The sequence below is a fragment of the Nakamurella flava genome, from assembly GCF_005298075.1.
GTDB classification, from domain to species: domain Bacteria; phylum Actinomycetota; class Actinomycetes; order Mycobacteriales; family Nakamurellaceae; genus Nakamurella; species Nakamurella flava.
This window is the reverse complement of the sequence record NZ_SZZH01000004.1, coordinates 228,400-284,683: the sequence shown is the minus strand read 5'-3', so window position 1 is coordinate 284,683 and position 56,284 is coordinate 228,400. Positions and strand designations below refer to the sequence as shown.

At 71.5% G+C, this 56,284-nt stretch carries 54 protein-coding genes (1 of these 54 cut by a window edge); 25 read left to right on the top strand and 29 right to left on the bottom strand.

Translation table 11 applies throughout. The features are described 5' to 3' along the window. Positions 1-333: 333 nt before the first annotated feature. A complete protein-coding gene (locus tag FDO65_RS17125; RefSeq protein WP_137450934.1) occupies positions 334-1,332 on the top strand; it encodes a peptidoglycan-binding protein in 999 nt (332 codons plus the stop codon). Between the two features lie 76 nt (positions 1,333-1,408). Here the strand turns inward: FDO65_RS17125 and FDO65_RS17120 are convergent, their stop codons facing one another. Beyond that, on the bottom strand, positions 1,409-2,110 hold the full coding sequence (locus FDO65_RS17120; protein WP_137450933.1) for a hypothetical protein: 702 nt from the start codon (positions 2,108-2,110) through the stop codon (positions 1,409-1,411). Positions 2,111-2,251: 141 nt separating this feature from the next. Between FDO65_RS17120 and FDO65_RS17115 the strand changes: the two genes are divergently transcribed. After that, on the top strand, positions 2,252-4,192 hold the full coding sequence (locus FDO65_RS17115) for an ATP-binding protein (RefSeq protein ID WP_137450932.1): 1,941 nt from the start codon (positions 2,252-2,254) through the stop codon (positions 4,190-4,192). Continuing rightward, positions 4,180-4,857: a response regulator transcription factor gene (locus FDO65_RS17110; RefSeq protein ID WP_137450931.1), complete on the top strand. Its 678-nt coding sequence runs from the start codon at positions 4,180-4,182 to the stop codon at positions 4,855-4,857. Before FDO65_RS17115 ends, FDO65_RS17110 begins: the two co-directional genes overlap by 13 nt. A gap of 315 nt (positions 4,858-5,172) precedes the next feature. Here the strand turns inward: FDO65_RS17110 and FDO65_RS17105 are convergent, their stop codons facing one another. The 6 genes from FDO65_RS17105 to FDO65_RS17080 all read right to left on the bottom strand — a co-directional run bounded on the left by FDO65_RS17105 (position 5,173) and on the right by FDO65_RS17080 (position 11,738). Continuing rightward, the gene (locus tag FDO65_RS17105) at positions 5,173-5,895 is read right to left on the bottom strand and encodes a CPBP family intramembrane glutamic endopeptidase (RefSeq protein WP_420847551.1); all 723 of its coding nucleotides are present in this window, start codon (positions 5,893-5,895) and stop codon (positions 5,173-5,175) included. Positions 5,896-5,957: 62 nt separating this feature from the next. After that, a complete protein-coding gene (locus FDO65_RS17100; protein ID WP_137450976.1) occupies positions 5,958-6,911 on the bottom strand; it encodes an NAD(P)H-binding protein in 954 nt (317 codons plus the stop codon). A 145-nt stretch (positions 6,912-7,056) separates the two neighbouring features. Next, entirely contained in the window at positions 7,057-7,974 is a 918-nt protein-coding gene (locus tag FDO65_RS17095; RefSeq protein ID WP_205850119.1) for an HAD family hydrolase, read from the bottom strand. A 7-nt stretch (positions 7,975-7,981) separates the two neighbouring features. Then, complete coding sequence (locus tag FDO65_RS17090) at positions 7,982-9,133, bottom strand: cysteine protease StiP family protein (protein ID WP_137450930.1); 1,152 nt, start codon at positions 9,131-9,133, stop codon at positions 7,982-7,984. Then, positions 9,130-10,557, bottom strand: coding sequence for a phosphoribosyltransferase family protein (locus FDO65_RS17085; protein WP_137450929.1), 1,428 nt, complete (start codon positions 10,555-10,557; stop codon positions 9,130-9,132). The genes FDO65_RS17090 and FDO65_RS17085 overlap by 4 nt, the downstream gene beginning before the upstream one ends. Then, positions 10,554-11,738 carry an HpcH/HpaI aldolase/citrate lyase family protein gene (locus FDO65_RS17080; RefSeq protein ID WP_137450928.1) on the bottom strand — a complete coding sequence of 395 codons (1,185 nt, stop codon included), beginning with the start codon at positions 11,736-11,738 and terminating at the stop codon, positions 10,554-10,556. The genes FDO65_RS17085 and FDO65_RS17080 overlap by 4 nt, the downstream gene beginning before the upstream one ends. Positions 11,739-12,087: 349 nt before the next feature. Between FDO65_RS17080 and FDO65_RS17075 the strand changes: the two genes are divergently transcribed. Together FDO65_RS17075 and FDO65_RS17070 are read left to right on the top strand one after the other, a co-directional pair. Next, entirely contained in the window at positions 12,088-12,663 is a 576-nt protein-coding gene (locus tag FDO65_RS17075; RefSeq protein WP_137450927.1) for a TerD family protein, read from the top strand. Between the two features lie 145 nt (positions 12,664-12,808). Continuing rightward, positions 12,809-13,978, top strand: a complete 1,170-nt coding sequence (locus tag FDO65_RS17070) for a DUF475 domain-containing protein (RefSeq protein ID WP_137450974.1) — start codon at positions 12,809-12,811, stop codon at positions 13,976-13,978. Positions 13,979-14,083: 105 nt separating this feature from the next. On the opposite strand, the gene FDO65_RS17065 is transcribed toward FDO65_RS17070, so the two are convergent. Then, the gene (locus tag FDO65_RS17065) at positions 14,084-14,260 is read right to left on the bottom strand and encodes a lasso RiPP family leader peptide-containing protein (RefSeq protein WP_137450926.1); all 177 of its coding nucleotides are present in this window, start codon (positions 14,258-14,260) and stop codon (positions 14,084-14,086) included. Positions 14,261-14,741: 481 nt separating this feature from the next. Here FDO65_RS17065 and FDO65_RS22285 point away from each other — a divergent pair, with 481 nt between their 5' ends. Then, complete coding sequence (locus FDO65_RS22285; RefSeq protein ID WP_166442261.1) at positions 14,742-15,248, top strand: hypothetical protein; 507 nt, start codon at positions 14,742-14,744, stop codon at positions 15,246-15,248. On the opposite strand, the gene FDO65_RS17055 is transcribed toward FDO65_RS22285, so the two are convergent. Genes FDO65_RS17055 through FDO65_RS22270 form a run of 6 tightly spaced genes read right to left on the bottom strand, consistent with a single transcriptional unit; the run spans position 15,182 to position 20,479 of the window. After that, on the bottom strand, positions 15,182-16,414 hold the full coding sequence (locus tag FDO65_RS17055; RefSeq protein ID WP_137450924.1) for an asparagine synthase-related protein: 1,233 nt from the start codon (positions 16,412-16,414) through the stop codon (positions 15,182-15,184). The two genes, FDO65_RS22285 and FDO65_RS17055, sit on opposite strands and share 67 nt — an antisense overlap. After that, positions 16,411-17,772, bottom strand: coding sequence for a nucleotidyltransferase family protein (locus tag FDO65_RS17050; protein ID WP_166442260.1), 1,362 nt, complete (start codon positions 17,770-17,772; stop codon positions 16,411-16,413). Before FDO65_RS17050 ends, FDO65_RS17055 begins: the two co-directional genes overlap by 4 nt. Then, positions 17,769-18,719 carry a hypothetical protein gene (locus FDO65_RS22280; RefSeq protein WP_166442259.1) on the bottom strand — a complete coding sequence of 317 codons (951 nt, stop codon included), beginning with the start codon at positions 18,717-18,719 and terminating at the stop codon, positions 17,769-17,771. Before FDO65_RS22280 ends, FDO65_RS17050 begins: the two co-directional genes overlap by 4 nt. Beyond that, positions 18,716-19,012, bottom strand: coding sequence for a PqqD family protein (locus tag FDO65_RS17045; RefSeq protein WP_137450922.1), 297 nt, complete (start codon positions 19,010-19,012; stop codon positions 18,716-18,718). Before FDO65_RS17045 ends, FDO65_RS22280 begins: the two co-directional genes overlap by 4 nt. Next, positions 19,005-19,832: an ABC transporter permease gene (locus FDO65_RS22275; protein WP_166442258.1), complete on the bottom strand. Its 828-nt coding sequence runs from the start codon at positions 19,830-19,832 to the stop codon at positions 19,005-19,007. Before FDO65_RS22275 ends, FDO65_RS17045 begins: the two co-directional genes overlap by 8 nt. After that, on the bottom strand, positions 19,829-20,479 hold the full coding sequence (locus FDO65_RS22270; protein ID WP_166442257.1) for an ABC transporter ATP-binding protein: 651 nt from the start codon (positions 20,477-20,479) through the stop codon (positions 19,829-19,831). The genes FDO65_RS22275 and FDO65_RS22270 overlap by 4 nt, the downstream gene beginning before the upstream one ends. Before the next feature lie 279 nt (positions 20,480-20,758). On the opposite strand from FDO65_RS22270, the gene FDO65_RS17030 reads away from it, so the two are divergent. Then, a complete protein-coding gene (locus tag FDO65_RS17030) occupies positions 20,759-22,834 on the top strand; it encodes an alpha-galactosidase (protein WP_137450919.1) in 2,076 nt (691 codons plus the stop codon). Next, the gene (locus FDO65_RS17025) at positions 22,831-24,381 is read left to right on the top strand and encodes a glycoside hydrolase family 31 protein (RefSeq protein WP_240757681.1); all 1,551 of its coding nucleotides are present in this window, start codon (positions 22,831-22,833) and stop codon (positions 24,379-24,381) included. Before FDO65_RS17030 ends, FDO65_RS17025 begins: the two co-directional genes overlap by 4 nt. Before the next feature lie 6 nt (positions 24,382-24,387). Here the strand turns inward: FDO65_RS17025 and FDO65_RS17020 are convergent, their stop codons facing one another. Continuing rightward, positions 24,388-25,110 (bottom strand): SDR family NAD(P)-dependent oxidoreductase, encoded by a 723-nt coding sequence (locus FDO65_RS17020; protein WP_137450918.1) that lies wholly within the window; start codon positions 25,108-25,110, stop codon positions 24,388-24,390. A 62-nt stretch (positions 25,111-25,172) separates the two neighbouring features. Further along, entirely contained in the window at positions 25,173-26,060 is an 888-nt protein-coding gene (locus FDO65_RS17015; protein ID WP_137450917.1) for a hypothetical protein, read from the bottom strand. A gap of 507 nt (positions 26,061-26,567) precedes the next feature. Here FDO65_RS17015 and FDO65_RS17010 point away from each other — a divergent pair. The 8 genes from FDO65_RS17010 (at position 26,568) to galK (ending at position 36,938) form a co-directional block, all read left to right on the top strand. Next, on the top strand, positions 26,568-28,772 hold the full coding sequence (locus FDO65_RS17010) for an alpha-galactosidase (RefSeq protein WP_137450916.1): 2,205 nt from the start codon (positions 26,568-26,570) through the stop codon (positions 28,770-28,772). A 43-nt stretch (positions 28,773-28,815) separates the two neighbouring features. Further along, a complete protein-coding gene (locus FDO65_RS17005; protein ID WP_137450915.1) occupies positions 28,816-29,745 on the top strand; it encodes a carbohydrate ABC transporter permease in 930 nt (309 codons plus the stop codon). Between the two features lie 10 nt (positions 29,746-29,755). Continuing rightward, positions 29,756-30,727, top strand: a complete 972-nt coding sequence (locus FDO65_RS17000) for a carbohydrate ABC transporter permease (protein WP_137450914.1) — start codon at positions 29,756-29,758, stop codon at positions 30,725-30,727. Between the two features lie 180 nt (positions 30,728-30,907). Then, on the top strand, positions 30,908-32,308 hold the full coding sequence (locus FDO65_RS16995; protein ID WP_137450913.1) for an ABC transporter substrate-binding protein: 1,401 nt from the start codon (positions 30,908-30,910) through the stop codon (positions 32,306-32,308). Between the two features lie 100 nt (positions 32,309-32,408). Beyond that, the gene (locus FDO65_RS16990) at positions 32,409-33,608 is read left to right on the top strand and encodes an ROK family transcriptional regulator (protein WP_137450912.1); all 1,200 of its coding nucleotides are present in this window, start codon (positions 32,409-32,411) and stop codon (positions 33,606-33,608) included. A gap of 131 nt (positions 33,609-33,739) precedes the next feature. Then, entirely contained in the window at positions 33,740-34,828 is a 1,089-nt protein-coding gene (gene galT, locus FDO65_RS16985) for a galactose-1-phosphate uridylyltransferase (RefSeq protein WP_137450972.1), read from the top strand. Further along, on the top strand, positions 34,825-35,787 hold the full coding sequence (galE, locus tag FDO65_RS16980; protein WP_137450911.1) for a UDP-glucose 4-epimerase GalE: 963 nt from the start codon (positions 34,825-34,827) through the stop codon (positions 35,785-35,787). Before galT ends, galE begins: the two co-directional genes overlap by 4 nt. Next, positions 35,784-36,938 carry a galactokinase gene (galK, locus tag FDO65_RS16975; protein WP_137450910.1) on the top strand — a complete coding sequence of 385 codons (1,155 nt, stop codon included), beginning with the start codon at positions 35,784-35,786 and terminating at the stop codon, positions 36,936-36,938. Before galE ends, galK begins: the two co-directional genes overlap by 4 nt. A 53-nt stretch (positions 36,939-36,991) precedes the next feature. Here galK and FDO65_RS16970 read toward each other — a convergent pair whose 3' ends face one another. Genes FDO65_RS16970 through FDO65_RS16960 form a run of 3 tightly spaced genes read right to left on the bottom strand, consistent with a single transcriptional unit; the run spans position 36,992 to position 40,067 of the window. Continuing rightward, positions 36,992-37,966, bottom strand: a complete 975-nt coding sequence (locus tag FDO65_RS16970; protein WP_137450909.1) for an aldo/keto reductase — start codon at positions 37,964-37,966, stop codon at positions 36,992-36,994. Next, positions 37,963-39,825 carry an ABC transporter ATP-binding protein gene (locus FDO65_RS16965; RefSeq protein ID WP_420847550.1) on the bottom strand — a complete coding sequence of 621 codons (1,863 nt, stop codon included), beginning with the start codon at positions 39,823-39,825 and terminating at the stop codon, positions 37,963-37,965. The genes FDO65_RS16970 and FDO65_RS16965 overlap by 4 nt, the downstream gene beginning before the upstream one ends. Next, on the bottom strand, positions 39,822-40,067 hold the full coding sequence (locus tag FDO65_RS16960) for a hypothetical protein (protein WP_137450907.1): 246 nt from the start codon (positions 40,065-40,067) through the stop codon (positions 39,822-39,824). The genes FDO65_RS16965 and FDO65_RS16960 overlap by 4 nt, the downstream gene beginning before the upstream one ends. A 159-nt stretch (positions 40,068-40,226) precedes the next feature. Between FDO65_RS16960 and eat the strand changes: the two genes are divergently transcribed. The 3 genes from eat to eutC are packed head-to-tail and all read left to right on the top strand — an operon-like array spanning position 40,227 to position 43,884. Continuing rightward, positions 40,227-41,684: an ethanolamine permease gene (gene eat, locus FDO65_RS16955; RefSeq protein ID WP_137450906.1), complete on the top strand. Its 1,458-nt coding sequence runs from the start codon at positions 40,227-40,229 to the stop codon at positions 41,682-41,684. Next, positions 41,681-43,093, top strand: coding sequence for an ethanolamine ammonia-lyase subunit EutB (locus tag FDO65_RS16950; protein ID WP_137450905.1), 1,413 nt, complete (start codon positions 41,681-41,683; stop codon positions 43,091-43,093). The genes eat and FDO65_RS16950 overlap by 4 nt, the downstream gene beginning before the upstream one ends. Further along, positions 43,093-43,884 carry an ethanolamine ammonia-lyase subunit EutC gene (eutC, locus tag FDO65_RS16945; protein WP_137450904.1) on the top strand — a complete coding sequence of 264 codons (792 nt, stop codon included), beginning with the start codon at positions 43,093-43,095 and terminating at the stop codon, positions 43,882-43,884. The genes FDO65_RS16950 and eutC overlap by 1 nt, the downstream gene beginning before the upstream one ends. A gap of 82 nt (positions 43,885-43,966) precedes the next feature. Here eutC and FDO65_RS16940 read toward each other — a convergent pair whose 3' ends face one another. Genes FDO65_RS16940 through FDO65_RS16930 form a run of 3 tightly spaced genes read right to left on the bottom strand, consistent with a single transcriptional unit; the run spans position 43,967 to position 45,785 of the window. Then, positions 43,967-44,551, bottom strand: coding sequence for a TerD family protein (locus FDO65_RS16940; RefSeq protein WP_137450903.1), 585 nt, complete (start codon positions 44,549-44,551; stop codon positions 43,967-43,969). Positions 44,552-44,588: 37 nt separating this feature from the next. Next, complete coding sequence (locus tag FDO65_RS16935) at positions 44,589-45,164, bottom strand: TerD family protein (RefSeq protein WP_137450902.1); 576 nt, start codon at positions 45,162-45,164, stop codon at positions 44,589-44,591. Between the two features lie 42 nt (positions 45,165-45,206). Continuing rightward, entirely contained in the window at positions 45,207-45,785 is a 579-nt protein-coding gene (locus FDO65_RS16930; RefSeq protein WP_137450901.1) for a TerD family protein, read from the bottom strand. 131 nt (positions 45,786-45,916) lie between these two features. Between FDO65_RS16930 and FDO65_RS16925 the strand changes: the two genes are divergently transcribed. Both FDO65_RS16925 and FDO65_RS16920 read left to right on the top strand, forming a co-directional pair. Then, entirely contained in the window at positions 45,917-46,510 is a 594-nt protein-coding gene (locus FDO65_RS16925; RefSeq protein ID WP_137450900.1) for a hypothetical protein, read from the top strand. A gap of 27 nt (positions 46,511-46,537) precedes the next feature. Then, on the top strand, positions 46,538-47,041 hold the full coding sequence (locus FDO65_RS16920) for a DUF421 domain-containing protein (protein ID WP_137450899.1): 504 nt from the start codon (positions 46,538-46,540) through the stop codon (positions 47,039-47,041). A gap of 7 nt (positions 47,042-47,048) precedes the next feature. Here FDO65_RS16920 and FDO65_RS16915 read toward each other — a convergent pair whose 3' ends face one another. From FDO65_RS16915 to chrA, 5 genes are all read right to left on the bottom strand, one after another. After that, positions 47,049-48,506: a hypothetical protein gene (locus FDO65_RS16915; protein ID WP_137450898.1), complete on the bottom strand. Its 1,458-nt coding sequence runs from the start codon at positions 48,504-48,506 to the stop codon at positions 47,049-47,051. After that, positions 48,503-49,069 (bottom strand): TerD family protein, encoded by a 567-nt coding sequence (locus tag FDO65_RS16910; RefSeq protein WP_137450897.1) that lies wholly within the window; start codon positions 49,067-49,069, stop codon positions 48,503-48,505. The genes FDO65_RS16915 and FDO65_RS16910 overlap by 4 nt, the downstream gene beginning before the upstream one ends. Continuing rightward, entirely contained in the window at positions 49,070-49,573 is a 504-nt protein-coding gene (locus tag FDO65_RS16905; protein ID WP_137450896.1) for a hypothetical protein, read from the bottom strand. It lies immediately after the preceding gene. 17 nt (positions 49,574-49,590) lie between these two features. After that, on the bottom strand, positions 49,591-50,799 hold the full coding sequence (locus FDO65_RS16900) for a toxic anion resistance protein (RefSeq protein ID WP_137450895.1): 1,209 nt from the start codon (positions 50,797-50,799) through the stop codon (positions 49,591-49,593). Positions 50,800-51,045: 246 nt separating this feature from the next. Continuing rightward, positions 51,046-52,302, bottom strand: a complete 1,257-nt coding sequence (gene chrA, locus FDO65_RS16895; protein ID WP_137450894.1) for a chromate efflux transporter — start codon at positions 52,300-52,302, stop codon at positions 51,046-51,048. Between the two features lie 170 nt (positions 52,303-52,472). Between chrA and FDO65_RS22265 the strand changes: the two genes are divergently transcribed. From FDO65_RS22265 to FDO65_RS16880, 3 genes are all read left to right on the top strand, one after another. Further along, on the top strand, positions 52,473-52,772 hold the full coding sequence (locus FDO65_RS22265; protein ID WP_166442256.1) for a WXG100 family type VII secretion target: 300 nt from the start codon (positions 52,473-52,475) through the stop codon (positions 52,770-52,772). 1 nt (position 52,773) lies between these two features. Then, the gene (locus FDO65_RS16885; RefSeq protein ID WP_137450892.1) at positions 52,774-53,058 is read left to right on the top strand and encodes a WXG100 family type VII secretion target; all 285 of its coding nucleotides are present in this window, start codon (positions 52,774-52,776) and stop codon (positions 53,056-53,058) included. Between the two features lie 98 nt (positions 53,059-53,156). Further along, entirely contained in the window at positions 53,157-53,564 is a 408-nt protein-coding gene (locus tag FDO65_RS16880; RefSeq protein WP_137450971.1) for a DUF3151 domain-containing protein, read from the top strand. A gap of 29 nt (positions 53,565-53,593) precedes the next feature. On the opposite strand, the gene FDO65_RS16875 is transcribed toward FDO65_RS16880, so the two are convergent. Then, positions 53,594-54,814 carry a pyridoxal phosphate-dependent aminotransferase gene (locus FDO65_RS16875; RefSeq protein WP_137450891.1) on the bottom strand — a complete coding sequence of 407 codons (1,221 nt, stop codon included), beginning with the start codon at positions 54,812-54,814 and terminating at the stop codon, positions 53,594-53,596. A 47-nt stretch (positions 54,815-54,861) separates the two neighbouring features. Beyond that, the gene (locus FDO65_RS16870) at positions 54,862-55,536 is read right to left on the bottom strand and encodes a hypothetical protein (RefSeq protein ID WP_205850116.1); all 675 of its coding nucleotides are present in this window, start codon (positions 55,534-55,536) and stop codon (positions 54,862-54,864) included. Positions 55,537-55,632: 96 nt separating this feature from the next. Between FDO65_RS16870 and FDO65_RS16865 the strand changes: the two genes are divergently transcribed. Then, positions 55,633-56,284, top strand: partial view of an adenylosuccinate synthase gene (locus FDO65_RS16865; RefSeq protein ID WP_137450890.1) — the 5' portion only. The gene runs 638 nt beyond the window's last position; only the first 652 of its 1,290 coding nucleotides appear in the window; it begins with the start codon at positions 55,633-55,635; its stop codon lies off the right edge, out of view.

Sequence of the window (56,284 nt, the reverse complement as noted above, 5' to 3'; positions counted from 1 at the left end):
GTAAAGGAAGTGTTAGTTGGGACTGTTGTGACTGCTGTGACACGTCGCTTACGGTGAATCGAACGTCCGTGTGGGACGTCACCCGAGACGCCGTACCTCGCTCAGGCGCCGTCGGGACCGGTTCGAGCAATACGAAGCGGTCGAGCGGGGACGACGTGCGGCATGCGGTGTCGAGCAAGGGGAAGGGGCACCGCAGGTTCGGGGACGCCAGTGACGTGTCACTGGTCGGGATGTGTTCTGCCATCGACTGATTCGTCGGTGTGCGTGCGGTCCCGACCGTTGGCGATGGCGGCTGCCCGTACCCGGCTGACGCGGGACCGGGGAAGGGCGCCCATGCGGCGTGCTCTAGCCGTCGCGTCCGTCGTCGCCACCTCCGTCGCAGCCGGTCTTCTCGGCTTCGCCGGCACGGCGTCGGCGGACCCATCGGCGGATGACTGGTATCAGCTCCGGATGTGCGAGTCCACCAACCAGTACGACATCAACACGGGCAACGGCTACTACGGCGCCTACCAATTCGACCTCTCCACCTGGCAGTCGGTCGGGGGCAGTGGGCGCCCCGATCAGGCCTCGCCCGAGGAGCAGGACTACCGCGCCCTGACCCTGTACCGGCAGCGCGGCTGGGAGCCGTGGGTCTGCGCCCGTCTGGTCGGGCTCAGCGACGACGGTGACGCCGGCTCCGGGGTCGCCCCGCCCGTGCCCGGCAACCAGGGCGGGTCCGGGGGCGGCTCGGAAGGCAGCGGCTCCGGCGGCGGGTCCGACTCCGGCGGTGGGGAAGCCGCCGGTGGCGCACCAGAGTGGCCGGGACGCACCTACGCCCAGGGCGACTACTCCGAGGACCTCAAGGCCTGGCAGAAGCAGATGGGCAGCCGCGGCTACGACCTCACCGGCACCGGCTACTTCGGACCCAAGACCGAGGCCGCCGTCCTCGACCTGCAGACCAAGGCGGGGCTGAACGTCGTCGGGTACATCGGTCCCAAGACCTGGGCCGCGGCCTGGTCAGACGCCGCCTCGGGTGGCGGGTCCGCGTCCGGTGGCGGCTCCGGTTCCGCCGGGGGCGGGGGCGGGTACACCCCGCCGACCGCAGACTCGTGCAGCCTCGGTGCGGCCATCGCCCCGGCCTGGCCCGGACGGCAGTTCGTCGAGGGTGACACCGACGCCCAGCTGCAGTGCTTCCAGAAGCAGCTGGCCACCCGCGGTTACGGCCTGATCGGCACCGGTTTCTACGGGCCGAACACCAAGACCGCGGTGGTCGACTTTCAGACGAAGCAGGGCATCAACCCGTCCGGCATCGTGGGGCCGAAGACCTGGGCCGCGGCCTGGGAAGGCAACTGACGAGGGTGTGCAGGACCGGACGAAGGGGCGGCGCCGTCATCGGCGCCGCCCCTTCGTCCTTCGTCGGTCAGATGCGTCAGCTCCCCGGCCGCCGCCCCCACCGCGGGGCGAACACCGTTCCCGCGAAAGCCGCCGCGATGAGCATCGAAGCCACCGCCGGCAGCCACGGCACGCCCAGCAGCAGCCCGGCGACCCGCACCGGCTCGCAGGCGATGAGCGCCCACCCGGCCCACGCCGGCACCGCCCCCTGCTGACGCAGCATGGCGATCCCCAGGATCAGGCCACCGGCCAGCGCGCCCACCCCAAAACCGGCGTACATCACGACGGCCGCGGCGGACGTGTGGTTGTCGACCGCATCGACGTAGACCGCCGGATCGCCCCCGGTCGCGGCCACCGACAGTGCCGTCGCCGTGTCGGCCGACAGGGCCACCGACAGCACGTAGCCGCTGGCCATCAACCAGCCGCCGACGGCGGACCACGCCGGAGCGCGCCCGCGCAACTGCGCAGTGAATGCCCAGATTCCGGGCACCAGGAGTACGGCAGCCAGCAGCCCGACGATGACCGTGACCTGCCCGTAGCCGGGCCGTTCGGCCAGCAGTCGCAGCAGCCCCGCGGTGTCCTCGACCGGGTTCAGGGCGACCAGCGCATTGGTGACCGCCAGCAGCAGCGCCCCGACGACGCCGGCGACCCCAGCCCCCGGGGGTCCGGCTGCGGTCGCCGGTGGCGCATCCGGACGGGATCGGACCGGGCTCCCCGGGCCGGACGATGTCGAGGTCATGCGGTTCTCCCTGCTGATCGGCACGAACGGGCCGGGACGGCCCACGGGTGATGGGTGCCGACGCTAGGAAGGCGGGGGTGGGGCGGACATCGGTGCTCTGACCTATTCCGCTCCGCGCCCCACCCCGCCACGATGCTGGACATGGCCCCGACCGATCCCCGACCCCGCGTCCGCGGCCGCGGAGCGCTGCTCGGGTCGGTCGCCGGTCTCGTGGGCGTGGTCGTCGCCTCGACGCTGCCCTGGCTGGACCCGGAGTTCCGGCTGTCCGCCCCGACCCGCTGGGCGATGGGGGTGGCCGGCGCCGCCGTCCTGGCGGTGGCCGCGCACGCCCGGGCCGATCGTCGATGGACCGGCATCCGATCGGTCCCGACGCTCGGCGTCGCGCTCGGAGTCGCCATGCTCGCGTACCCGGTACTGATGAGCGTGGCGGCCGCCGGGCTGGGCGGCCCCGGGACCGAACTGGCCGCGGCCGCGTTCCACGTCGTGCCCCTGACCCTGGTCCAACTGATCCCGGTGCTCGCGGCGAGCCGGGTGAGCGGTCGGCGTCACCGTCGGTGGGAGACGGCCGTCATCGCCACCGCCGGAGTCAGCGCGGTGGCCACCGGGCTCGGGCTGCTGGTCCTGCCCCAGGTCACGGCCCTGCTCGTGGTCGGCCAGTTGACCTGGTTCGGCGGTTTCGTGCTGGCCCCGGCGGGTGCGTGGAGCGCCGTCCGGGGCGCCGCCGGGGAGGCCCGGCGCCGAGCGGTGGTGGCCGGATTGGCCGCTCCGCTCCCGCCCGCCGTCATCGGTTGGTGCCTGCTGGTGGCCGCGTTGGGTACCAGCCTGGGCTGGAGCGACGACAGCGCCGTCACCGGCCTGCTGCTGGGCTACTCGGTCGGTTGCGCCGCCGCGGCCGGGCTGGCGATGGTCGCCGTCGGTCCGTCCGCCAGTGGTCTGCTCACGGTGCGGGCGGTCGTCGCCGCCCTGCACACGTTGCTGGCCGTGCTGGCCGTGATCGTCGGACTGGCCGTGGCGCTCATGGCCACGTCGCTCGACCTGCCCGCCCCGGCCGCGTTGGCCGTCGGTGCCGGGGCGACAGCCCTCGTCGCACTGCCGTGGATGTCGTTGCAGGCGTGGATCCGCCGGGTGGTCGACCCGGCACGGGAATTCGCGGACGCCATCGCCGCCGACGGGAACGGCCCGGACGAGGCCCGGGCGGCCGTGGCGCTGCAGGTGCTGCGGGACATCGTGCAGGACCCCACGCTTGCACTGTGCTGGCGGGTCGACGACGAGACCTGGGTCGACACCGATCTCGAGCCGGTCCCGGCCCTGGGCTTCGTCGACCCGGTGGACCTCGCCCGGGACGGGGACGGCCGGGCCACCGTCCGGGCCCACCCCGGCACCGCCGCGGTCCGCAGCAGGTTGACCGCGCTCGGCGACTGCAGCGCGGTGTTGCGGCCCGCGCTGCTGCAGATCCGGGTGGCCCGGGAACTGATCAGGGCCGACGCAGCGGCCGAGCGTGAGCGGGAGAGGCTGCGCCAGGACCTGCACGACGGCTTGCAGGGCCGTTTGCTGGGGTTGGCCCTGCACCTACAGCTGTCCGGGGCCGAACTCGACGATCCCACCGCCCGCCTGCTGGTCGCCGAGACCGTCGGCTCACTGCGGGACCTGGTGCACGACGTCCGGGCGCTGGGCGGCGGCAGCCTGCCCGAGGTGCTGGTGCACGGCGGCTTGCCCGCCGCCCTGCCGGTCCTGCTCGACCCGGTCGCCGCGCTGGTCGACCTGCGGCTGACCCCGCAGCGCTTCGAGGCCTCCCTGGAGGCCACCGCCTACTTCATCGTCGGCGAGGCGGTGAGCAACGCCCTCAAGCATGCGGCCGCCGCCCGCATCCAGGTGGACGTGACCGGGCCGGATCCCGGCCCGGACGGCCGGCGACTGTCGGTCGTCGTCCGAGACGACGGCCGCGGGGGTGCCGATCCGCGCCTCGGGACCGGGCTGCGCCGGCTGGCCGAACGGGTCGCCGGGCACGGCGGAGTGCTGCTGGTCCGCGATAACGAGGCCGGGGGAACGGTTGTCGAGGCGGTGCTGCCGTGCGGGTCGTGATCGCCGAGGACCAGGTGCTCTTACGGGACGGCCTGGTGCGCCTGCTGCGGGCTTCCGGTCACGAGGTGGTCGCGCAGGTCGGCGACGCCCGGTCGTTGGTGACCGCCGTCAACGACGGCCGTCCGGATCTGGTGCTGGCCGACATTCGGATGCCCCCCGACCACCTCGACGACGGGGCCCGGGCGGTCGCCGAACTGCGCCGGCGGTTCCCGACCCTGGCCGCTCTGATGCTCAGCGACCTCGCCGACCCGGGATTATTGGCGATGCTGCTCCGCGACGGCGCCCAGGCGTTCGGCTACCTGCTCAAGGATCGCGTACTGGACACCACGACCTTCCTGCACGATCTGCGCGCCGTGGCCACCGGCGGCACCGTGATCGACCCGGCCGTCGTCGACGGCTTCGTGCGCCGCGACGGCGGCCGACTGGCGGTTCTCACCGAGCGTGAGCGAGAGGTGCTCGGGCATGTTGCCGCCGGACGGAGCAACGCCGGCATCGCCGCCGCACTCTTCATCTCCCGCCGAACGGTCGACGCCCACCTGCGTGCGGTGTTCGACAAGCTCGATCTGGCCGCCGATCCCGACGACAACCAGCGCGTCCGCGCCGTGGTGACCTGGTTGACCGCAGGACCATCCTCGGCCGGAGCGCGCTCCGACAACACGCGATGATCGACTGGGCGCCCACATCCTGATCGGGTGACGCTAGGTCACGTCTTATCAAAGTTGCGTCCAGGCGGTAACAGTTGCTGAGGAAAGCGCGAGAATGACGTCAGGAGCGCGTGATCGCCGTCACCCTCCGCCCGCAGCCCTTCCGCCGTTGAAGCCCGACGTCGGATCGGCCGAAAGAGGCCCGCAGCACGCCGCTGTGGGCCTCTTTTCTGTTCCGGGCCGGCCCGCAGCACGGCCGGGGTTCCGGGCCTCTTTTCTGTTCCGGGCCGGAGCCCGCGGCACGGCCGGGGTTCCGGGCCCGCAGCACGGCCGTGCTCAGACCGCGTTGAACAGCGGCGGCAGCACCAGCAGCATCGTCAGCGACCAGGTGCAGTGCGTGATGATCGGGCTGAGGATGCCGCCGCTGGCCCGGCGTTCCAGGCCGACGACCACTCCGAGGAGTACCGCGGCGAAGACCAGCATCGGGTTCAGGGTGGTGATCGTGGCGGCCGCGTAGATCACCGTCGAGATGGCGACGGGGTGGCGGCTGCCGATGGCGGCGAACAATGCGCCACGGAAGAAGATCTCCTCGGCGATCCCGTTGAGGAACGTGATGAGTACGACGACCGGCAGCCACTGGTAGCGGGCGAAGTCGAGGATCGACTCGACCTCGCCGCGCAGCCACGGGACCTCCCGCACCATCAGCGCGCCGCCGACGAAGACCAGCCCCAGCAGCAGCCCGAGCAGCAGCGGGGTGATGATCGGCCGGCGCAGCTGATTGCGGAACTGGATCCGCCCCAGATGCAGCGGACCCGACGCGAAACCGCCGATCACCCAGGTCGCCGCCAGCGCGATGGTCAGCGGATAGAAGGCCGCGGATTCCCGCGGCACGTTCAGCGAGATCCCGAGCAGCGTGCCACCGACCACCAGGGTGATGGCGGCGACGATGCGCCGTCGCCGGAAGGCGGCGTCGGTCTGCCGGTGATCACGGTCCACGCGGTCGACCAGCAACGGGTCGACGACGGAGCGCAGGCGGGCGAAACGGCGGGGAGCGGGCAGCGAACGGCCCGGCGCCGGACGCGTGTCCGGCCCGGTCTCCGAGGGTCCGGTACCCGCAGCCGTCACCGCTGGGACCCGCCCGCCGCCGCGGCGCTCCGGCCGGCCTTGTCGTCGCCGTCCTGGACGGCGGGGTCGGCCGCCCGCTCGGCCAGCGCCACCCGCACGGCCTCGTCGTAGCCCATCGGCTCGCCGGGGACGACGTCGAGGATGCTGTGGTCGGTGACCACCACCTCGTTGTTCATCGAGTCGATGAGGTTGCGGGCGGTGGACTGGTCGACGTCGGTGACCAGCGACAGCCACAGGGACGACAGTCGCGGCGTGAGCAACGGCACCGGCAGGATCGGCGGCACCCGCTTCCCGCTGACGGCCGCGACCCGCTTGAGCATGTCGGCGTAGCACAGCACCTCGGGGCCGCCGATCTCGAAGATCCGGCCCTTGGCCGCGGGGTTGTCCAGGACGCCCACCAGGTACCGCAGCACGTCCCGCAGGGCCACCGGCTGCGTCTTCGTCTTGACCCACTTCGGCGCGACCATGGCCGGCAGGTGGTCGACCAGCTGCCGGGTCATCTCCCACGAGATCCCGCCGTGCCCGATCACCACCGCGGCCCGCAGCACCGTCACCGGCACCCCGCCCTCACCCAGGTACTTCTCCACCTCGCGCCGCGAGCGCAGGTGGTCGGACAAGTGGTCCTCGACCTTGCCCAGACCACCCAGGTAGATGATCTGCCGCACGCCGGCCTTCGCCGCGGCCGTGCCGAAAGCTCTCGCGGCGGCGGCGTCCTTCTCCACGAAGTCGTCGGAATCCAGGGAGTGCACGAAGTAGTAGGCGACGTCGACGCCGTCCAGGGCGGCGCTCAGGCTGTCCGGGTCGCTCACGTCGCCGAAGACGGCGGTCCCGGCGCCGTCGTAGTCGTCGGGATGACGGGTCATGGCGCGGACGTCGTGACCGGCCTCGACGAGCTGGGGGGCCAGACGCGATCCGACGAATCCGGAGGCGCCGGTGACCAGGACGCTCAGGGACATGGCGTGATTCTCCGACTCTGCGAGGGAACGTGCTGACGGCGGACAGCGATGTTCGCCCTGACAAGCGCGTGCCCGTCCGCGGACGGGGATAAACGGCGACGGCCGGGAAGCGTGGACCGGTGCCGGAACGAAGGCCGGATCAGCTGGTCGGGACGACGTCCGGGTCCAACCGGGCCAGCAGCCAACCGAGCATCTCCTCGCCGGCCCGGATGCCGGCCGCGGTGGCGACGGCGACGTGGGGACGGCGCCAGTCGGACTCGGCCAGCTCGCCGTGCGGCGGACGGATGGCGGCGGCGGCCAGCGACAGCATCCCGGCGTCCAGCGACCCGTCGCCGGCGGCCAGCAGCCGGGTCGCGCCGGTGCGCCGCAGCACCTCGGTCACGGCGGCGTCCTTGGTCAGGCCGACGGGCAGCGCGTAGACCTTGCGGCCCTGCCGGGACACCGCCCACCCGTGCGCGCCGCACCAGGCGGACCAGTGGGGCAGGAAGTCGTCGGGCATGGTCGCGAGGTCGACGACGAGGTAGCAGAACAGGTCGTCGGCGATGCGTCGGCTGCGGGTCCACCCGCCGAGGCGGGTGTCGAGTTCGGCGACCACCTCGTCCAGGGGCGCGCTGCGCTCGGCCAGCACCGTCCGGACCGAGCGGTGCCAGTCCTGGTCGTCGACCCCGTCGACCAGCAGCCGGCCGCCGTTGCTGGTCACCGCGTAGCGCGTCGGGCCGCCGGGGACGCGGACCCGCTCGAACTGGGCCGGGGTCCGGGTGGTGGTCGGCACCACGGTGGCCCGCTCCCGCAGGTCGAGCAGGTGGCCGATCGCGCCGACCGTCATGAACGACTGCTCGGCCCCGTCCAGTTCCTCGACGCAGCGCAGGTCGGCCGGGTCGACCGCACCCTGGGCCGTGGGGTCACCGCCGGACCGGTCGATCGCGGTCCGCGAGTAGATGAGGGTGCGGTCCAGGTCGAGGGCGACCACGGGGGGCGCGCCGGCCACGGTGGCCGCCGCGGTCGGGACGGGCACGCCCCGGTCGGTCCCGCCGACCGTCAGATCGGATCCGGTCATCGCCCGCTCACCCCTCGCCCTGCACGCCGGTCAACGGCTTCACCAACCCGACACAGCTGTAGGCGAGGTCCGGCACCACCTCGACGGGCACCCCGCGCTGCTCCGCGAGCATCCGCAGGTGGGCGTGGTCGGGGTGGTCGGCCTCCCGGACCAGCACCTTCCACGGGATCCGACGCAGCAGCACCCGGGTGGCCTCGCCGACTCCGGGTTTGACGAAGTTGACGGACTCGATGCCGTACTCGGCGCGGATCCTTTCCACGGCGGCCCAGCCGCTGAACGTCGGCGTGCGGTCCAGGGCGCCGACGCTCTCGACCTCCGCGGGCACCCGGTCGGCCACCGCGGCGAACCGGCTGCTGACAGTGTCGACGAACCGGTCGGAGACGTCGGCGTCGGCCAGTTCGGCGTAGAACTTCGCCCCGTGGAAGTCGTTCGGACCGATCAACGCGCGGTTCAGCACCGTGCGCGACACCAGGCCGGACACCGTCGAGTTCAGGCAGGCCGACGCGATGAGGAAATCGTCGCGGGTGCCGAACGTGCGGACGCAGTGTCCCGGATCGGCCAGCACGGCCAGGTCGTCGCTGAACCGTGGGCCGCCCGCCCTGGCGACCTCGTCCAGCGCGGCGGTCAGCTCGCGGGCGATGGCCCCCTTGCCGGTCCAGCCGTCGACGAAGACGACGGACGCCGGGTCGTGGTGGGCGGCCAGGTAGTCGAGCGCGACGGTGTCGATCCCGCGCGCCCGGACGATGGAGACCGCATAGTGCGGCAGCGTGCGGTCGTGCCGGAACCGCGCCCATCGGCGCATGAGCACGCCGATCGGGGTGCCCGCCCGGGCGAGCGAGGCCAGGACCACCGAGCCGTCCGGGGTCGCGGCGGCGCGTTCGGCCAGGACGAGTTCGGTGACCGTCGCGACGGCCAGGGCCAGCCGGTCGGCGGTCTGCGCCAGGATGGCGGCGAACAGCTCCTGGTAGGCGGCGTCGGGTTGGTACTCGATCGGCAGGGACTCGGCGTAGTGCGCGGTGCCGGCCTGGATCGCCGCTTCCCGGGCGGCCAGGTCGGCCTCCAGCCGGACCGCCGACAGATCGGTCAGCAGCCAGGCGACCTCGTCGGTGGGGTAGCTGCCGAATCCCGGCCCGCGCAGCGGCGGGGGAAGGGCGGTCATCGCTGCTCCCCGGCCGGGACGGTGACGGCCAGGACCGGCCGCCCGGTGGCCCGGGCCAGCGCGGCGGCCACCCCGTCGGGCCCGGAGGATTCCTGCCCGTCGTCGACGACCACCAGCACGTCGGCCTCCCCGCCGTCGAAGTCGACGTTGTAGACGAGCCGGTCGACGTCGCCGCCGGTGCCGTCGTCGGCCGGGCGCCGGTGGTCGACGCGGCGACGGATCGGATACCCCGGGTCGTCCAGGACGTGCACCGGCGACCGGGTGGTCGACTGGTAGCGGACCGGCAGGCCGAGTCCGGCGAGGTCCATCGCGACCCGCAGCGGCAGGTACATCAGCTCCTCGGTGCCGACGACCAGCACCCGCGACCCGTCCCGGCCGGCCACCGGCGCGAGCTCCTCCAGGGCGGACCGCACGTCGGTGGCCACCCGCCGGACGGCCGCGTCGAAGGCCAGCACGTCGGACGGACCGAAACCGTGTCGACCGCCGGTCGGCACCCCGGCGGGCCAGGTCGCGGTCAGGGCGTGGACGGACCCCGGACCGCTGGCCGGTGCGCTCGCCGGCGAGGTCGCCGGCAGGGTCCGGGCGACGCGTTCCACCGTGCCGTCCGGCACCTCGACCGACCCCGAGCAGAGGGCGACGACATCGATCCGGCAGCCCAACCGGGCCGCCGTGGCGGTGCGCATCCCGTCGGATTCGGGGGTGCGGACGTCGACCAGTCCGGCCAGCAGATACCAGGGGCGGGGGTGCCGGGCGTGCAGCGCCTCGATGACGTTCAGGGCGGTGCGACCGGTCGACAACTCGTCGTCCACCAGCACCAGCGGACCCGACCCGACCAGCAGGTCCGGATCGGCCGGGCGCAGCAGATGCCCGGTGGCGTGTGAGTGCGGCTCGCTGAATTCGGCGGCCACCGGCACGTCGCCGACGGTCCGCCGGGTGGAGTGCAGGTACGGCGAGCCGAGCTGGTCGGCCACCAGGTGCCCGAGCGAGGTCGCCGTCTCGGCGAACCCCAGGGTGAGCAGTCCAGCGGGGTCCGGCGGGTCGCCCGCCGGCGGGGCCTGGGCGAGCAGCAGGGCACACAGCGACTCTGCGGCCCCCGGGCGACCGTCGACCGCGGCGCGCGTCGCCACCGACCAGAACGGCGGCGGGCTAGCGGCGGGGCCGTCCGGTCCGGCGTCCAGACGCAGACGGACCAGCGCCCCCAGCAGCCGCCCCAGTCCTGCGATCAGCAGCGGATCGGCGGGCAGGTGCTTGCCCAGCACCGTGGACACGAGCAGCTGCGCGCGGCGCGGATTGCGGCGCAGCGCCAACTGCACGAGGTCGTCGAAGGCCAGACCGACCGGAGAGTGCCGGTGCCGGCTGGTCACCCCGAAGGTCGCCGTCACGTAATCGGCGGGCCGCGCGGGAACGGTGGCCTGACCGGTCATCGGGCGTCCGCCGCGGCGGGCCGGGCCTGCACGTGGGCGGTCAGCAGGTCGACGAAGGACACGCCCTCGGCGGCCACCCCGAAGACCTCGGCCCGCAACAACGTGCGGTGGGCCCAGTTGCGGTGCGGTTTGGCCTCGTTCATCTTGTCGCCGTACCCGGACTTCGTGACCCCGCCGCCCGCCGACTCCGGCCGCAGCACGTCCTGGGCATCGCTGAACTCCTCGTGCGAGACCACCGCGAAGGCGGTGATGGGGGCGACGTGCCGGGGGTGGATGACCGACTTGCCGGTGAGGCCGTTGGCGCGATCCAGGATGGCCTCCCGGATGAGCCCGTCGACCGCACCCCGCAGCAGCTCGGTGCGCAGACCCGCCGCCGACCGTTCCTCGAACGGGCTGTACCGGAGCTGCGGGCGCAGCAGCCGTTCATGATCGGCGAAGTACTCCCAGACCGGTCCAGTGATGGCGAACCCGGTCCCGTCGGCCCGTCCGAACAGGTTGACGACGTGGCTGATCAGCTCGGACGCCACCCCGACGTCGTAGATCGACAGGTCCCGGTCACGGCGGATACCGAACAGCCCGCACAGATCGGTGGCCCCGATGCGGACCGACAGGATGCGGTCCCGGTGGGCTTCGAGCAGCCCGCGGATGCCGAGCAGCTCGGCTTCCCGCGTCTCCCGGTAGAGCACCTCGCGGGTCTCCAGCACCGGCATCGCGTACAGCGGGGACGGGCAGTGGGCGGCGGCCTGTCCCACGGCGTCCAGGTACTCGACCCCGCGGAGCGCCGAGAACTTGGGCAGCACGAAACCGCTGACGGCGGCGAGATCGGCGCCGAGCTGGTCGGCCAGCCAGCCGACCTGCTCGGGCGCCCGCACCCGGACGAAGACCAGCGCCGGCGGCGGGTCGGCGGCCAGGTCGCGCACGGTCTCCACCGTCGACGACAGGGCCGACTCGGTGGAACCGTCCGGGATGGCGTCCTCCAGGTCCAGCACCATCGATCGCACGCCGGCGGCCGCCTGCCGGCGCACTGTCGGGGCGAGGGCCGCCTTGGTGGCCGGGATGTAGAGAGTGGCGCCGAGGGCGGTGGCCAGCAGTTCGCGTTCGCTGTATTGGTCGAACGCGCCGGGTGGGTGCAGGAACAGCTGGTGTCGGACCTCGTCCGACAGATGCTCGAAATGCCTCACGAAGCCTCCTTCGGCCGGTCGGTGCCGCCGGTCGGCGGTGTCGTCACCGGCCCGGCGGGCTGCTGGGGTGGGGCCCCGGGTCGGTCTGATCCGGACCCGTGGGGAACTCCGATGGCGCGGGGGCGGTTCACCCTGCAGGATCCGGCCCGGGCGTCGACGCCGTCGCACACCGGCCGGATCAGGGTTCTTTCCGGGTCGACCCCGGCCGCCGGGGAACAGCCGGTGGGCGGAGGATGACCGGGGAAGCGTACCGGCCACCGGGGTCGGCGCCGCCGGTCCACCGCGTCCGGTCGGTGAACATCAGCCGTGCGGGTGTCGAACAACAGAGGTTCAGAAGGGGAAGAACAGCATGGGTGTGAGCTTGACCAAAGGTGGCAACGTCTCGCTGACCAAGGCAGCACCGGGACTGAAGGCGGTGGCCGTCGGTCTGGGGTGGGACGTCCGGTCGACGACCGGCACCGATTTCGATCTCGACGCCAGCGCACTGGGACTGGGCGAGGACCACAAGATCGTCTCCGACGAATACTTCGTGTTCTTCAACAACACCAAGTCCCCGGAGGGTGCGATCGAGCACAAGGGCGACAACCTGACCGGCGAAGGTGAGGGCGACGACGAGGTCATCGCCGTCGACCTCTCGACCGTCCCGACCTCGGTGAGCTCCATCGTCTTCCCGGTCTCGATCTACGAGGGTGACGCCCGGGGCCAGTCGTTCGGCCAGGTCCGCAACGCGTTCATCCGGGTCGTCAACACCGAGGACAACAACGAGCTGGCCCGCTACGACCTGTCCGAAGACGCCTCCACCGAGACCGCGATGGTCTTCGGCGAGCTGTACCGCAGCGGCACGGAGTGGAAGTTCCGGGCCATCGGCCAGGGCTACGCCGCCGGCCTCGCCGGCATCGCGCGGGACTTCGGCGTCAACGTCTGAGGCTGCGCCCGGGCTGGCCGCTGCCGGCCCGGGCATCGCCGGATGGTGTGAAACGGCCGATTTCGCCTGAGAGACTGATGAGAGGCGTTCCGGTCCTGAAGACGGAGCCGGCCCGCCGCTGTATCCCCTCCGTCGAAGGATGGCCGTGCATCTCAAGATCTTCATGTGGTCGTACATCGTCACCGCGATCTCGCTCGTGGTGGCGTTCTTCTACGGCGGCTGGCAGGCCCTGATCCTGTGCGTGATCCTCGGGATCCTCGAGGTGTCGCTCTCGTTCGACAACGCGGTCATCAACGCGACCGTGCTGGAACGCATGAGCGACTTCTGGCAGAAGATCTTCCTGACCATCGGCATCGTCATCGCCGTGTTCGGCATGCGGTTGCTGCTGCCGCTCGTCATCGTGTGGGCCGCGGCCGGCCTGCCGCCGGTCGAAGCGTTCCGCCTGGCCATGAACCCGCCGGCCGACGGGGCGGCGTACTTCCCGGACGGCAGCCCGTCGTACGAGACGCTGCTGACCGACGCGCACCCGATCATCGCCGCGTTCGGCGGCATGTTCCTGCTGATGCTGTTCCTCAACTGGCTGTTCGAGGAGAAGGAGCACACCTGGCTGAGCTTCCTGGAGAAGCCGCTGGCCAAGGCGGGCAAGCTCGATTCGATGGCCATCCTGGTCGCGGCGGTCATCCTGGTGCTCGCGGCCGAGTTCCTGGCCGAGGAGCCCGAGGTCGTGCTGCTGTCCGGGCTGCTGGGTCTGATCGTCTACCTGGCCGTGAACGGACTCGGCAAGCTCTTCGAGAACCCGGAGACGGTCGGCGCCCACCAGGACGCCGACGCCCCCCAGGACACCACCGCGGTGGCCGACCCGTCCGCCGGGCAGACCGAGCAGGCGAAGGCGTCCCGCAACTCCACGCTCGTCCGGGCGACCGGTAAGGCCGGCTTCTTCCTGTTCCTCTACCTCGAGGTGCTCGATGCCTCGTTCTCGTTCGACGGCGTCATCGGCGCGTTCGCGATCACCTCGGACCCGATCATCATCGCCCTGGGCCTCGGTCTGATCGGCGCCATGTTCGTCCGGTCGCTGACCGTCTTCCTCGTCCGCAAGGGCACCCTCGCCGAGTACGTCTACCTCGAGCACGGCGCCCACTGGGCCATCGGTGCGCTGGCCGTGATCCTCATGGTGTCGATCGGCTTCCACGTCAGCGAGTTCATCACCGGTCTGCTCGGCGTCTTCTTCATCGGCGCCGCCTTCCTCACCAGCGTCCGCCGCAACAAGCGGCTGGCCGCCGAGGGGCACGCCGAGGACGCGAAGCTGCACGTCTGAGCGGCGGGCCGCCGGGCCTGCTGAACGCCGAAGATCCCCGGACGCAGATGCGTCCGGGGATCTTGGTATTCGGGCTTCGTCCGCCGGTCTGGCGTCAGGGACAGGTCAGTTGAAGACGACGCTGCCGTCGTCGCCGGACGAGTCCGTGCCGCTGCCAATGGTGTCGGTGGTGAAGTTCTCGTTGGCCCCCCGAGTGAGGTCGGCCAACGTGCCCAGCGCGGTCAGGGTCGGGCGGGTGTACGGGCGTCCGGCGGGGACGGACTGCGCGTGGTCCACGGGCATTGCGGCGCTCCTTGGTGACGGCGGGCCCGCGATGTCCGCGGCCTGGCGAGAATGAACGACCGAACTGTAAAACACGCGCGGCCGGCCACTGATGACCGCAGAATCAATGACGATTCCTGGGCGATGACGTTCGGTGAGAAAATTCGGCAGGAACGGGTCGCCGGTGACACCGCCGCTGCACGCGGAAGCGCTGGAAGGGGCGGTCGGTGACCGGTGCGCCAAATGGCTCTACCCATCAGAGTGTGATCACGACGCTCGGCGCCAATCACCGGATCAGGGCATCGTGACATGGGAAGACGACTCCGGCTGTCGGCGTGGCACGATGACACTGCGTGTCCGCCGGGGTGGGCGGCCACGGGTGTCGAGCCGGCGGATCACCGCTGCAGAATGCCGGAATGTCGAAATGGATGACACCGGGCCGCCGGGTGGTGAACGGGGAAGGCCGGTGGCGTCGAAATGGAATCGGGGGGTTCTGATGCACATGAGGGACAAAGGTGTGCGGCGCCGTGGGTTGCCCGCCGGTCGAGCGGCGCGGGCGGCCGTCGTGTCCGCGGCCCTGGCCGCGGTCGCGTTCACGTCGGCCTGCAATGGTGAGACGGCCACGACACCGCCCGTGACGAGCGGTTCCCTGACGTCCGCCGCGCCGACATCGTCCGGGGGAGCGCCCTCGGGCAGCCTTTCCGGGTCAGCGTCCGCGACGAGCAGCGTCGCCGGTTCATCCACCCCGGCGTCGTCCGCGCCGGCCGCCCCCACCAGTACGGCGGCGTTGTCGTCCGCCCCGGTGACCACGGCGGCCGCCCCCGCGCCGGCCGCCTCCGCCGCCCCGGCCCCGGCCACCACGGCCGACCCCGCCACCACGGCGGCGCCGGCCCCGGCCACCACCGCTGCCCCGTCGCCGCCGGTCGGCAGCGCCGGTATCGATCAGCCGGCCCCGGGTCCGGCCGGGGGCAGCAGCGGGGACAGCGGGGACAGCGGCGAGATCGGCTGACCCTGGCGCGCCAGGGCGACGTGCAGCAGCAGCGCGTTGCTCCGGACCGGTCCCCGGTCGCGCCAGACCGACAGCAGCCGGTCGACGTCGAGCAGGTCCCGGACGTCGGTCGGCAGCTGATCGGGGTCGAAGTGGGCGGTGGCCTCCCGCGTGGCCGACCGCTGGAACGCCTCGGACAGCACGGCCTTCGGGTGCTGCTCGGTCACCACCGCGGGCAGCCGGCCCCCGGCCAACAGGTGGAACAGCGGGGTTCGCCGGATGGGTGGGAGGACGTCGAGCAGGTCACCCAGCTGCGTGAGGAACACCGGGTCGAACAGCGGGTGCCCGACCCGGGCGTCGCAGCGGTCGGCCATCCGCTCGATGCCGGCGAGCGCGACCTGGGTGAAGCGACTCCCGGCCTCGCGGATCAGCCGCTGCCGGGCCGGCAGCAGCCGCCACCGCCGCCGGGCGGTCAGCAGTTCCTGGCACCTTCGTCGGGCCGCCGGCTGCAACCAGGGCAGATCGGCCGGTGGCCGCAGTGCCGACTCCATCCCGAGTGGGAGCGCCGCCAGCGCGCGGGTGCGGGGCCGGAACCGACGGCCGTGACCACCGATCAGCTGGTCGCCGCCGAATCCGGTGAGCAGCGTGCCGCCCGCGGCCGCCTCGAGCAGCGGCAGGTGGGTGTACATGTTGGCCGGCACCTGCGGTCCGACCAGGTCGAGCATGCGCAGGGCCACGGGGCCGCAGAAGTCGAGTTCGTCGCCGATGGTCAGCACCAGCGGTTCGCCGAGCGGTCCGTGGTCGCGGAGTGCGCCGAGGACCGCGACCTGCCGGGCCGTCTCGTCGGCCCGTGGGGCGTCGGTGAACCGCAGGATGATCGGGACCGGTGGGGGCAGTCCGTCGGTACGGGCGACCGCGGCCGCCACGGCGAGGACGAACGAGGAGTCCATCCCGCCGGAGAAGCTGACCAGGCAGCGGCCGCCGGCCAGCGCGGGGCGGACCGCATCCGCCAGGGCCTGGTAGGCCGCGTGCGCCCGCCGCGCCATCTCGGCAGCGGAGGTGGACGGTGGCCGCCCGGCTCGCGACCAGGCCCGCGTCGGAGCGTCCGCGGTCTCCAACGCTGACCCGTAGGCGATCTCCAATGCGGTGAGGGGAGCGGGCGGTGGCCGGCCGGCCCCGTCGGTCACCGTTCCTCCGAGCCGGCCCACGGATGACGGTGCAGGGCGGTGAAGTCACCGCGGGCGTCCTGCCCGTCCAGCCACGCGTGGGCCCGGACGGCGCCGCCGTCGTCGTGGCGGACCCCGACCACGACGTCACGGGGACGACCGAGTCGGCCGTGCCACTCCTGCCAGACCAGGGCCGTGGGCAGGCAGGACACCCGCCCGAGGCGCAGGGCGCGGGTGATGGCCCCCCGATCCTGGGACCGGGGCGGCCGCGGTGGGGTCGGCACCCGGACCTGGTCGATCGGGGTCCGGCGCAGCCGGCGGTGCAGGACGGCCGCGGACCAGAGCGCCCAACCGGCGGCCGCCCAGCGACGGGGGTCCACCAGACCCGACCGGCGCCGTCTTGCGCCACCGGTGATGGCCGCCCCGGACCGACGGGCCCGCCGGAGGTCCCGGACCGCACCCGGGGCACCGCTGACCGCACGGCGCAGCCGCGAGCCGTAGGCCAGGGCCAGTCCGCGTGGTCCCTGGGTCGCCCGCGGATCCCCGAGCGCCAAGAACGCCGGTGACGGGAACACCCGGCGGGCGACCTGCCGGGCGATGTCCCGCGGGCCGTGCTGTTCATGCAGCACCTTGGCCAGGTTGACGCTGATCCGGGACTGCTGCCGGCCGGCCAGCCACAGATGTGCGGGCACCGCTGACCCCGTCCGACCCAGCGGGCCGCGGAGTTCGTCGCGGCGGGCGGGCGAGAGCAGGTCGATCGCCGCGGCGAGCGCGTCATCGGCGCCCAGCGTGCGGCCCCACCGGACGGCGGCGAGCCAGGTGTCGGCATCGACGAGGGCGTCGGCGCGCTCGAGATCGACCTTCGGGTGCCGGGCCTTGCCGGGGGATGCGGCGTGCAGCAGCACGAGCAGCGTGCTGCCGACCGGTCCCGGGACGTCGACGCGCGTTCCGCCGACCATCATCGGTTCCCGTTCGCCACCGAGCAGGTCGAACAGTTTCCCGGGGTGCGCCACCCCGGCGAATCCGCGGTGCAGGTCGATCGCGCCCATCAGCCCGGGGGGTGCGGCGAGCGGGGCTTCGTACCAGGGGAATTCGCCTTCGCCGACGCCCTGCAGCCGCCAGCGGTAGCCGGCAGCGACGAGCACCCGGCAGGCGGCGTCGAAGTCACCGGGGCGCACCAGGACGTCGACATCGGTGTAGACGCGGGCCGCCGGGTCCTCCGGGTAGAGCCGGACGGCCAGCCCCGGTCCTTTGAGCAGGAGACAGTCGATGTGGTTCGCCAGCAGCAGGCCGACGGTGTGGGCGGTGAGCTGATCCAGGGCCAGGCAGCGAAGGGCCGCAGACCGGCCGGGCCGGGCCGGGGTGGTGGGCGCGGTCACGAACGACGCCCGGTGAGTGGTGCGCCCGGGCCCGGGGCCGGTGTCGTGGTCCGCTGGTGCGGAAGCGCCCTCGGTGGACGGAGGGAGTGCTCGAGCGCGGCGATCACGTCGGGGACCGCGTCCCAGCGCCGCGGACGCAGGAGGTCGAACGCCGGGCGCAGGGCCAGGGAGAGCAGCTGTGAGGGGTCGGAGTCCCAGTCGGCGTAGGCGCGGGTCCGGGCCAGCCGGGACAGCAGTGCCGTGGGGGTGACGGGGCGGAGTTCGACCTCGGCGCCCAGGTCTTCGGTCCAGTGCAGGAACAGCCACCCGCCCAGGGGGAGCGACCGGGGCGCCTCGGGGAGCAGCAACCGGCGGCGGGTAGCGCCGCGGGCGGTGCGGTGCGGAAGGTCGACGCCGGGGACGGGCTGCCGCAGGTCGATGCTCCGGGGCCCGGTGTGGACCAGATCGCCCTCGGTCATCGCCATGTCGTCGGCGAGCACGGTGAGTCCCCGGCCGGCCAGAGCGGCCATCAGGCTGCTCTTACCCGCGGTCCGGCCCCCGCGGACCACCCAGGCCCGGCCGTGCAGGCCGAACACCCCGCTGTGGAAGGCCTCCCGGCCGTTCCATCGGGTGAACGGCGATGCGATCGGGGTGAGGTACGGGTGGGCCAGATCGGCCGGCTCCAACGCGGGGCCGAGCAGGGTGGCCACCCCGTCGACCCGGCCGGATCCCACTGTCGGCTCCATCATCAGCACCCGGCCGTCGGTGAGCGTGCGCACCGACCGGACCGGGCGGGGACCGATGGGTATCGGGGCGGGCGCGACCCGGTCGACCTGACGGACGGTGACGGCCGGTCCGGCGGGATCATCGGACGTGGCGACGGGCAGGCCGGGGACGCCGGCGAGCCCGGGGAAGCGCAGGCCGTAGACGAACGCGTCACCGTCCCCGCCGCTCGGGGTGGTGCTCATCCGCCGGGCCGTTCTTCGACCAGCAGCCCGGCCGCCCGCAGCTCGTCGAGGAAGGTGCGGACGTCAGCGGCGGCATCGGCCGGACCCGCCTGGCCGAGGGAACCGACGAGCGCGGCTTCGTCGGTTCCGTCGACCAGAGCCGGCCAGAGCAGGGCGGCGGTGTGGTTGAGCTCGAAGTAGGCCGAGCCGGCCAGGTCGAGGACCACCACGTGCTCGCCCAGGGATCGCCAGGTGCAGCGGGCGGTGTCGATCCGCAGGCGTGGCCCGGTGACGGTCGACGGAGATTCAGGCACGGTGGAGTCCTCCTCGGTGACGGGCGATGGTGACGGCCCCCTGGTGCAGGGCGGTCGCGAGAACGAGCAGGATGACGGCGGTCGGGGCGAGCAGCACCCAGAGCCCGGCCCAGGGCGCGCCGGACAGTGCGGCCCGCAGTGCGGCGATCACGGTGTGGGTCGGTAGCACCTCACCGACTGCGGCCAGCGGCGTAGGCAGTTGGGACAGCGGCGCGAAGACGCCGGAGACCAGGCCGAGGCCGGCGAGCAGGATCCGCGCGACGGTGGCGCCGGCGGACAGGGCGACGGCGGCGGCGGCGCAGAGGATGCAGACCCCCCAGGTGACGAGCGTGCCGGTCACGAGCACCACCGTCACGCCCCACCAGCTGGCGTGTCCGACGGGGACGCCCAGCAGGGCGATGGCCAGCGCCAGGTAGAGCACGCAGCGGATCAGGCCCTGCAGGGTCGGCCCGGCCGCGCTGGCCAGGGCCAGCACCGGCGGGCGGGTCGGCCCGCACAGGGTCCACTCCAGGACGCCCGAGCGCAGCGACTCCTGGGTCCGGGCGACGGTCTGCCCGGCGGCGACCTGGATCTGCATCAGTGCGGCGATCCCGACGGCGACGAAGCCGAAGGTGGCGGCCCGATCCGGGCCGGCGGCGACCAGCCAGTGGGTGAGGATCGCGAAGCTGCCCAGATTGATGAGGCCGAAGACGGCGTCGAGGACGAGCGGGGACCGGTGCAGCCGGCGGCGGGGATGGCCGGCGCGCACCAGGGCCCGGAAGGCGGCTGCGGCCGGGACGGTCGCGGCGGTGACCGGTCCCGTCGTCTGCAGGGCGGTCAACGCGGACCCGGGCCGGAACGGGCCGGCAGGCTCACGGTGGCGGCGCAGCGTTCGGCGTCCTGCGGGTCGTGGGACACCAGGACCACGGTGGCCTGCGGGCGGGCGTCCAGGGCGGCCCAGAACCGGTCGCGTCCGTCGGCGTCCAGGCTGCGGGTCGGTTCGTCGAAGAGCAGGACGGGTGGGTCGGAGACCAGGGCGCGGGCGATGCTGACCCGGGCCCGTTGCCCGGCCGAGCAGTGCCGGATCTCCTGGGCGGCGTAGGCCGTCATGCCCATCTCGTCCACGACGTGGGCCGCCGCGACGGTGGCCGCGGGTCGGTCGGCCAGTCGCAGCCGGGCGCCGAGGACGACGTTCTCGCTCGCGGTGAGGCGGGGGTGCAGTCCGTTCTCCGGGTTCAGGCAGAGCCCGAGGGCGGCGCGCGCCGCCGGCGTCCCGGTGGGGTGCCCGGCGACGGTCATCCGGCCCTGTCGCAGCCGTAGGGCGCCGGCCAGGCAACGCAGCACGGTGGTCTTGCCGGCCCCGTTGGGCCCCGCCAGGTGCAGTCGCTGACCGGCCGCGACACTCAGGTGCAGGTCGGTCAGCACCCAGGTACGGCGGAGACGCACACCGGCCGCCTCGGCGGTCACCATCGGTTGGCGCGCATTCATGGACGGCCTCCCCCCGAAGTCACCGACAGTGAGTAACTGTAACTGAACGTTGATCGGCATGCCAGCACAGCAGGCGGGAAGTCCGGACTGAGGACGCCACTGGTCAACCCCTACTAAATTCACTACGGTTACTAAGTTCCCCCGCCCCGTGATCGATAGAGGACAACGGTGACCCTCTCTGTCAGGCCGACCGCCACTTCCGCTGTGCCCGCTGTACCGACCAGTGGCGCGCTGCAATTCCCTTCGAGCCCACAGGATGCCGAAACCACTGTCCTGGTCATGGATCTGGCTGAGGACCAGCTTCCTCGGGTGGTGGCAGTCGACACCGCCGGCCGCGTCGGAGGCGATCCGGGCGGTGTCGTGGCCGCGGCCGGGTCGTGGGCGACTTCCTTGCTGCCTGAACATTGGGACAAGGTGACCACTCGACCGGCGTTGCGCGGCCACCGCATGGCGACGGGCGGCGGATCCGGGCGGGCCTGGTCCACCAGGTTCCTGACCAGCGACGTCGAGGTGACGGACACCCGGCTCGTGGTCCGCGCGGCCGACCCGGACGCCGAGCTGCGGTTGGTCACGGAGGTCGAGTCCCTGCCCGGCGGATCGCTGCGCCTACGGCACACCGTGATCAACGACGGAGCGGATCGCTACCTGGTCGAGGGATTGGACGTGGTCGTTCCGTGCCCGGACGACCACGTCGAGAGCCTGGACTTCACCGGTCGTCACGAGCGCGAACGCACGCCCCAGCGGCGGGCGATCACCGACGGCCTCTGGGTCCGCGAAGGCCGGCAGGGTCGGCCGGGCCTGGACGCCGCCGGCCTGCTCATCACCGGTCCGGCCGGGTTCGGGTTCGCCGGTGGCGCGCTGCTCGGCGTGCATGTCGCCTGGAGCGGCAATCACCTGCTGCGGCAGGAGCGCAACGGGGCGTCCGCGACGACGATCGGCGGCGGGGAGCATCTGCTGACCGGCGAGATGGAGCTTTTGGCGGGCGAGTCCTATTCGACCCCATGGGTTTTCGTCACGGCAACGGCTCGCGGCCTGGATGGTCTGGCGGCGGCTCTGCACGGGTGGCAGCGATCGCTGCCCACCCATCCCGGGGTCCCGCCGGTGACCCTGAACGTCTGGGAGGCCGTCTACTTCGACCACGACCTGGCTCGGTTGAAGGACATCGCCGACCGGGCGGCCCGAGTCGGTGTGCAGCGCTTCGTGCTGGACGACGGCTGGTTCCACCTGCGTAAGGACGACCTCGCCGGGTTGGGGGACTGGTGGGTCGATCCGTCGACCTGGCCCGACGGTCTGACCCCGCTCATCGAGTACGTGACCTCGCTCGGCATGGAGTTCGGTCTGTGGTTCGAGCCCGAGATGGTCAACCCGGACTCCGACCTCTTCCGGTCCCACCCCGAGTGGATCCTCTCGGTACCCGGTCGGCTGCCGTTGCCCCACCGCAACCAGGTCGTCCTGGATCTGAGTCGTCCTGAGGTGGTCGACCATCTGTTCGCCCAGATGGATGCGGTGCTGTCGGCGAACGACATCAGCTACGTCAAGTGGGACCACAACCGCGACCTGCTGGAGGCGGGGTCCGGGACCCGCGGTGGGGCGCCCGCCGTCCACGCCCACACCCTCGGCTACTACGCCCTGCTGGACCGTCTTCGGGCGGCCCACCCGCGGGTGGCCTGGGAGTCCTGCGCCTCTGGCGGCGGCCGCATCGATCTGGGGGTGTTGTCCCGGGTGCAGCGGGTGTGGACCTCCGACATGACCGACGCCCTGGCCCGACAGCAGATCCAGCGGTGGACGACCCAGGTCGCCGCACCGGAGTATCTGGGCGCCCACATCTCCGCCCCGACCTCACATCAGACGGCACGCACCCTGCCCTTGGCGTTCCGGGCGGCCACCGCCCTGTTCGGTGCGTTCGGTATCGAGTGGGACCTGTCGGAGGCCGACGACGACGCCCTGGACGAGCTGACCGGCTGGATCGAGCGGTACCGCCGGTTCCAGCCGCTGCTGCACGGCGGGCGGGTCACCCGGATCGACAGCGAGGACCCGGCCGTGCTGCTGCACGGCGTGGTCGCCGAGGACGGGCGCGAGGCATTGATCGCCCACGTCCAGATGGACGAGTCGGTCAGCAACCGCGGGGTCCGCGTCCGCATCCCGGGGCTGGTGGACGACGAGACGTACCAGGTCTGCTGGGAGGGACCGGTCGATGGGCGACGGCTCACCGACACTCCGGGCGTCGATCCGCTCGGGCCGACCGGCGGGGTGCCGGTGACCGGCCGGACGCTCGCCGCTACCGGCCTATGGATCCCGCGTCGTCGGCCGCAGACCGTTCTGCTGGCCCATCTGACCGCGGTGGGCCCCCGGTGAACGGGGCGACCATGCGCGTCGAGCTGTTGCCGGGCGAGCGCTGGTGGGGCGGTGCGGTTGCCGACGGGAAGGCCATGCCGTTCGGCGACCGTGCCCACGAGCGGGACCTGCGGGTGAATGTCGGCTTCCCCGACGACCCCGCCGACGGGTCGAATCAGGCTGCGCCGTTGCTGATCTCGAGCCGCGGTCGATCTGTGTGGTCGGAGAGTGCATTCGCGTTCGCCATCGACGCCGGGCAGCTGACCGTCATCGGCGGAGAGCCGATCCTGGTGGCGGCGGGTTCCACGCTGGCCGATGCCTTCCGGGCGGCCTCGGCCGCCTACTTCCCACCCAGCGGTCGGGCGCCGGCCGCCGAGATGTTCACCGGCCCGCAGTACAACACCTGGATGGAGCTGCCGTACACCCCGACGCAGCAAGGGGTGCTCGACTACGTCCGTGGCCTGCTGGACGCCGGCTTCCCGCCCGGGGTCGTGATGATCGACGACCGCTGGTCGATCGACTACGGCGATTGGCGGTTCGACCCGACCGCCTTCGCCGATCCGCGGGGGATGGTGGACCAGCTGCACGACTGGGGCTGTCAGGTGGTGCTGTGGCTGGTGCCGTACATCAGCCCGGACAGCCCGAACTTCCGCCGCCTGGAGGCGGACGGTCTGCTGCTGCGGGACGCCGACGGCGGGACGGCGATCCGCCGGTGGTGGAACGGGTACAGCGCCATCCTGGACTCGTCCAACCCGGCGGCGCTGCGGTGGCTGCGGACCGAACTGGACGTCCTGGTCGACACTTTCGGCGTCGACGGGTTCAAGTTCGACGGGGGCGACTCGCGCGACTACCTGGACGGCGACATCGGCCTGCACACCACGGATATCGCCGAGCACAGCCGGGCCTGGGGTGAGATCGGCCTGTCCTACCCGTTCAACGAGTACCGGTCGGGGTGGAAACGCGGCGGTCAGCCGCTGGCCCAACGTCTGCACGACAAGCCGGGGACCTGGGACGAGTCGGGGCTGCTGTCGCTGATCCCCGAGGGCATCGCCCAGGGCCTGCTCGGTTACTCCTTCAACTGCGCCGACATGGTCGGCGGGGGAGCGCTGGGATTGACCGAACGGTCCGACCTGGACCAGGAACTGTTCGTCCGCTACGCCCAGGTGGCGGCGCTGTTCCCGATGATGCAGTTCTCGCTGTCCCCGGATCGCGTGCTCGACACCGCAGCTTTGGACGCCGTTCTCGATGTCGTGCGGCTGCGGCAGGACCTGCTGCCCGAGATGCTCGACTGGGTGGACGATGCCGCGCGCACCGGTGAACCGATCCTGCGGGCACTGGCCTACGACTTCGCCGGGGACACCGTCGCCGAGCAGGTGACCGACCAGTTCACCCTGGGGGGCGGCATCCTCGTGGCCCCGGTGCTGGAGAAGGGTGCGACCAGCCGGCGGGTCTGGTTCCCGGCGGGCCGCTGGTCGGCCCCCGACGGGACCGTTCACGAAGGAGCGGCGTGGGCAGAGGTCCCGGTGACCCTCTCGACCCTGCCCTGGTTCCGCCGTACGGACGGCTGATCTCGATCACGCGGACGGCGTGTCTCGCCGGTCGAGCACTCCGGCCGCGGTCGGGGCGAACCCGCAGGCGTCCAGCGGTTCGGCGAACGTGCGGAACGCGTCCCGTTCGGTGTGCAGGGACCACAGCACATCGGCCAGCGCCTCCGGTGCGTGGCCGGGCGGTCCGTCGCCGATGCCGAACGGGATGATCAGCTGCGCGACGTGGATGCCGTGCGGGGCGAGCACCTCGTGCAGGAGTCGGGCGTAGGCGCTCTCGGCCGCGAAGGCGACCGAGGTCCCGGTGACCGCGTCGCGGGGTCGGACGGCGCTGGCCCCGTTGACGAACAGCAGTGTGCCCCGGCCGGCGGCCCGCATGGCCGGGAGAACCTGCCGGGCGGCGGCCACCGGTCCGTAGACCGACTGTTGCACCGGGCCGACCAGGTCGTCGACGGTCGTCTCCAGCACAGGCTTCATGAACTCGCGGGCCGGTGCCGGGCTGTACTGCAGCACCTGCACCGGTCCGAGTTCGGCGGCGGCGCGGTCGAGCGCCGTGGTCACCGCGTCGGGGTGGCGCGCATCGGCGACGAAGCCCGCCGCACGGTGACCGTCGCCGTGGAGTCGGGCAACCAGGTCCTCGACCGACTCCGGACGACGGGCGATGATGGCGACCGCGAAGCCCTCCCGGGCGAAACGACGGGCGACGGCCAGGCCCAGTCCGGCGCCGGCGCCGACGATGGCGAGTGTGCTCATCGGCGCGGCCGCTGTGGCGATTCGTCGGTCCTCATGCGTGTTCCTTTCGATAGGTACACCGCTCAATTCAGCGGAGGCGCGTTGTCGCCCAGACCGACGACGCTGTCGGTGAGGAACCTGTCGTCGCTGCTCTCCACCACACAGCGGAACAGGAACAGATCTTCCTGCCCCTCGGCCAGCACGGTGATCTGCCCGGCGGCGGGTCGTGCGTCGACCCTCACCGTGAGCCGGCCGCCGCGGCTGGGATCCCGCGTGCCCATCAGCTCGGCGGCGGTGGACCGGCACACGGTGTCGTCGTCCTGGGTCGGCGTGCCGTCGTCGGCGCTGCGGATGGCCAGGACCTCTCCGCGATGCCAGGACCTGCAGCTGACGGTGTCGGGGAGTCGATCGGCCACGGCGTAGCAGGCGCGGAGGTTCATCGGCCGCGACGCCATGGGGATCAGATCGCCCAACGTGCCGGTGAATGTTCCGACCCGCGTGAGCGGGCCGCTGACGTCCGGGGTGACGGCGGACCGGGGGGTGATCACGCAGGCGGACACGTCCGGCCCGGCCTCCGAGCCGATGGCGACGATGTCGGTGTCGAAGACGACTGGCGGCGCGGCCCACGCCGCCCCGGGTACCGGGGCGGAGAACGGGTCGCGCCGGTCGAGTCCCAGCGGCTGGAGCACTGTCTGGCCACGCTGCCAGCATCCACGCTTGAGGTCTCCGAGCAGGCTGGGGGCGAACGGTTCGCCGCCGGTGTTCCAGGTCCGGATGATCTGCTCGGTGTGTGGATCGGTGCACTGCACCGGGCGGGCCCGATCGGTTTCCGTCACGCACAGGCCGGCCGCCAGGGCGTGGTCCACCGCGGCCGGTGCAGCGAGCCCGGACACCTCCTGGCGCCGGGTGGGCCCGGCGATGAGGAAGACGAGGATGACGGCGACGGCGGCGACACCGGCTCTGCGCGACATTGCGGCACCCGACCTTCCGTCGAGGACGACCGTGGACGTGCAGTGCCCTGTTCCCGGTTCACCAGCGGGGGCCGGCAACTTCCAAGGAGAAAGATACGTCGGTGGGGCGTCGGCGGCTCGAGCGGCCGTCCGGGTCCGGGATCGGCGGCCTGTGGGGCTGCGAACGGGTGTCTTTTGTCCGGTTGTGACCCTTTGAGTCCAGTTGATTCCATGAACAAACAAAATCTGGACGTCAGACCGATGATCACAACCGGGTCGCCGGCAGACTGACTGAGTTGCGGTGGCTGCGGCGGAGGCCCACCATCGGCTTCGCCCTCGTGGATCGCGATCGCCAGGTCCCTGAGCAGCCATCATGACGATGCGGTCGGCGGATCGAGGCCGGACGCCAGGGGGCACGCGAAGTCGCTCCATATTCCCGTACCCCAGACCGTTGACCCACTCTTCGCCCGTATGATTTCATCAAGTTAGTAACCACCTGGAAGTAAGACCGAGCTCACTGGAGAGTCGATGTCGGATCAGGCCCGCCCTGACGTGGTGCACCTGACCGCCGGCGGCGTCAGTCTCGTACTGGAGACGTCGGAGGATCGGCTCCCCTCGGTGGTCTACTGGGGTGCCGCACTCGGTGACCTGACCGCGTCCGACCTCGGCGAACTCCTACGGTCCTCGCACGGGCCGTTCGGCAACACCCGGTTCGACGTCCCCGAGCGGGTCAGCGTCCTCCCGACACCGGCCGAGGCCTGGATCGGTCGCCCGGGCATCACCGGAAGCCGGGCTGGAAGGGACTTCTCGCCGTCCTTCACCCTCGCCGGCAGCCACCCCGTCGCGGGTGACGAGGTGACTGCCGTCGGCCGACGGTTCGACGCGGTGGACGAGGTCGCCGCACTCGAGCTGAGCATCGAGATCGCGCTCACCCACTCCGGTCTGGTCCAGCTGCGCTCGACCCTGACCAACCGGGGCGCGCAGGAGTACCAGGTCGACGGTCTCGTCATGACCCTCCCGGTACCGACCCGGGCGAACGAACTGTTCGACCTCACCGGCCGGCATGCCCGCGAGCGGGTGCCGCAGCGGGCACCCTTCGGGGTCGGTATCCATTCCCGCGAGTCGAGACAGGGCCGTCCGGGCCTGGACTCGTCGTTCCTGCTCGCCGCGGGGACCCAGGGATTCGGCTGGGAAACCGGTCAGATCTGGGGCCTGCACGTCGGCTGGTCCGGGAATCAGGTGGCCTACGCCGAGCGCCTCTACAACGGTCACCGCGTGCTGGGCGCCGGCGAGCTGCTGCTGCCCGGCGAGATCCGTCTGGCCACCGGGGAGTCGTACACCTCGCCGGTGATCCATGCGGTCGCCGGCACCGGACTCAACGAGGTCGCCCAACGCTTCCACCGTTATCTGCGCTCCCGCCCGCAGCACCCGGTCGCCCCCCGTCCGGTGCTGGCCAACACCTGGGAGGCGGTCTACTTCGACCACGACCTCGACCGGCTCATCGCGCTGGCCGAGCGAGCGGCGGAGGCCGGCGTCGAGCGCTTCGTGTTGGACGACGGCTGGTTCCTGCACCGTCGCAACGACACCGCCGGTCTCGGTGACTGGATCGTCGATCCGGCGGTCTGGCCGAACGGCCTCAAACCGCTCATCGACAAGGTCGACGAGCTCGGAATGCAGTTCGGTCTGTGGGTTGAACCCGAGATGATCAACCTGGATTCCGATCTCGCTCGCGAACACCCGGAGTGGATCTTCCGCGCCGGGGGCCGCGCCGGGCTGCCGTCCCGCCAGCAGTACGTCCTGGACCTCGGTCACCCCGAGGCCTACGCGACCATCGCCGGCCGCCTGCATGCCCTGCTGGACGAATACGACATCCGCTACCTCAAGTGGGACCACAACCGGATGGTCGTCGAGGCCGGCCACGGCCCCGAGGGAGCGCCCGGGGTGCACGAGCACACCCGAGCCGTCTACCGGCTGATGGACGAACTGCGGGAGCGCCACGCGGGTCTGGAGATCGAGTCCTGCGCCGGCGGCGGCGGCCGCATCGACCTGGGCATCCTCGACCGCACCGACCGGGTCTGGGCCAGCGACTGCATCGACGCCCTGGAGCGCCAACAGATCCAGCGGTACACCCAGCTGCTGTTGCCGCCGGAGCTCGTCGGCACCCATCTCGGCGATGCGGAAGCGCACACCACCCGTCGACGGCACCACCTGGCCTTCCGGGCGGCCACCGCGATCTGGGGTCACATGGGCATCGAGTGGGACCTCACCGCCACGTCCCCGGGCAAGCGCGCCGAGGTCCGCCGGTGGGTCGACCTGCACAAGGACCTGCGCCCGCTGCTGCACACCGGCGATGTCGTGGTCGGCGACCATCCGGACCCGGCCTTCTGGGTCAACGGTGTCGTCGCCACCGATCGGTCCGAAGCGGTCTTCGGCATCACCTGTGTGGCCCGACCGGACACCTTCCCGCCCGGACGGATCGCGCTGCCCGGGCTGGATCCGGACACCCGCTACACGGTCACCCCGGTCGCGCCCGCCGACCATCTGCCCGGCGGCACCCAGCTGCCGGCCTGGTGGGACACCGGTGTCACCCTCACCGGCCACGTGCTGCACGAGGTGGGGCTCCAGATGCCGGCCATGTTCCCGGATTTCACCCACATCGTTCGTGCCCGCGCCGTCGGCGACGAGACCGTCGACCACGGCGGCCGCCCTGCCTCACCGGCCACAAAGGAGTGACTGTCGTGAATCCACACGCACGCATCGAAGGCGGGAGGACGCCATGAGCGCGACCGCCGCACCGACCACTCAGACCAAGACCGCGCCGGTCAAGCCCCGCCGCTCACTCGGCGACCTCAAGATCGCGCTGTTGTTCATCGCCCCCGCCCTGCTCGGCTTCTGTGTGTTCTTCGTCTGGCCGACCATCCGGGGCATCTACCTGAGCTTCACCAATTTCGACGGCAGTAACCGGACGCCAGGCTGGGTCGGCCTGGCCAACTACAAGCAGATGCTCAGCGACCCCGTCCTGGGAAAGTCGCTGCTAGCGACGCTCGAGTACGTGGTCATCAACATCGTCGTCCAGACGATCCTGGCCATCCTCATCGCCGTCCTCATGCAGCGGGTCGCCAAGTCCACGCTGGCCCGGGGCATCCTGTTGCTGCCGTACTTCATCGCCAACGTCATCGTCGCGCTGGTCTGGTTCTGGATGCTCGATCCCAACCTGGGCATCGTCAACGACCTGATCGAGAAGGTGGGTCTGGACGGTCAGTCCTGGTTCGGCAACGGCAGTCTCGTCATCCCCACCATCGCGCTGATCAACGTCTGGCGCTACATGGGGTACACGGCGCTGCTGATCTTCGCCGGCTTGCAGACAATCCCGTCCAGTGTGTACGAAGCGGCATCGCTGGACGGCGCCGGGGAGCTCAAGCAGTTCTTCACCATCACTCTGCCGCTGCTGCGTCCGGTGCTGGTCCTGGTGCTCATCACGTCGGTCGTCGGATCTTTCCAGGTCTTCGACACCGTCGCGGTCACCACCCGCGGCGGACCGGCCAACGCCTCCAACGTGATCCAGTACTACATCGTCGACCAGGCGTTCAACCGCAGCCACTTCGGTTACGGCGCAGCCATTTCCGTGCTGCTGTTCGTGATCCTCATCGTCGTCGCCCTGGTCCAGTTCAAGGTCCTGCGGGGCCGCGAGTCGGACCTGGCGTAGGAGCACACCGATGACCATTCCCCCCACCACCGACACGGTCCGCGATCCCGATCTGCTGGATCGACCGCTCGACACCGACGCCGCCGGACCGGTCGCCCCCGAGAAGAAGTCGTTCTCGCTCGGCCGCCTGCTCGCCTGGGTCGTGACCGGGCTGATCATGCTGGTCACGTTGTTCCCGTTCTACTGGATGGTGCGGACCGCGTTCTCCAACGGCTCGACCCTGGCCGCCAACCCGGGGAGCCTGCTCCCGGTCAACTTCACCTGGGGAGCCTTCCAGCGCGTGCTCGGACTGTCCTCGATCGAGGATGCCCGGGCCCAGGGCGGATCCGGCGCATCGATCGACTTCTGGCTGGCCCTGCGCAACTCCGTCATCATCTCGCTGGTCATCACGGTCGGCCAGACGCTGTTCTCGGCCATGGCCGCCTATGCGTTCTCCCGGCTCGTCTGGCCCGGCCGTGATCTCGTGTTCGGCCTGTTCCTGGCCGCGCTGATGGTGCCGCCCATCTTCACCAGCCTGCCCAACTTCCTGCTGATCAAGAATCTCGGGTTGATCAACACGCTGCCCGGCATCATCCTGCCGTTCCTGTTCATGACGCCGTTCGCGGTCTTTTTCCTCCGCCAGTTCTTCCTGGGTCTGAGCCGGGAGGTGGAGGAGGCGGCCAAGATCGACGGGGCCAGCAACGTCCGGATCTTCTTCAAGCTCATCGTCCCGATGAGCTCGGCGCCGATCACCACCCTGGCCATCCTGACCTTCATCGCGTCCTGGAACGAGTACCTGTGGCCGCTGCTGGTCGCCCGGGACGCGTCCGCGCAGCCGTTGACCCTGGCACTGGGCATCTTCCGGTCCCAGACGCCGGGTGGTTCGCCGGACTGGGCCGGACTGATGGCGATGACGCTGCTGGCCGCGCTACCGATCATCCTGCTCTTCGTCGCCTTCGGCCGGCGGGTCGTCAACTCGATCCAGTTCTCCGGCATCAAGTAAGCCGGGATCCCGGTCGCGGGAGTTCCGGCCCCGCGATCGGGTTCCTTTCCACCGCTGCCTTCCTCCTGCGAGGCCGCGCGTCGTCGGCGCGCATCCTCACCTCCCCACCGGGTCTTCCCGGTACCCCACGGCCCCACGGGCCATCACCGGCCGCCAGGCCGTCAGAAAGGAAAGTTCTCGATGAAGAGATCTCGGAGGTCGTTCGCGGCCATCGTCGCCGGCGGGGCCGCCGTGGCCTTGGCCCTGACCGCCTGTGGCGGCGGCAGCAGCGACACTGCCGGCTCCACCGTCGCTTCCGTCGGCGGCGCCCAGACCGCCGCCGCCGGTGGCGATGTCAACGGCACCATCGAGTACTGGCTGTGGGACTCCCTGCAGCTGCCGGCCTATCAGGAGTGTGCCGACGCGTTCGCCAAGAAGTACCCGGGCGCCAAGGTCAACATCACCCAGTACGGCTGGGACGACTACTGGGCCAAGGTCAACAATGGCTTCACCTCGGGCACCGGACCAGATGTGTTCACCGATCACCTGTCCAAGTACCCGGAATTCGTCAACAAGCAGTACATCCTGAACCTGACCGATGCCCTCAAGGCCGACGGTGCCGACAAGGACATCTACCAGAAGGGTCTGTTGAGCCTCTGGACCGCGCAGGACGGTGGGATCTACGGCCTGCCCAAGGATTTCGACACCATTGCGATGTTCTACAACGAGGACATGCTCAAGGCGGCCGGGTACACCGACGCCGACGTGCAGAACCTGACCTGGAATGCCACCGACGGTGGAACGTTCGAGAAGTTCATCGCCCACATGACCATCGACAACAACGGCGTGCGCGGTGACGAGCCCGGATTCGACAAGGCGAACGTCAAGACCTACGGCTTCGGCCAGGAGAACCTGACCGATGGTGTCGGACAGACCCAGTGGAGTCCTTTCACCGGAAGCAACGGGTGGGACTACACCAATGTCAATCCGTGGGGTACCCAGTTCAACTACGGCGACGACAAGTTCGCTGAGACGATGGCCTTCTACAAGTCGTTGAGCGACAAGGGTTATTCGCCCACCATCGACAAGACGGTGGGCGTGGACACCGGCACCCAGCTGGCGGCGGGGACTTTCGCCACCGTCTTCGAGGGCAGCTGGAACACCAGCAGCTACCTCAGCAAGGGCGTCAACCTCAAGATCGCCCCGACCCCGGTCGGACCGAGCGGCAAGCGTGCCTCCATGTTCAACGGTCTGGCCGACTCGGTCAACGCCGCGTCCAAGAACCAGCCGACCGCGGTGAAGTGGGTCGAGTTCACCGGTTCGCAGGAATGCCAGGACCTCGTCGCTGCGCAGGCCGTCGTCTTTCCGGCCATCCCCGAGTCGACCACCAAGGCCGAGGACGCATTCAAGGCCAAGGGCATCGACATGTCCGGCTTCACCGTGCAGGTCAAGGACGGCACGACCTTCCTGACCCCGATCACCGATCACGCGGCCGACGTCACCGCGCTGATGGCGCCGGCGCTGCAGGCCTACATGGGCGGCCAGGCGGACGCGTCCTCCTTCAAGGACGTCAACGACCAGGTCAACGCGCTGTTCAAGTAGCACCGAACGACCCGGCGCGGCCGGGACGGGTGGGCGCACCCGTCCCGGTCCCGCCGGCGCCGACCGGCCGTGACGGGCCCCGCGGGAGAACGAGGCAAACGTGACGAGTGACCTGGCGGTCGCCGCTAGAGTGCAGCGCATGGTGGAACGGGCAGGAGCGGTTCCCCCTCTGTCCAGCGCCTCCCGCGACACCCTCGTCCGGCTCCTCGTGCACGGCCCGGCTTCCCGGGCCGACCTGGCCCGACAGTTGCGACTGTCCGCCGCCAGTCTCACCCGTATCGGCCGTTCGCTGGAGGACGGCGGCATGGTGGTCGACGCCGAGGCCGCCGTCCCCCAGCGCATGGGCCGGCCGTCCCAGGCGATGGACGTCAACGTCGATGCCGTCCACCTGATCGGCATCAAGCTGTTGGCCGGCGAGATGGACCTGGTGCGCACGGACATGCGCAGCACCGTGCTGGCCCACCGCACCGTTCCCCTGCCGTCCCACGCGGTCGCGGACGCGGTGCAGTGCATTGCCGACGCGGTCCTGGCCGAGGTCGCCGTCGACCCATCGGTCGCCACCGTCGGTATCAGCCTGGCCGGGCCGGTCGACCCGCATTCCGAGATCGTCACCCACTCACCCTTTCTCGGCTGGCAGAACGTGCCGCTACCGCGCTTGGTGAGCGAGAAGATCGGTCTCCCAGTGGTCATCGAGAACGATGTCCGCGCCCTCACCGCCGCCGAACACTGGTTCGGCGCCGCCGCCGGGGCCACCGATTTCGCGCTGGTCACCATCGGTGCCGGAGTGGGCTGCGGAGTGGTCATCGGAGACCGTCTGGTCGACGGGCGCAGTGGCGCCGCCGGCCAGGTCGGTCATCTACCGGTCACCGATTCCGGTCCGCTGTGCGAGCGCGGCCACCGCGGTTGCGTCCGCTCCTACCTCGCCTCCTCGCTCATGGTGGCCCAGGGGGCCACCGCCCTGGGCCACCCGGACCTGACCTACCAGGGTCTGATCGGCCTCGCCGCGGACGGCGACCCGGTGGCCGGGCGCATCCTGCGGGACGCTGGTTACGCCCTGGGTACAGTCGTCGGGCTCGTGGCATCGATCGCCGGGCCCAGCAAGGTCATCATCTCCGGCGAGGGGGTCCCGATGGTCCCCCTGGTCATGGACGTCGTCGAGCAGCGGGCCCGCGAGGTCGAACACTGGGCGGCCCCCCGCGTGCCCATCGAGGTCGCCGAGTTCGGTTTCCTGGAATGGGCTCGGGGCGCGGCCGTCGTCGCCTTGCAGCAGTTGCTCGAGTCGTCCATCGGACTGGCCTGACCGCAGCGAGACGAGCAGCGAGTCCGCTGCCGTGATTCCGGCGCACCCTGATCCAGCACTTCTAGCGCAGATTGGACGGCATCGTGCCGAGCCCCGCCCCGACCACTCCCGTCACCCGCAGCGAGGCCAGGATGGCCGACGGTCGTCAGTTGTTCTACTTCGACGAGACCGACCATCCCGGCCGGGTTCTGCACGACCCGCGTGAGCTGCCGACGGTGCTGCCGGCGTCCATGGTGCGCTACGACGCCCTGTTGGGCGAGTGGGTCGGCATCGCCGGCCACCGGCAAACCCGGACCTATCACCCGCCGGCGAACGCGTGCCCGCTGTGCCCGTCCAGCGATGCCAACGCGAGCGAGATTCCCTCGCCCACCTACGACGTGGTCGTCTTCGAGAATCGCTTCCCGTCCTTCGCCGGCGGCGAGGGCACGGCGACCGTCGGCGATCCAGCGGCGTGGATCGGACAGTCCCGACCGGGCAGTGGCCGATGCGAGGTGGTCTGCTTCACGTCCGAGCACCACACCGTGCTGTCCCGGCTACCCGTCCGACGGATGCGCACGGTCATCGAGGCCTGGACTGACCGCACCGCGGCGCTGTCCGCGGAGCCCGGCGTCGAGCAGGTGTTCTGCTTCGAGAACCGGGGCGTGGAGATCGGTGTCACCCTCGCGCACCCGCACGGGCAGATTTACGGCTACCCGTTCGTCACCCCCAAGACAGCGGCTGCGCTGAGGTCGGCTGCCGACTACCGGCAGCGCACCGGTCGCGACCTGTTCGCCGACATCCTGGCCGCCGAGATCGACGCCGAGGTGCGGGTGGTTGCACAGAACGACACCTGGATCGCGTTCGTCCCCTTCGCGGCCCGCTGGCCGGTGGAGGTGCACCTCTATCCCCGGCGGCCGGTGCGGGACCTGACCGGTCTGGACGAGGCGGAGAGGGACGACCTGGCGGCGCTGTACCTCGAGGTGGTCCGGCGCATGGAAGGCGTCTTCGCGGACAGCCTGCCGGCGATCACCGGCGTGCATCAGGCCCCGGTCCACGCCCGGGACGGGGACTACCGGTTGCACCTGGAGGTCTTCACCATCCGCCGCTCCGAGGGACGGATCAAGTACCTGGCCGGCTCCGAGTCGGCGATGGGCGCCTTCGTCAATGACATCGCCCCGGAGTCGGCTGCCCAGCGGCTGCGCGATGTCGTCCTGGAGACTGCTGGGGAGGGAGTGCTGTGAAGGCGTTGGTGGTCGGTGGGGCCGGCTACATCGGGTCGGTCGTCACCCGGCTGCTGCTGTCCCAGGGCCACGAGGTGGTCATCCTGGACGACTGCTCCACCGGCCACGCCGACTCGGTTCCGTCGGGCGTCGAACTGGTCCGGGCCGACATCGGCACCGCGGGCTCGGTCCTGGCCGGAGCCGGGTTCGACGCAGTGCTGCACTTCGCCGCCAAGTCGTTGGTCGGTGAATCGGTTCGCGAGCCCGGTCTGTACTGGCGGACCAACGTCGTCGGCACCCGGGCCCTGCTGGACGCGATCACCGAGTACCAGGTCCCGGTGCTGGTGTTCTCGTCCACGGCCGCGACCTACGGTGACCCGGAGACGGTGCCCATCCTCGAGTCCGCAGCGACCCGACCGACCAGCCCGTACGGGGCGAGCAAGCTCGCGGTCGACATGATGATCACGGGGGAGTGCGCTGCCACCGAGCTGGCCGCGGTGTCGCTGCGCTACTTCAACGTCGCCGGCGCCGCCCTCGGGGTGGGCGAGAGACACGGTGTGGAGACCCATCTCATCCCGAACGCCATCCGCGCGGCGCGCGGGCTCGGTGAACCCCTGCAGGTGTTCGGTGACGACTGGCCCACGCCGGATGGCACCCCGATCCGGGATTACGTCCACGTGTTGGATCTGGCTCGGGCTCACGTGCGAGCCCTGACCGCGGCCCGGCCCGGTGAGCACCTGATCTGCAACCTGGGGAGCGGCGACGGTTCGTCGGTGCGCGAGGTGCTCACCGCGGTGGAGCGCGTCAGCGGGCATGCGGTGCCGCATTCGGTCGGCCCGCGCCGGGCCGGCGACCCGGCGCGGCTGATCGCCTCCTCCGCGGTGGCTCGCCACCGGCTGGGGTGGACCCCGGAGCTCGGGTTGTCGGAGATGATCGAGGACGCCTGGCACTTCCACACGACGGGAACGACCATCCGATGAGCCCTGCCGACATCGACGTCCGTGCGCTCTTCCGCGCCAGTTTCGACCGGGAGCCGGACGGAGTGTTCTCCGCCCCCGGCCGGGTCAATTTGATCGGCGAGCACACCGACTACAGCGGGGGACTGGTGCTCCCGTTCGCCATCGACGCCCGCGCTGTGATCGCCGCGGCCGGCACCGATGACGGCCTGGTCAGCATGGTGTCGGCGCAGCGGCCCGGTGCGGTGGTGACCGTCCCGCTGGCGGGGTTGGCTCCGGGTGCGGTGGACGGCTGGGCGGCCTACGTCGCCGGTTCCGTCTGGGCCGCCCGGGAGGCGGGCGTCGCGGTGTCCGGCCTGGCGCTGGCGCTGGATTCGACGGTGCCCAGCGGGGCGGGACTGTCCTCGTCCGCCGCGCTGGAATGCGCCGTCGTCCTGGCGGTCGCCGGTCTGGCCGGCCAGTCGCTGGAACCGTTGGAGGTGGCGCGGATCGCCCAGCGGGCCGAGAACGCGTTCGTCGGGGTGCCCTGCGGCCCGATGGACCAGACCGCCTCGGCCGCCTCCGAGGCCGGCTCGGTGCTGTTGTTCGACACCCGGGCCGGCACGATCGACCACATCCCGTTCGATCCTGGTGCGGCCGGCCTGTCCGTCCTGGTGGTCGACACCCGGGTGTCCCACTCGCTGGCCGACGGCGAGTACGGCCGCCGCCGCGCCTCCTGCGAGCGGGCCGTCGACATCCTCGGTGTCGAGCAGCTCCGCGACCTACGGCTGGACGATCTGGCCGGCACCCTGGCCGCCCTGCCGGACGACGAGCTGCGCCGCCGGGTCCGCCACGTCGTCACCGAGAACGCGCGGGTCGTGCAGGTGGTCGAGCTGCTGCGGGCCAGCCGGATCGACGAGATCGGGGACCTGCTCACCGCATCCCACGTCTCGCTGCGCGACGACTACGACGTGTCCTGCGCCGAGCTCGATGTGGCGGTCGAGGTGGCGCTGGCCGCCGGTGCGCTGGGTGCCCGGATGACCGGCGGCGGATTCGGTGGGTCGATCATCGCCCTGGTCCCCACGGCGTCCGCCGCGGGCGTGGGCGACGCGGTCATCGCCGCGTTCGCCGAGCGTGGCTGGACAGCGCCAGTGGTCCGTCCGGTCAGCCCGGCCGCCGGCGCCCGCCGGGACTGACCGCGACGGCCGGGACCGTCCCGCACCGCCGCGAGGCCCGGCTGACCTGACGGTCAGCCCACCGGGATGTCCGGCCGCAGCAGGCCCCGCGCCTGCAATGCGGTCCACACCGCCGCGGGGACGGCCGCGCGGTGGGCCTGGGCGTCGGCGTGCATCTCCTCGGGCGAGCGGGCTCCGACGACGACGGAGACGACGGCCGGGTGCAGCAGTGGGAACGCGACGGCGGCGGCCGTGAGGGTGGTGCCGTGGTCGGCGCAGACCGCTGCGATGCGGCGGGCGCGTTCGACGAGATGACCCGGCGCCCGGGCATAGTCGTAGGTGGCGTCCGGGTCGGGGTCGGCGAGCAGTCCGGAATTGAAGACGCCGGCGGCAATCACGGATTTGCCGAGCCGGTCGGCGGCGGGCAGGACATCGTCGAGGGCCTGCTGGTCGAGCAGGGTGTAGCGGCCGGCCAGCAGCACGATGTCCGCGGCTGTCTCGGTGAGGAACCGGGTGAGCATGCCGCTCTGGTTCATCCCGGCCCCGATCGCTCGGACGACGCCCTGATCGCGCAGCTCGGCCAATGCCGGGATGGCCTGTTCGGCGGCCTGCGCCCAGTGTTCGTCAGGGTCGTGGACGAGGACGACGTCCAGCCGGTCCAGCCCCGTCCGCCGCAGGGTGGCGTCGATCGAGCGCAGTACCCCGTCGCGGCTGTAGTCGCGGACGCGACGGTGGGTGGCCGGGACGTCGAAACCTTCGTCGTCACGTCGGCCGGCCGCCGGTTGCTCGACCAGCAGCCGCCCGACCTTCGAGCAAACGACGTACTCGTCGCGCGGGCGGTGGGCCAGGGCCCGGCCGAGTCGACGTTCGGACAACCCGAGCCCGTAGTGCGGCGCGGTGTCGAAGAATCGCACCCCCTCCTCCCAGGCGGCGTCGACGGTGGCCTGCGCGGTGCTGTCGTCGATCCTGGTGAAGAGGTTGCCCAGCGGGGCTCCGCCGAGTCCGAGCGAGCCGAGAGGCAGGCCGCCGCCGACGATCTCCTGGGTCACGACATCTTCTCCTCGTCGGTAGGGCCGGGGGTCGGGATGGCGACGGGCGGCGCGTCCGGCCGCGGGGGCGCGACACCCTCGTCGGCCACCAGCAATTGTGTGGCCGCCAGTTCGCGATAGAGCGGGGTGCGGTCGAGCAGTTCGGTGTGGGTGCCGACCCCCACCACCCGGCCGCCGTCGAGCACCACGATCTGGTCGGCGTCGACCACGGTGGACAGGCGGTGGGCCACGACCACCAGGGCCGTCCCGTCGCCGTGCTGCTGCACCGCCCGCAACGCCTGGGCCAGGGCGGCCTCGTTGCGGGCGTCCAGGCTGGCGGTCGGTTCGTCGAGCAGCAGCAACTCCGGGCGGGCGAGCAGCGAACGGCAGATCGCCAGCCGCTGACGCTCGCCGCCGGACAGCAGCACCCCGCCTTCCCCGACCTGCGCGTCCAGCCCCAGCGGGGAACGGGTCGCCACCGCGGTCAGGCCGGTGGCCACCAGCACGGCGTCGACCTGGGCCGGGGTCGCGTCCGGCGCGGCCAGCAGCAGGTTCTCCCGCAGCGTGCCGGCCAGCACCGGGGCCTCCTGCTCGACGTAGCCGAGCCGGGCCCGCAGGGCGGCCCGGGGCAGGTCGCGCAGGTCGACGCCGTCGAGCCGGATGCGGCCAGCCGCCGGGTCGTCGAACCGTTCCAACAGGCCGAGCAGGGTGGACTTGCCGGCCCCGGACGGCCCGACCAGCGCGGTGCGGGTGCCCCGCGCCGCGGTGAACGAGACGTCCTGCAGCACCGGTGAGTCGCCACCGCGATGGACGAAGGTCAATCGCTCGACCGCCAGCAGCGGTGCGCCCGACGGCGGGCGCGGCGACGTCGGGACGGTGGGCGGGCCGGGGTCCTCCTCGGGCAGGTCCAGCACCTCCTCGACCCGGGACAGGGCGCCCAACCCCTGCTGCAGCTGCGCGTAGGCCCCCAACAGCTGGCCGAGCGGGAGCACCAGCAGGAACAGGTACAGGATGAAGGCGACCAGGTCGGCCACGGTCAACGCGCCGCTGGCCACCCGGTAGCCGCCGACGCCGAGGACGGCGACGAACGCGCCCTGCACGGCCACGCCGACCAGCGGGGAGATGGCCGCCCGCACCCGGGCCGCCCGCACTCCGGCGTCGTAGGCCTGTTCCGCGGCCACCCCGACGGCGGCGACTTCCCGGTCGGTGGCCCCGGAGGCCCGGATGGTGCGGACCGCGCCGAGCGCCCGTTCGACGGCGGCGGTCATCGCGCCGACCCGTTCCTGCGACAGACGGGCCAGCGCGCGCAGCCGTCGGCCGACCAGCACTCCGGCGGTCACCCCGACGCCGACGGCCAGCAGGGTCACGCCCAGCAGGGTGAGGTCGACCAGGGCCATGGCGATGACGGCGCCGACGGCCAGCAGCGCCGACGAGGCCACCTCGACCAGACCCGAGGTGACCACCGCCCGCAGCAGCGTGGTGTCCGAGCCGACCCGGGAGATCAGGTCGCCGGTGCGGCGGGCGTCGAGGTCGGCGACCGGCAGCCGCAGCAGCCGGTCGACCAGCCGCCGGCGGGTGTGCAGCACGATGCCCTCGGCCGTCCGCTGCAGCAGGAACTCCTGGAACGCGCCGATCACCGAGCCGGCGATGAGCACCACGACCACCAGGACGACGGTCCCGGTGACGGCGGCACCGACCTGGACGCCGTCGATGACCTGCCGGACCAGCAGGGGCTGGGCCAGCCCGGTGGCCGCGGTGACCAGTGACAGGGCCGCGGCGGCGGCCAGCGGTCCGCGGTGGGCGCGGAGGTAGGGCAGCAGGCTGCGCAGCCCGGCTCGTCGGTCCTTGGCGTCGGGTGGCAGGGTCGCGGGCTCGGTCAGCGGTCGCCCCAGCGGCAGAGGCGGAACCGTTGGTGCGCCGCCTGTTTGCTCACGCCCATGGCCAGGGCGATCGAGGCCCAGGACGCCGACCGGACCCGGGCGCGGCGCACGGCCAGTTCCTCGAGCGTCTCCAGTTGGCGGCGGGCCGCGGCCAACGCGGCCAATGCCTCCAGAGGGTCGTCGTCCGCCGCCCGGGCCACCAGTGCTGCCAACTCGGCCACCTCCTCGTCGCGCGCGATCATGCCGTCAACTTTGCTTGACGGTGGCTCCTCCGTCAAGGGACGTTGACGAGCCGCCCCGACCACCAACCGACCCGTGCCCGAAACAATGTCCTTACATGACGCTCCTAGCCTGACGCCGTCATCGCTGCACCGGCATTCCCGGACGAGGGGTCGTCGACCATGAAGCCGTCGGACACATCCGCCACCACCGCACTCCCCGCCGGAGCCGGCGAGAACACCGCCCAATCCGACTATCTGGCTCGGCGATCACTGCGCACCGGAACGGCCGGGTGGATCCTGCTCGCCGGTCTCGGGGTCAGCTACGTCATCTCCGGCGACTACTCCGGCTGGAACTTCGGTCTCGCCGAGGGCGGGTTCGGCGGCCTGTTGATCGCCGGCGTCGTCATCGCGGCGATGTACCTGTGCATGGTGCTGGGTATGGCCGAGATGTCGTCGGCCCTGCCGGCCGCCGGCGGCGGCTACACCTTCGCCCGGCGCGCGCTGGGACCGTGGGGTGGGTTCGCCACCGGAACGGCGATCCTGCTCGAGTACTCCATCGCCCCGGCGGCCATCGCCACCTTCATCGGGGCGTACGTCGAGTCACTCGGCCTGTTCGGCATCACCGACGGCTGGTGGATCTACCTGGCCGTCTATGCCCTCTTCATCGGCATCCACCTGGCCGGCGTCGGTGAGGCGCTCAAGGTCATGTTCGTCATCACCGCGATCGCGCTGGTCGGGTTGGTCGTCTTCGCCGTCGCCGCGATCGGCGGCTTCTCCTGGGCCAACCTGTTCGACATCGCCCCGACCGACGCGGCCGGGGCCACCGACTTCCTGCCGTTCGGCTACCTGGGCATCTGGTCCGCGGTCCCGTTCGCGATCTGGTTCTTCCTGGCCGTCGAGGGGGTGCCGCTGGCCGCCGAGGAGGCGGCCGACCCGACCCGCAACGTGCCCCGCGGCATCATCGCCGCGATGGCGGTGCTGCTGGTCAGCGGGGCGGTCGTGCTGTTCCTGGTCCCCGGGATCGGTGGCGCGGCGGCGATGTCGGAGTCGGGCAACCCGCTGGTCGAGGCGCTGGGCAGCGGCGCGGCGGCCACCGTCGTCAACTACATCGGTCTGGCCGGCCTGATCGCCTCGTTCTTCTCGATCATCTACGCGTACTCGCGCCAGCTCTTCGCGCTGTCCCGGGCCGGCTACCTGCCGACCAGCCTGTCGATCACCAACCGGCGCAAGGCCCCGACGCTCGCCCTGATCGTTCCGGGCGTCATCGGCTTCGCGCTGTCGCTGACCGGGCAGGGCGCGATGCTGCTCAACATGGCCGTCTTCGGCGCGGCGGTCAGTTACGTGCTCATGATGGTCAGCCACATCGTGCTGCGGGTCCGCGAACCTGAGATGCCCCGGCCGTACCGGACGCCGGGCGGGGTGATCACCACCGGGTTCGCGCTCGTCGTCGCCGTCCTCGCCGTCGTGGCCACGTTCCTGGTCGACAGCACCGCCGCCCTCTGGTGCCTCGGGGCGTTCGCCGCGTTCATGGCCTGGTTCGGGTTCTACAGTCGGCACCACCTGGTCGCCGCCTCGCCCGACGAGGAATTCGCGGCTCTGGCGGCGGCCGAGGACGACCTGAAGCACACTGAGCCATGACGGTCTATCGGCAGACGCTGGACGGGCACACCTACACCTTCGACGGCATCGTCGACCTGCTCGCCAAGGCAACCCCGCAACGCTCGGGCGACGAGCTCGCCGGCTGCGCCGCCACCAGCGACGCGGAACGGGCCGCCGCGCAGTGGGCGTTGGCCGACGTCGAGCTGGCCACCTTCCTGCAGCACCCGGTGATGCCGTACGAGACCGACGACGTGACCCGGTTGATCATCGACCGGCACGACGCCGCCGCGTTCGCGCCCGTCCGCTCACTGACCGTCGGCGAGTTCCGTGACTGGCTGCTGGCGGTGGCCGCCCGACCGGACGCCGCCGACGTGCTCACCCCCTTGGCGCCGGGCCTGACGCCCGAGATGGTCGCCGCGGTCAGCAAACTCATGCGCAACGCCGACCTGATGGCGGTGGCCAAGGCGGCCCGCGTCACGACGGCGTTCCGTAACACCATCGGCCTGCCCGGCCGGCTGGCCACCCGGCTGCAGCCCAACCACCCGACCGACGACGCCAAGGGCGTGGCCGCCGCGGTGCTGGACGGTCTGCTGCTCGGCTCCGGTGACGCGGTCATCGGCATCAACCCGGCGACCGATTCCCCGGCCACCGTCGCCGAGCTGCTGCGGCTGCTCGACGACATCCGCTCCCGGTTCGACATCCCCACCCAGACCTGCGTTCTCACCCACGTCACCACCACGCTGGACCTGATGCGGCAGGGCGCCCCGGTCGACCTGGTCTTCCAGTCGATCGCCGGCACCCAGGGCGGCAATGCCTCCTTCGGCGTCGAGATCGAGATGCTTGCCGAAGCCAGAGATGTGGCGCTCAACCTCGGACGCGGCACCGTCGGCAACGACGTCATGTACTTCGAGACCGGCCAGGGCTCGGCCCTCTCGGCCGGCGCGCACCTCGGGGTGGACGGCCGGCCGGTCGACCAGCAGACCCTGGAGGTGCGGGCCTACGGCTTGGCCCGGGAGTTCCACCCGCTGCTGGTCAACACCGTGGTCGGCTTCATCGGACCCGAGTATCTCTACGACGGCAAGCAGATCATCCGGGCCGGGCTGGAGGACTACTGCTGCGGCAAGCTGCTCGGCCTGCCGATGGGCGTGGACGTCTGCTACACCAACCACGCCGAGGCCGATCAGGACGACATGGACAGCCTGCTGATGCTGCTCGCTGCGGCCGGGGTCGGGTTCGTCATCGCCGTGCCCGGGGCCGACGATGTGATGCTCGGCTACCAGAGCCTGGCCTTCCATGACGTGCTCTCGGCCCGTTCCGTCCTCGGGCTGCGGCCGGCACCGGAGTTCGAGACCTGGCTGCAGACCGTGGGTCTGAGCGACGAGCGCGGCGGTATCCGGCTCATCGACCCTTCCGGCTCGGCCCTGCAGCAGTTGACGGCGGTGTCCTGATGAGCACCACCCCGGAGACCACCGGACCGCCGACCGGCCCCGACTTCTGGACCCGGCTGCGGGAGACGACGCCGTCGCGGATCGGGCTCGCCCGTACCGGCGACGCGATCACCACGAGGCACCTGCTGGAGTTCCGGTCGGCGCACGCCGCCGCCCGCGACGCCGTCCACGAGCCGCTGGATGTCGCGGCCCTGACCGAGCAGGTGACGGCCCTCGGCCTGGGTGACCCGGTGACGGTCGCCAGCCGCGCCGCCGGGCGCAGCGAGTACCTGCGGCGCCCCGACTTCGGCCGACACCCGGCCGATCTCGGCCCCCTGGACGACGTCCCCCGCGGGCGGGACATCGCCGTCGTGCTGGCCGACGGGCTGTCGCCCCGGGCCCTGTCCGAGCACGGGGCTCCGCTGGTCGGCGCCATCGTCGAGGCGCTGGGTGACCGGTGGTCGATCGCGCCGCCGGTGATCGCCACCCAGGCCCGGGTCGCACTCGGCGACCACATCGGCGCCGCGCTCGAGGTGGGGACGTTGATCGTGGTCATCGGGGAGCGGCCCGGGTTAAGCGTGGCCGACAGCCTGGGCGTCTACCTCACCCAGGGACCCCGGGTGGGGCTGACCGACGCGGACCGCAACTGCGTCTCGAACATCCACCCGCCCGGCGGCCTGAGCTACGCCCAGGCCGCCCGGGTGGTGGCCGGTCTCGTCGAAGGGGCCCGCGCGCTGGGCCGTTCCGGGGTCGCCCTCAAGGACACCTCACGGGCGGCCGTCGAGGCGGCCGAACGCAGCGCCCTGGACTGACGCCCGGCGCCGATCCCGGTGTGGGTCGGTAAAGAATGCCGCTACCACTGGCGTGGTTGCGGCATTCTTCACCGACCCGGGATTACGAGAGCGACTGCCGGGCCAGCGGCACCAGCTGGTCGGCGGTACGCGCGTTGCCGGGGGCCCCGATGGCGGTGAAGGTCCAGCCGGTCCCGGAGCGGGACAGCCGGGCCATGACGACGGCGGTGTGCGAGCCGGACCCGGTCAGCGTGTAGCGGACCAGTTCCTTGTCGTGGTCGGCGGAGTCGACCACCCGGGCGGTGGCGTTCTCGATCTGGCCGAAGTTCTGGCCGCTGTAGCTGTTGACGGTGAAGACGATGTGCGTGACGGCGGCGGGCACCCGCGGCAGGTCGACCATGATCGACTCGTCGTCCCCGTCGCCCGCTCCGGTGAGGTTGTCGCCGGTGTGGATGATCGAGTTGTCCCGCGAGCGCAGGTTGCCGTAGTAGACGACGTCGAGCACCTGACCCTGGGCGTCCAGCAGCAGGGCGGAAGCGTCCAAGTCGACGGCCACCTCCTTGGTGCCCCCGAAGAAGCCCTTCTTCTTCATCGCGTCCCAGCCCAGGCCCATGCGGACCTGCGAGAGGCCTCCGCCGTTGTCCTTGGTCAGGCTGACGGTCTGGCCCTTGCTGAGATTGACTGCCACGGTGCACCTTTCGCTGGGGAACAGGGACATGCAGGTGTTACAGGTTGACGCCGTAGTCCTTGGCGATGCCGGCCAGGCCGGTCGAGTAGCCCTGGCCGATGGCCCGGAACTTCCACTCGGTGTTGTGCCGGTACAGCTCGCCGAAGACCATCGCGGTCTCCACCGAGGCGTCCTCGGACAGGTCGTAGCGGGCCAGTTCGGTGCCGTCCTCGGAGTTGACGACCCGGATGTAGGCGTTGCGGACCTGACCGAAGGTGACGGCGTTGGCCTCGGCCTCGTAGATGGAGGCCAGGAAGACCACCTTGGTCAGGGTGTCGGGTGCCGCAGCCAGATCGACGGCGATCACCTCGTCGTCGCCGCCGCCCTCGCCGGTGCGGTTGTCGCCCTGGTGCTCGATGGCACCCTCGGGGGATCGCTTCTGGTTGAAGAAGATGAAGTAGGCGTCCGACAGCACGGTGTCGTCACTGCCCAGGCCGAGGGCGCTGGCGTCCAGATCGAACGTGGCGCCGGTGGTGGTCCGGGCGTCCCAGCCGAGACCGACGGTCACCGCCGTCATCCCGGGCGCCGCCTTCGTCAGGGACAGGTTGCCGCCCTTGACCAGGCTGATCCCCATGCGTGAACTCCTTCGTCCGCGTAGTGGTGTGGGTCGGCTGGGTCAGCCGACGTTGACGCCGAAATCGCGGGCGATGCCGGCCAGGCCACTGGCGTACCCCTGGCCGATCGCCCGGAACTTCCATTCCCCGTTGTGCCGGTACACCTCGCCGAACACCATCGCGGTCTCCACCGAGGCGTCCTCGGTGAGGTCGTAGCGGGCCAGTTCGTCGTCGTTGGCCGTGTTGACCACGCGGATGAACGCGTTGCGGACCTGACCGAACGACTGCTGGCGGGTCTCGGCGTCGTAGATCGACACCGGGAACACGATGGAGGACACCTGCGGCGGGACCGCGCTGAGATCGACGACCACGACCTCGTCGTCACCCTCGCCCTCGCCGGTGAGGTTGTCGCCCTGGTGGGCGATCGACCCGTCCGGTGACGTCAGGTTGTTGAAGAAGACGAACCACTCGTCCCCGAGCACCTTGTGGTTAGCGCCGAGCGCCAGCGCGCTGGCGTCCAGGTCGAAGTCCTGGCCGGCGGTCGAGCGGACGTCCCAGCCGAGCCCGACCGCGATGGTCGTCAGGTTGGGCGCCGCCTTGGTCAGGCTGACGTTGCCGCCCTTGGTCAGGCTCACACCCATGGTCGATCCACCCCTTCGTCGACGCGTCCGGCCCGCTCGCGGGGCCGTCGTGACGGTCACCGGAGGCAGGGATTACCAGGGTACGCATCCTCGACCGTGACGAATCGGTCCGACCGGGTACTGCTGTGGAGGTGAGCGATCCGCCGGTCACGTACTTCCGCCCGCACCGACCGGTCACCGACGACGGTGACTCGACGCTGAGGGCCGTCCGGGTCGGGCGACGGCCACCGGCCGCCCTGTGGGCCCGTCGATCGGCGACCGCGGCGCTCGTCGCCCTGGTGATCGCCGGGGGTGCGGGGTTGCTCGGGGTTCGGTCCGACACCCGGACGGCCACAGTGACCGGCGGCGACGGGACGTGGTCGCTGACGGTGACCTACGCGGCGACCGCCCGGGCCGGCTGGGACGTCCCGCTGTCGATCCGGGTCCAGGCGCCCGGCCCGCTGGCGCAGCGGCCGGTCACCCTGGCCATCGACCGCGCCTACCTGGACCTGTTCGAGACCCAGGGCTGGAACCCCGACCCGTCATCGTCCACCGGTGACGGCGACCGGGTGGAGCTGGAGTTCGACACCCCGGCCGACGCCGCCGTCTTCCAGGCCGACTTCGACGCCTACATCCAACCGTCGGCCCAGTTGGGCGCGAACAGCCGCATCGCGCTGCTCATCCCGGTCGACGGCCAGGAGCAGGAGGTCGCCGCCGTCGACATCACCACCACCCTGCTGCCCTGAGCGGGCGGCCCGTCGGAAGGAGTCGGCATGGAGATCGTCTTTCGGGCCGCCGCGATGTTCTTCTTCCTGTGGCTGGTCACCCGGGTGGTCGGCCGGTCGACCCTGGGCGAGCTGAGCACGTTCCAGCTCATCCTGTTCATCACGATGGGCGACATGATCCAGCAGGCGGTGACCCAGCAGGATTACTCGGTCACCGGGGGAGTGCTGGCCGTCTCCGTCTTCGCCGTGTTGACCATCGCCTTGTCCTGGGCGAATGCCCGGTGGCCGGCGATCCGCGCCGTCACCCACGGCGTCGCCATCGTCGTCGTGCAGCACGGTGAGCCGCTGTTGGACACCCTGCGGGCCGAGCGGATGTCGCTGGACGACCTGATGGCCGCGGCCCGGCAGCAGGGCTTCGAACGGTTCGCCGATATCCGGCTGGCCGTCCTGGAGGCCAACGGTCAGGTGTCGTTCTTCGCGAACGAGGGTTCGGCCGGGGCCGAGGCCGGCAATGGCCGGGCCGGAGCCGCGGCCCCGCCGCCGGGGGGATAGTCGGGGTTCAGTCGACCGGCGTCTGGTCGTCCAGCCAGCTGATCCGGTCGAACCCGTAGGCCCGGCACGCTTCCTTGACGGTGCGACCGGCCAGATCCCGTTCAGCCCGAACGACGAGCTCGCCGTCGACCTGGTAGATCGCGGCCACCACCGTGACCACCGCACTCGGCGGTTGGTCCAGCGGGATCTCGATCTTCGCGCCGCCGAACGTGGTGATGCGCAGGGTGCCGCCCCACTGCAGCGGGGCCCCGTTGCCGGAGAACGCGTAGACGACCACCCGTTCCAGGTCCCGGACCTGACGCAGATCGATCTCCAGCTGTTCGGCCGGTCCGCGCGAGGCGAGCACGATCGGTCGCTGCCGTTCGTGCGCCGGTCCGAAGCGCCGACCGGTCGAGTGCTGCACGGTGGAGGCCAGTCCGGAGGTCAGTTGGTAGGCCGCACCCAGCCGCAGATCGCCCACGCCGGGGCCGACCACCGCGTCGATGGTCAGCGTTCCGATCGCCGACTGACGGCGGTCGAGCACCACCTCGGGTGCGCTCGGCTGCAGAACGGTCGGGATGCGGTTGTCGGTCCGGGCCGGGCGCCAGATCGAGGTGCTGGGCGGGGTCGCCGGGCCGGTCGGACGAGCCGGCGCCGACGGCGATCCGCCGCCACCCAGGTCGAGGGACGTGCCGGAACCGGTCGCGCGGGCAGCCGGGGCAGGACTGGCTGTCGGGGTCGGTCCGAGGTCCAGTGACGTCGAGCTGGACGGTGCCGGCGGCGCCGGGGCCGCGGGTGGTCCGCCGAGGTCGAGTGATGTCGAGCTGGCCGGTGCCGGCGGCGCAGGGGCCGCGGGTGGTCCGCCGAGGTCGAGTGATGTCGAGCTGGCCGGTGCCGGCGGCGTGGGGGCCGCGGGTGGTCCGCCGAGGTCGAGTGATGTCGAGCTGGACGGTGCCGGCGGCGCAGGGGCCGCGGGTGGTCCGCCGAGGTCGAGGGAGGTGGATCCACCACCGGTCGCGGGGGCCGGGGCGTCCAGGTCCAGGGACGTGGAGCCGGCGGGCGTCGGAGGAGCCGGCGGCGCGTCGAGGTCGAGGGACGTGGAGCCCCCGCTGGGAGCGTGAGCGGGAGCGGGGGCGTCCAGGTCCAGGGACGTGGTTCCACTCGTCGGGACGGCCGGAGGACCACCGAGATCCAGGGAGGTCGGGGCGCCGCCGGCCGCGGGTGCGTCGAGGTCCAGGGATGTGCTGGCGGCGGGGCGGGACGACGGTGGGGCGGCTGCCGCCGGGCGGGGCGCAGGGGCGGTTCGCGTTACCGGTCGGGACGCGGCCGCCGGGGCCGCCACCGCGGGGGGCCGTGCGGCCCCAGGCCGCGGGGAGTGACTCGCGATGAACTCCGCGATGACCGGGTTGGACGTCGCCGGCCTCCGCCGGTGACGCAGGAACGTCAGGTCGGGGCGGGGTCGGGCCTGGTCCGGGGCCAGGGTCACAGCGGCACCCCGTAGTCGGCGGCGATCCCGGTGATGCCGTTGTCGTAGCCCTGGCCGATGACCTTGAACTTCCAGCCGCTGGAGTGCCGGTAGAGCTCACCGAGGCAGATCCCGGTCTCCGAACGGAGCGCCGGGGCCAGGTTCTCGGAGCGGATCAGCTCCTGACCGTTGGCCAGGTCGAGCACCCGGATCGCGCATTCGCGCAGCTGGCCGAGGGTACGCCGGGCTCCCGGGCCCTCGTTGATGTACAGCGCGACGACGATCCGTTCGATGTCGGCCGGAACGGCGGACAGGTCCACCTCGATCTGTTCGCTGTCGTCGCCCAGCGCCTGGGTCAGCTGGCTGACCGACAGGTCGGGGCTGGTCAGCTGGTTGAAGAAGACGAAGTGGTCGCCCGACGGGACCCGGTGGTCCTGGTCGCACAGGATGGTCGCGGCGACCAGGTTGCCGGCCAGGGCGGCCTCGGCGCCGGCGTTGAACCGCACGCCGAGGACGACGCCGCGCAGGTGGGGGATCTCCTGGGTCAGCGCGACGTTGGCGCCGCGCTTGAGCGGGGGGGCCATCTAGAGATCGAGCTCCGATCGGGCGAACTTGGTGCGCAGGAAGCTGCCCTGCGCGAGCAGGGCGTTGGCGTCATCGTTGCGGACCGCGGTGAGCGCCTCGAGAGCGGCCCCGAGCAGGAAGTCGAGCTGTTCGGTGAGGGCGATGGTGGGGGTGATCCCGTTGGGCGCCGGCCGGGCCCGGCCCGCCGGGTCCAGGGCCAGGAACGTGCGCAGGGTGGTCGGCAGGTAGTCGCGCAGCATGCCGTTGAGGGACACCCGGGCGTGGATGTCTAGCTCACGGTCCCGGGTGGTCAGCAGTACCTGGTTGATGGTGTCGGTGATCCGCCGGGCGGTGACCACGGCCGCGGGTGGGAGCTGACCGGCCGAGGCGTTGACGAACCGCACCACCCGGAAGAGCTCGGCGGCCAGTTCTTTCGGGCTGTCCGGCGGTTCGGGCGCCAGCGCGTTCGAGACGGCCGACGCCGCCTCGCCCGGGGAACGGCCGAACAGCCGGTTGAGCACCACGGTGACGTCCGATCGGATCAGGAGCCGGACGACAGTTCGCCGCGGCGGACCCGCTCCAGGTAGGGCTGGGCCCGCTGGATCTGACCTTCCAGGGCGTTGACCGTCTGGGCCATGCTGTCGACGGCCTGGGCCCGGAAGGTGTCGACGGCGTCCATCGCCTGGAAGACGTTGTCGAACGCCTGCTGCAACTTCTCGACCGACACGGTGGCGCTGGCGGCCTGCTCGTTGATGGCCGCACCCTGGATCTTGAGCTGCTCCGAGGTGCGGGCGATGAGGTCGCCGGTCGCGTTGTTCAGCCCGGTGATCTGGTCCAGGACCAACTTCTGCCGGGACAGGGCCTGGGACACGATGACCGCGGTGCGCAGCGCGGCGATGGTGGTGGTCTGGGCGCGGTCGACGCCGCGCATCAGCTCGAGGTTGTTCTTGCGGACCAGGTCAAGAGCCATGTAGCCCTGCACGGCCACGGCCATCTGGGTCTGGATGTCCTGGCGGCGCTGGCGGATCGGGAACAGCGCGTCCGACTTGAGGGTGTTGGCCTCGTCGGTCTTGCCCTGGTTCTCCAGGATGGTGACCTGGTCGGCGACCGCGGCGTCCAGGGCCTCGGCGAGCTGGTTGTACTCGCCCAGCTTGCCCATCAGGGTCCACATGTTGTTCTTCTCGACCTCGATGGCCGCGTTGTCCTTGGCCAGCTCGTCCTTGCCGGAGGCCAGGGAACGCACGATGGCGTCCAGGTGGGACTGGGCGGACTGGTACTTGGCGAAGTACCGGTCGATCTTGTCGCCGCCCGGGATCCACTTGAGGACCTTCTTGATCCCGGTCAGGTCGGCCCGGTTGGGGTCCAGTTCGGTGATCGTCACCCGCAGGTCGGACAGGGTGGACGCGACCCGGGTCTGGGCGTCGCCCTTCTTGCCGGACAGGGCCGCCGCCGGCCGCTCCAGCATCCGGTTCGAGACGTTGGCCGACTCGCGCATCTCGCGATCACCCAGGTTGGTGATCGACTCGATCTTGCGGGTGAAGTCGGGGGAGCGGACGTCCATCGCCGCGAGTTCGATGGCGAACGACGAGGCGCGCTGCTGCAACTCGTTCTTACGCGGATCGGCGACCGGGACCGCGCTGGCGGCCTGCTGCGGCTGCACGACCTGCACCGGGGCGGGCGGGGTGAGCACGAGGTCGGTGGACGAGGCTCCGGTGGCGGACGAGCCGCCACCCAGGTCGAGATCGGTCATCGGGCTGTTCGTCTCCTCGCGGCTGTGCGGCTGTCGGTGCGGCATCCCCGGGATGCGGTGGGCTCGGGGCCGACACCGGACCGGTCGTCCCACCCATCGTAGGCAGGGCCGCGGCGACCCAGTCGGGTTGGCCGCCGCGGCCCGCGCGTGAAGGAGTCGGCAGCGCCGCGGGAAATACGCGAAAGTGCCGACGAATTCGCCTGTTCCGGTTGCTGCCCTGATCATCCGTGATGCCCGGTTCGGGGGTCAGAGCAGCAGGGCGCCGACGACCGCCGCGGCCACCACCACCGCCCACGGGGGCACCCGCCACATCTTCAGCGCCACGAAGGCGGCGGCGGCCACGGCGAGCGATCCGACGGATGTCACCCCGCTGGTGAAGACCGGGGTGTAGAGGGCGGCCGCGAGGACGCCGACGACACCCGCGTTCACCCCGGCCACCACGCGTCGGGTCCGCCGGGCTCCGTCGCCCCCGGTGCGCTGCAGCCAGGCCCAGGACGGCAACACCCCGACGACGAGCAGTGCGCCGGGCAGGAAGATCGCCACCAGGGCGACGAGACCGCCGACCACGCCGGACGGTGACTGCTCGTTGGCCGCGCCGAGGAAGGCGGCGACCGAGAACAGTGGGCCGGGCGCGGCCTGCACGGCTCCGTATCCAGCGAGGAACACGTCCTGGTCGATGAGCCCGGCCGGCACTGCGGACGACTCGAGCAGCGGCAGCACCACGTGACCGCCGCCGAACACCGCCGCGCCCGCCCGGTAGCAGACCTCGGCCAGGCGGAGCGCGCCGTTCCCGGTCGCGGTGGCCAGCGCCGGCAGCGCGACAAAGAGGACGGTCGCCAGGACCAGGCAGGACGCCGCCGCGGTACGGGAGACGGGGGACCGGGCGGGGACCGACGCGTCCGCGGCACCGGTCCCCGCCGTCGCTCCGGCCAGCCAGACCGCCCCGACGAGCCCGGCGCCGAGCAGGACGAGCAGGGCCGTCCACGGCCCGGGCAGCACCAGGACCGCGATCATGGCGCCGACGGCGATGGTCGCCCGGCGGGCGTCGGGGGTCAGGGTCTGCGCCATCGACAGCACGGCGAGCGCGACGACGGCCACGGCGGCGGCCAGCAGTCCGCGCAACCAGCCGGCCCCGGTGGTCGGCACGGCATCGATGCCGTACGCCAGGCCGATCATCAGCAGCGCCGACGGCATCGTGAACGCCACCCAGGCGGCGAGCATCCCCCGGTACCCGGCCCGTTGCAGCCCGAGCACCATGCCGACCTGGCTCGACGTGGGCCCGGGCAGGAATTGGCAGAGGGCCACGACGTCGGCGTAGGCGGCGTCCGTCAGCCATCGGCGCCGCTCGACGAGGTCGGCGCGGTAGTAGCCGAGGTGGGCGACCGGCCCGCCGAACGACGTCAGTCCGAGCCGCAGGAACACCCGGAACACCTCGGCCGCCGACCCCGTCGGAGCCTGGTCGGCTGATCCGTCACCCCGCCTGCGCGTCGTCACGACGCGCATCCTGCCCACTGCCGGCCAGACGTGCGAGAGCCACCCCGCGGCGGGGGGGAGCTGTCCACATACCGGCGCACCATCCACAACCGATCGACGGCGCTGGGGTGTGCGCACCCCCGACGGCAGCATCCTGGTCAACGCCGGAGAAGCCGGCCGGGTCAGAGAGGGACCGCACCGTGACCACATTGCAGCTCACCACCGAGAGGGTGGCCGGGACCGCGTCGGCCGTGACCGACACCAGCGCCGCGCTGGCCCGGGAGATCGGCACCATGCAGGACCTGCTGGGGCAGATCCGGTCCGGCTGGCAGTCGTCGGAGGCGGCGCCCCGGTTCGCGGCCGCCATGGAGAACCACCTGCTCGAGGCGTCCCAGCTCAAGGACGCCCTGCTCAGCCAGGGCACCGCGCTGTCCGACGTCGCCGGCCGGTTCGCCGCGACCGAATCCGCCCTGGCCGCGGCCGTCCCGGGGGCGGTGTGACATGGCGACCATCACGGTGTCGTACGCGGCCCTGGCCTCCGGCTCGGAGGGACTGGTCGCGACGTGGTCGCGGATCGAGGGCCTGCTCTCGCAGTTGGACGGTCAGGTGGCCGCGACCGGCGACATGTCGGCCGAGACGCTGACCGCGTACCGGGCGCTGAAGTCCCGGTGGGATGCCGCGGCGGACGCGCGGCAGGCGATGCTGCAGCAACTCGCCGTCAGCGTCGGGGATGCGGGTGTCCGCTACCGGCAGGTCGACGCGGCCATGGCCGCGCAGTTCGGCTGAGCGCGCCGGGCGCACGGTGGCCGGGTGGTCGGGCCGGCCGGCGATGGCAGGATCGAGCCCATGATCGTGTGCCCGAACCTGCCCTCGGCGGCCTCCCGATGAGCCCCGTCAACCTGCTCGGCCCGCCGCCGGTCTCACTGCCGGAGGATCCGGCCGCCGCCGATCTCGCGGCCGGGGTGCCGGCCATCGACGTCGCCCGGTCCTACCCCGCGTCCTGCCTGGTGTGGGCTGTCCTGGCCGAACAGGCGTTGGACGCCGGGCAGGACGTGACCGGGTACGCCTACGCGCGGGTCGGTTACCACCGCGGTCTGGACGTGCTGCGTCGGCACGGCTGGAAGGGCGCCGGTCCGGTGCCGTGGGCGACGGAGAACAACCGCGGCTTCCTGCGCGCCCTGTCGGCTCTCGGGCAGGCGGCGGCGCTCATCGAGGAGACCGACGAGGTCACCCGGGTCCGGGCCTTCCTGCTCGACGCGGACCCGGAGATCCCGGCCGAACTGCTCCCGTAGTCGCCGTTCGGTCGGCGAACGAGGCCGGCTCAGCCGGCTCGCAACGTTTCCAGGTAGGAGGCGATCCGGGTGATCGCCTCCTCCAGGACGGACACGTCCGGCAGGGTGACCAGCCGGAAATGGTCGGGCTCGAACCAGTTGAATCCGGTGCCGTGCGTGACCAGGATCTTTTTGGTGCGCAGCAGATCGACCACGAAATCCTGGTCGTTCTCGATCGGATAGACCTCCGGGTCGAGCCGGGGGAAGCAGTAGAGGGCGCCCTCCGGCTCGGTGCAGCTGACCCCGGGGATCTCGTTGAGCATCCGCCAGGCCAGCTTGGACTGCTCGTAGAACCGGCCACCGGGAACGATCAGTTCATTGACCGACTGGTAGCCGCCGAGGGCGGTCTGGATCGCGTGCTGACCGGGGACGTTCGCGCACATCCGCATGTTGGCCAGCAGGGTGAGGCCCTCGAGGAAGTCCTTGGCGGTGTGCTTCGGGCCGGAGATCATCACCCACCCGGCCCGGTAGCCGCACACCCGGTAGGCCTTGGACAGGCCGCTGAAGGTCAGCACCAGCACGTCGTCACCGGCGATGGCGGCGGCATGGTGATGGATGCGGCCGTCGAAGATGATCTTCTCGTAGATCTCGTCGGCCATCACGACGAGGTCGTGGCGACGGGCGATGTCCATGAACGCCCGGAGCACCTCGGGCGAGTAGACCGCGCCGGTGGGGTTGTTGGGGTTGATGAGGACAATCGCGTAGGTCTGGTCGGTGATCTTGGACTCGATGTCCGCGAGGTCGGGGATCCAGCCGTTCTCCTCGTCGCAGCGGTAGTGCACCGCCTTGCCGCCGGCCAGCGTCACCGCCCCCGTCCAGAGCGGGTAGTCGGGCGCGGGGACGAGGATTTCGTTGCCGTCGTCGACGAAGGCGGTGAGCACCATGGAGATCAGCTCGGACACGCCGTTGCCGATGATGATGTCGTCGACCTGGGTGTTGATGAGGCCCTTGGACTGGTAGTACTGCGCGACGGCGGTCCGGGCCGAGTAGATGCCCCGGGAGTCGCTGTAGCCCTGCGAGTCCGGCAGGTGCTGGATCATGTCGGCGAGGATCGTCGGCGGGGCCTCGAAGCCGAACGGTGCGGTGTTGCCGATGTTCAGCTTGAGGATCTTGTGGCCCTGGGCCTCGAGGCGCTCGGCCTCCTGGAGGATCGGTCCTCGCACGTCGTACCGGACGCCGCGCAACTTCAAGCTCTGGGTGACCTGCCGCATCCGATCAGAGTGTCATCCCGGACGGCCGGAACCGACGCCGGGTGCGCTCAGCGGGGCCGGGCCACCCACATGGGTGCGGTGTGTCGGTAGAACGTCCACCGGTCCATCGGGCGCGGATAGGTCTCGCCGTCCCGGACGATCGTGCTGCCCGGGCGCAGGCCGAACTGCACGGCTCGTCCCCGGGTGATGGTCTCCCGGTGGCCGATACCCAGCAGTCGCCGGTGGCGGACGGCGACCGCGACACCGTGGTCGGGGTCCGGTTCGACCTGCACGCTGCTCGCCGCGCCACGGAGCACGAGCGCCGCGTCGACATACACGGTGGCATGGATGGGGCTGAGTTCGCCGCGCCCGATCAGCACGCCGCCGGCGTCGTCGCGAACCAGGGGTGTCGGCGCCGGCGCAGCGTTCCGGGCGGTGTCGGCGCGGGCCGCCGGATCGTCGGGCAGGCCCCACAGTCTGGCGACCCGACCCGGAGCGGTGGGCAGGAAACCGACGGTCACCGAGGCCAGCAGGTCCTTGCGGAGCAGTCGGACCGTGACGGCGGCCAGGTCGGCGTCGGTCCCCAGGACGATCGCCCGGTTCGTACCTGTCAGCAGCGGGTCGATGGTCTTCCCGGGGCGTGGGCCGACGTGTCGCGGGGCGTCGTCGGGGTCGAGGCCGGGGGGCGGGGCGGCTGGTTCCGGCCGGCAGTCCAGGACCACGACCGTTTCGTCCGCTGACAACGGCTACCCTTCCCCCTGGCGTCGCGCCGTCGTGGTCACCGGGAGTCGGCGAGCGGCACGCGGCCGGACGGAACTGCGAATCGGTGGGAGTGTGCCATGTCGGTGATGGTGCTGATTGGCGCCCAGTGGGGCGACGAGGGCAAGGGCAAGGCCACCGATCTGTACGGCGAGCGCGTGCAGTGGGTGGTGCGGTACCAGGGCGGCAACAACGCCGGTCACACCGTGGTGCTGCCGGACGGCCAGTCCTACGCCCTGCACCTCATCCCCTCGGGCATCCTCACGCCCGGCGTCACCAACGTCATCGGCAACGGCGTCGTCATCGATCCGGCCGTGCTGCTGCGGGAGCTGGCCGGGCTGGACGAGCGGGGCGTGGACACCAGCCGCCTGCTCATCAGCCACGACGCGCACCTGATAATGCCGTACCACGTGGCCATCGATAAGGTCGCCGAGCGTTACCTCGGAAAGGCCAAGATCGGCACCACCGGGCGGGGCATCGGTCCGGCCTACGGCGACAAGGTGGCCCGACTCGGGGTCCGGGTGCAGGACGTCCTGGATCCGTCGATCCTGGCCCAGAAGGTCGAGTCGGCCCTGGACATCAAGAACCAGATCCTGGTCAAGATCTACAACCGCAAGGCCCTGGATGCCGGCCGGATCGTCGACGAGGTCCTGGAACAGGCGGAGGGGTTCAAGCACCGGATCGCCGACACCAAGCTGCACCTGAACCAGGCCATCGGCCGCGGTGAGCACG

Excerpts from the sequence above, each read along its gene's own strand:
- FDO65_RS17125 (WP_137450934.1), top strand. The coding sequence starts at position 334 with ATGCGGCGTGCTCTAGCCGTCGCGTCCGTCGTCGCCACCTCCGTCGCA.
- FDO65_RS17120 (WP_137450933.1), bottom strand. The coding sequence starts at position 2,110 with ATGACCTCGACATCGTCCGGCCCGGGGAGCCCGGTCCGATCCCGTCCG.
- FDO65_RS17115 (WP_137450932.1), top strand. The coding sequence starts at position 2,252 with ATGGCCCCGACCGATCCCCGACCCCGCGTCCGCGGCCGCGGAGCGCTG.
- FDO65_RS17095 (WP_205850119.1), bottom strand. The coding sequence starts at position 7,974 with ATGACCGGATCCGATCTGACGGTCGGCGGGACCGACCGGGGCGTGCCC.
- FDO65_RS17090 (WP_137450930.1), bottom strand. The coding sequence starts at position 9,133 with ATGACCGCCCTTCCCCCGCCGCTGCGCGGGCCGGGATTCGGCAGCTAC.
- FDO65_RS17085 (WP_137450929.1), bottom strand. The coding sequence starts at position 10,557 with ATGACCGGTCAGGCCACCGTTCCCGCGCGGCCCGCCGATTACGTGACG.
- FDO65_RS17075 (WP_137450927.1), top strand. The coding sequence starts at position 12,088 with ATGGGTGTGAGCTTGACCAAAGGTGGCAACGTCTCGCTGACCAAGGCA.
- FDO65_RS17065 (WP_137450926.1), bottom strand. The coding sequence starts at position 14,260 with ATGCCCGTGGACCACGCGCAGTCCGTCCCCGCCGGACGCCCGTACACC.
- FDO65_RS22285 (WP_166442261.1), top strand. The coding sequence starts at position 14,742 with ATGAGGGACAAAGGTGTGCGGCGCCGTGGGTTGCCCGCCGGTCGAGCG.
- FDO65_RS22280 (WP_166442259.1), bottom strand. The coding sequence starts at position 18,719 with ATGAGCACCACCCCGAGCGGCGGGGACGGTGACGCGTTCGTCTACGGC.
- FDO65_RS22270 (WP_166442257.1), bottom strand. The coding sequence starts at position 20,479 with ATGAATGCGCGCCAACCGATGGTGACCGCCGAGGCGGCCGGTGTGCGT.
- FDO65_RS17030 (WP_137450919.1), top strand. The coding sequence starts at position 20,759 with ATGGATCTGGCTGAGGACCAGCTTCCTCGGGTGGTGGCAGTCGACACC.
- FDO65_RS17020 (WP_137450918.1), bottom strand. The coding sequence starts at position 25,110 with ATGAGCACACTCGCCATCGTCGGCGCCGGCGCCGGACTGGGCCTGGCC.
- FDO65_RS17015 (WP_137450917.1), bottom strand. The coding sequence starts at position 26,060 with ATGTCGCGCAGAGCCGGTGTCGCCGCCGTCGCCGTCATCCTCGTCTTC.
- FDO65_RS17010 (WP_137450916.1), top strand. The coding sequence starts at position 26,568 with ATGTCGGATCAGGCCCGCCCTGACGTGGTGCACCTGACCGCCGGCGGC.
- FDO65_RS17005 (WP_137450915.1), top strand. The coding sequence starts at position 28,816 with ATGAGCGCGACCGCCGCACCGACCACTCAGACCAAGACCGCGCCGGTC.
- FDO65_RS17000 (WP_137450914.1), top strand. The coding sequence starts at position 29,756 with ATGACCATTCCCCCCACCACCGACACGGTCCGCGATCCCGATCTGCTG.
- FDO65_RS16995 (WP_137450913.1), top strand. The coding sequence starts at position 30,908 with ATGAAGAGATCTCGGAGGTCGTTCGCGGCCATCGTCGCCGGCGGGGCC.
- galT (WP_137450972.1), top strand. The coding sequence starts at position 33,740 with ATGGCCGACGGTCGTCAGTTGTTCTACTTCGACGAGACCGACCATCCC.
- galK (WP_137450910.1), top strand. The coding sequence starts at position 35,784 with ATGAGCCCTGCCGACATCGACGTCCGTGCGCTCTTCCGCGCCAGTTTC.
- FDO65_RS16960 (WP_137450907.1), bottom strand. The coding sequence starts at position 40,067 with ATGATCGCGCGCGACGAGGAGGTGGCCGAGTTGGCAGCACTGGTGGCC.
- eat (WP_137450906.1), top strand. The coding sequence starts at position 40,227 with ATGAAGCCGTCGGACACATCCGCCACCACCGCACTCCCCGCCGGAGCC.
- FDO65_RS16950 (WP_137450905.1), top strand. The coding sequence starts at position 41,681 with ATGACGGTCTATCGGCAGACGCTGGACGGGCACACCTACACCTTCGAC.
- eutC (WP_137450904.1), top strand. The coding sequence starts at position 43,093 with ATGAGCACCACCCCGGAGACCACCGGACCGCCGACCGGCCCCGACTTC.
- FDO65_RS16935 (WP_137450902.1), bottom strand. The coding sequence starts at position 45,164 with ATGGGGATCAGCCTGGTCAAGGGCGGCAACCTGTCCCTGACGAAGGCG.
- FDO65_RS16930 (WP_137450901.1), bottom strand. The coding sequence starts at position 45,785 with ATGGGTGTGAGCCTGACCAAGGGCGGCAACGTCAGCCTGACCAAGGCG.
- FDO65_RS16920 (WP_137450899.1), top strand. The coding sequence starts at position 46,538 with ATGGAGATCGTCTTTCGGGCCGCCGCGATGTTCTTCTTCCTGTGGCTG.
- FDO65_RS16910 (WP_137450897.1), bottom strand. The coding sequence starts at position 49,069 with ATGGCCCCCCCGCTCAAGCGCGGCGCCAACGTCGCGCTGACCCAGGAG.
- FDO65_RS16900 (WP_137450895.1), bottom strand. The coding sequence starts at position 50,799 with ATGACCGATCTCGACCTGGGTGGCGGCTCGTCCGCCACCGGAGCCTCG.
- chrA (WP_137450894.1), bottom strand. The coding sequence starts at position 52,302 with ATGCGCGTCGTGACGACGCGCAGGCGGGGTGACGGATCAGCCGACCAG.
- FDO65_RS16885 (WP_137450892.1), top strand. The coding sequence starts at position 52,774 with ATGGCGACCATCACGGTGTCGTACGCGGCCCTGGCCTCCGGCTCGGAG.
- FDO65_RS16880 (WP_137450971.1), top strand. The coding sequence starts at position 53,157 with ATGAGCCCCGTCAACCTGCTCGGCCCGCCGCCGGTCTCACTGCCGGAG.
- FDO65_RS16875 (WP_137450891.1), bottom strand. The coding sequence starts at position 54,814 with ATGCGGCAGGTCACCCAGAGCTTGAAGTTGCGCGGCGTCCGGTACGAC.